Source organism: Kordia jejudonensis (assembly GCF_001005315.1).
Lineage (GTDB): Bacteria > Bacteroidota > Bacteroidia > Flavobacteriales > Flavobacteriaceae > Kordia > Kordia jejudonensis.
Map to the genome: position 1 here is coordinate 1 of NZ_LBMG01000006.1, position 57,671 is coordinate 57,671.

55 protein-coding genes (1 of these 55 running past the window's edge) are annotated in these 57,671 nt (G+C 33.5%); 20 read left to right on the plus strand and 35 right to left on the minus strand.

Annotation, left to right across the window (positions count from 1 at the left end; translation table 11 throughout):
* Positions 1–475: 475 nt before the first annotated feature.
* Together dgt and AA089_RS04390 are read left to right on the plus strand one after the other, a co-directional pair.
* Positions 476–1,837: a dGTP triphosphohydrolase gene (gene dgt, locus AA089_RS04385; RefSeq protein WP_046755713.1), complete on the plus strand. Its 1,362-nt coding sequence runs from the start codon at positions 476–478 to the stop codon at positions 1,835–1,837.
* A gap of 222 nt (positions 1,838–2,059) precedes the next feature.
* A complete protein-coding gene (locus AA089_RS04390) occupies positions 2,060–2,626 on the plus strand; it encodes a hypothetical protein (protein ID WP_046755714.1) in 567 nt (188 codons plus the stop codon).
* A 225-nt stretch (positions 2,627–2,851) separates the two neighbouring features.
* On the opposite strand, the gene AA089_RS04395 is transcribed toward AA089_RS04390, so the two are convergent.
* From AA089_RS04395 to AA089_RS04420, 6 genes are read right to left on the minus strand one after another with little or no spacing between them, the layout of a single operon-like run.
* Positions 2,852–4,183, minus strand: a complete 1,332-nt coding sequence (locus AA089_RS04395; RefSeq protein WP_046755842.1) for a DUF58 domain-containing protein — start codon at positions 4,181–4,183, stop codon at positions 2,852–2,854.
* Between the two features lie 36 nt (positions 4,184–4,219).
* Positions 4,220–5,227, minus strand: a complete 1,008-nt coding sequence (locus AA089_RS04400; protein WP_046755715.1) for an AAA family ATPase — start codon at positions 5,225–5,227, stop codon at positions 4,220–4,222.
* Positions 5,228–5,258: 31 nt separating this feature from the next.
* Entirely contained in the window at positions 5,259–6,461 is a 1,203-nt protein-coding gene (locus AA089_RS04405; protein WP_046755716.1) for a DUF4350 domain-containing protein, read from the minus strand.
* Entirely contained in the window at positions 6,458–7,192 is a 735-nt protein-coding gene (locus AA089_RS04410) for a hypothetical protein (RefSeq protein ID WP_156168899.1), read from the minus strand. The genes AA089_RS04405 and AA089_RS04410 overlap by 4 nt, the downstream gene beginning before the upstream one ends.
* 5 nt (positions 7,193–7,197) lie before the next feature.
* The gene (locus AA089_RS04415) at positions 7,198–8,151 is read right to left on the minus strand and encodes a hypothetical protein (protein WP_046755717.1); all 954 of its coding nucleotides are present in this window, start codon (positions 8,149–8,151) and stop codon (positions 7,198–7,200) included.
* Entirely contained in the window at positions 8,135–9,115 is a 981-nt protein-coding gene (locus tag AA089_RS04420) for a stage II sporulation protein M (protein WP_046755718.1), read from the minus strand. The genes AA089_RS04415 and AA089_RS04420 overlap by 17 nt, the downstream gene beginning before the upstream one ends.
* Positions 9,116–9,139: 24 nt before the next feature.
* Here AA089_RS04420 and AA089_RS04425 point away from each other — a divergent pair, with 24 nt between their 5' ends.
* Together AA089_RS04425 and AA089_RS04430 are read left to right on the plus strand one after the other, a co-directional pair.
* Positions 9,140–9,880, plus strand: a complete 741-nt coding sequence (locus AA089_RS04425) for an RDD family protein (protein ID WP_046755719.1) — start codon at positions 9,140–9,142, stop codon at positions 9,878–9,880.
* Positions 9,880–10,485 (plus strand): trimeric intracellular cation channel family protein, encoded by a 606-nt coding sequence (locus tag AA089_RS04430; RefSeq protein ID WP_046755720.1) that lies wholly within the window; start codon positions 9,880–9,882, stop codon positions 10,483–10,485. The genes AA089_RS04425 and AA089_RS04430 overlap by 1 nt, the downstream gene beginning before the upstream one ends.
* Positions 10,486–10,545: 60 nt before the next feature.
* On the opposite strand, the gene AA089_RS04435 is transcribed toward AA089_RS04430, so the two are convergent.
* The 3 genes from AA089_RS04435 to AA089_RS04445 all read right to left on the minus strand — a co-directional run bounded on the left by AA089_RS04435 (position 10,546) and on the right by AA089_RS04445 (position 13,886).
* Positions 10,546–11,769, minus strand: coding sequence for an outer membrane beta-barrel protein (locus AA089_RS04435; RefSeq protein WP_046755721.1), 1,224 nt, complete (start codon positions 11,767–11,769; stop codon positions 10,546–10,548).
* A 76-nt stretch (positions 11,770–11,845) separates the two neighbouring features.
* On the minus strand, positions 11,846–13,066 hold the full coding sequence (locus AA089_RS04440) for an outer membrane beta-barrel protein (protein WP_053002194.1): 1,221 nt from the start codon (positions 13,064–13,066) through the stop codon (positions 11,846–11,848).
* Between the two features lie 109 nt (positions 13,067–13,175).
* Entirely contained in the window at positions 13,176–13,886 is a 711-nt protein-coding gene (locus AA089_RS04445; RefSeq protein ID WP_046755722.1) for a peptidylprolyl isomerase, read from the minus strand.
* Positions 13,887–13,888: 2 nt separating this feature from the next.
* On the opposite strand from AA089_RS04445, the gene AA089_RS04450 reads away from it, so the two are divergent.
* Both AA089_RS04450 and AA089_RS04455 read left to right on the plus strand, forming a co-directional pair.
* Positions 13,889–14,536, plus strand: a complete 648-nt coding sequence (locus AA089_RS04450; RefSeq protein WP_046755723.1) for an NUDIX hydrolase — start codon at positions 13,889–13,891, stop codon at positions 14,534–14,536.
* Between the two features lie 38 nt (positions 14,537–14,574).
* On the plus strand, positions 14,575–15,378 hold the full coding sequence (locus tag AA089_RS04455) for a lysophospholipid acyltransferase family protein (protein WP_046755724.1): 804 nt from the start codon (positions 14,575–14,577) through the stop codon (positions 15,376–15,378).
* Positions 15,379–15,447: 69 nt separating this feature from the next.
* On the opposite strand, the gene AA089_RS04460 is transcribed toward AA089_RS04455, so the two are convergent.
* From AA089_RS04460 to AA089_RS04470, 3 genes are read right to left on the minus strand one after another with little or no spacing between them, the layout of a single operon-like run.
* On the minus strand, positions 15,448–15,717 hold the full coding sequence (locus tag AA089_RS04460) for a hypothetical protein (RefSeq protein ID WP_046755725.1): 270 nt from the start codon (positions 15,715–15,717) through the stop codon (positions 15,448–15,450).
* A 26-nt stretch (positions 15,718–15,743) separates the two neighbouring features.
* The gene (locus AA089_RS04465; RefSeq protein ID WP_046755726.1) at positions 15,744–16,370 is read right to left on the minus strand and encodes a hypothetical protein; all 627 of its coding nucleotides are present in this window, start codon (positions 16,368–16,370) and stop codon (positions 15,744–15,746) included.
* 3 nt (positions 16,371–16,373) lie between these two features.
* Positions 16,374–16,868, minus strand: a complete 495-nt coding sequence (locus tag AA089_RS04470; RefSeq protein ID WP_046755727.1) for an RNA polymerase sigma factor — start codon at positions 16,866–16,868, stop codon at positions 16,374–16,376.
* A 107-nt stretch (positions 16,869–16,975) separates the two neighbouring features.
* Between AA089_RS04470 and AA089_RS04475 the strand changes: the two genes are divergently transcribed.
* The gene (locus tag AA089_RS04475; RefSeq protein WP_046755728.1) at positions 16,976–18,259 is read left to right on the plus strand and encodes an NAD(P)/FAD-dependent oxidoreductase; all 1,284 of its coding nucleotides are present in this window, start codon (positions 16,976–16,978) and stop codon (positions 18,257–18,259) included.
* Here AA089_RS04475 and AA089_RS04480 read toward each other — a convergent pair.
* From AA089_RS04480 to AA089_RS04500, 5 genes are all read right to left on the minus strand, one after another.
* Positions 18,256–18,954, minus strand: a complete 699-nt coding sequence (locus AA089_RS04480) for a lysoplasmalogenase (protein WP_046755729.1) — start codon at positions 18,952–18,954, stop codon at positions 18,256–18,258. The genes AA089_RS04475 and AA089_RS04480 overlap by 4 nt on opposite strands.
* Positions 18,955–19,020: 66 nt before the next feature.
* Complete coding sequence (locus AA089_RS23475; RefSeq protein WP_162200409.1) at positions 19,021–20,559, minus strand: TlpA family protein disulfide reductase; 1,539 nt, start codon at positions 20,557–20,559, stop codon at positions 19,021–19,023.
* Between the two features lie 85 nt (positions 20,560–20,644).
* A complete protein-coding gene (locus AA089_RS04490; RefSeq protein WP_046755730.1) occupies positions 20,645–20,902 on the minus strand; it encodes a hypothetical protein in 258 nt (85 codons plus the stop codon).
* Positions 20,903–21,557: 655 nt separating this feature from the next.
* The gene (locus AA089_RS04495) at positions 21,558–22,106 is read right to left on the minus strand and encodes a metal-dependent hydrolase (RefSeq protein WP_046755731.1); all 549 of its coding nucleotides are present in this window, start codon (positions 22,104–22,106) and stop codon (positions 21,558–21,560) included.
* Positions 22,106–22,366, minus strand: coding sequence for a DUF6576 domain-containing protein (locus tag AA089_RS04500; RefSeq protein WP_046755732.1), 261 nt, complete (start codon positions 22,364–22,366; stop codon positions 22,106–22,108). The genes AA089_RS04495 and AA089_RS04500 overlap by 1 nt, the downstream gene beginning before the upstream one ends.
* Positions 22,367–22,823: 457 nt before the next feature.
* Between AA089_RS04500 and AA089_RS04510 the strand changes: the two genes are divergently transcribed.
* Positions 22,824–24,977, plus strand: coding sequence for a TonB-dependent receptor (locus AA089_RS04510; protein ID WP_046755734.1), 2,154 nt, complete (start codon positions 22,824–22,826; stop codon positions 24,975–24,977).
* A 111-nt stretch (positions 24,978–25,088) separates the two neighbouring features.
* Positions 25,089–25,268, plus strand: a complete 180-nt coding sequence (locus AA089_RS04515; protein ID WP_046755735.1) for a hypothetical protein — start codon at positions 25,089–25,091, stop codon at positions 25,266–25,268.
* Positions 25,269–25,396: 128 nt separating this feature from the next.
* Here AA089_RS04515 and AA089_RS04520 read toward each other — a convergent pair whose 3' ends face one another.
* Positions 25,397–25,912: a GNAT family N-acetyltransferase gene (locus AA089_RS04520; protein ID WP_046755736.1), complete on the minus strand. Its 516-nt coding sequence runs from the start codon at positions 25,910–25,912 to the stop codon at positions 25,397–25,399.
* A 157-nt stretch (positions 25,913–26,069) separates the two neighbouring features.
* On the opposite strand from AA089_RS04520, the gene AA089_RS04525 reads away from it, so the two are divergent.
* The gene (locus tag AA089_RS04525; protein ID WP_046755737.1) at positions 26,070–27,380 is read left to right on the plus strand and encodes a phosphatidylserine decarboxylase; all 1,311 of its coding nucleotides are present in this window, start codon (positions 26,070–26,072) and stop codon (positions 27,378–27,380) included.
* A 225-nt stretch (positions 27,381–27,605) separates the two neighbouring features.
* Here AA089_RS04525 and uvrA read toward each other — a convergent pair whose 3' ends face one another.
* Positions 27,606–30,386, minus strand: coding sequence for an excinuclease ABC subunit UvrA (uvrA, locus tag AA089_RS04530; protein ID WP_046755846.1), 2,781 nt, complete (start codon positions 30,384–30,386; stop codon positions 27,606–27,608).
* A gap of 306 nt (positions 30,387–30,692) precedes the next feature.
* Between uvrA and AA089_RS04535 the strand changes: the two genes are divergently transcribed.
* Positions 30,693–31,274: an RNA polymerase sigma factor gene (locus AA089_RS04535; protein WP_046755738.1), complete on the plus strand. Its 582-nt coding sequence runs from the start codon at positions 30,693–30,695 to the stop codon at positions 31,272–31,274.
* A 638-nt stretch (positions 31,275–31,912) separates the two neighbouring features.
* Here the strand turns inward: AA089_RS04535 and AA089_RS04540 are convergent.
* Positions 31,913–32,581 (minus strand): endonuclease III domain-containing protein, encoded by a 669-nt coding sequence (locus AA089_RS04540; protein WP_046755739.1) that lies wholly within the window; start codon positions 32,579–32,581, stop codon positions 31,913–31,915.
* Positions 32,582–32,627: 46 nt separating this feature from the next.
* On the opposite strand from AA089_RS04540, the gene bcp reads away from it, so the two are divergent.
* Positions 32,628–33,089: a thioredoxin-dependent thiol peroxidase gene (gene bcp, locus AA089_RS04545; protein ID WP_046755740.1), complete on the plus strand. Its 462-nt coding sequence runs from the start codon at positions 32,628–32,630 to the stop codon at positions 33,087–33,089.
* Positions 33,090–33,507: 418 nt separating this feature from the next.
* On the opposite strand, the gene AA089_RS04550 is transcribed toward bcp, so the two are convergent.
* Entirely contained in the window at positions 33,508–33,996 is a 489-nt protein-coding gene (locus AA089_RS04550; protein ID WP_046755741.1) for a CIA30 family protein, read from the minus strand.
* A gap of 94 nt (positions 33,997–34,090) precedes the next feature.
* Positions 34,091–35,554, minus strand: coding sequence for a TonB-dependent receptor (locus tag AA089_RS04555; RefSeq protein ID WP_046755742.1), 1,464 nt, complete (start codon positions 35,552–35,554; stop codon positions 34,091–34,093).
* Between the two features lie 165 nt (positions 35,555–35,719).
* Here AA089_RS04555 and AA089_RS04560 point away from each other — a divergent pair, with 165 nt between their 5' ends.
* Positions 35,720–36,487: an MBL fold metallo-hydrolase gene (locus tag AA089_RS04560; RefSeq protein ID WP_046755743.1), complete on the plus strand. Its 768-nt coding sequence runs from the start codon at positions 35,720–35,722 to the stop codon at positions 36,485–36,487.
* Between the two features lie 26 nt (positions 36,488–36,513).
* Positions 36,514–37,035, plus strand: coding sequence for a hypothetical protein (locus tag AA089_RS04565; protein WP_046755744.1), 522 nt, complete (start codon positions 36,514–36,516; stop codon positions 37,033–37,035).
* Positions 37,036–37,190: 155 nt separating this feature from the next.
* On the opposite strand, the gene AA089_RS04570 is transcribed toward AA089_RS04565, so the two are convergent.
* The 8 genes from AA089_RS04570 to AA089_RS04610 form a co-directional block, all read right to left on the minus strand.
* On the minus strand, positions 37,191–37,844 hold the full coding sequence (locus AA089_RS04570; protein WP_046755745.1) for an alpha/beta hydrolase: 654 nt from the start codon (positions 37,842–37,844) through the stop codon (positions 37,191–37,193).
* Positions 37,845–37,853: 9 nt separating this feature from the next.
* On the minus strand, positions 37,854–38,180 hold the full coding sequence (locus AA089_RS04575) for a membrane protein (RefSeq protein WP_046755746.1): 327 nt from the start codon (positions 38,178–38,180) through the stop codon (positions 37,854–37,856).
* Positions 38,177–39,433, minus strand: a complete 1,257-nt coding sequence (locus AA089_RS04580; RefSeq protein ID WP_046755747.1) for a dihydroorotase — start codon at positions 39,431–39,433, stop codon at positions 38,177–38,179. Before AA089_RS04580 ends, AA089_RS04575 begins: the two co-directional genes overlap by 4 nt.
* Positions 39,430–41,355: a vWA domain-containing protein gene (locus AA089_RS04585; protein WP_046755847.1), complete on the minus strand. Its 1,926-nt coding sequence runs from the start codon at positions 41,353–41,355 to the stop codon at positions 39,430–39,432. Before AA089_RS04585 ends, AA089_RS04580 begins: the two co-directional genes overlap by 4 nt.
* Positions 41,356–41,675: 320 nt before the next feature.
* Entirely contained in the window at positions 41,676–41,975 is a 300-nt protein-coding gene (locus AA089_RS04590; RefSeq protein ID WP_046755748.1) for a type II toxin-antitoxin system RelE/ParE family toxin, read from the minus strand.
* Positions 41,968–42,216, minus strand: a complete 249-nt coding sequence (locus tag AA089_RS04595) for a type II toxin-antitoxin system ParD family antitoxin (RefSeq protein ID WP_046755749.1) — start codon at positions 42,214–42,216, stop codon at positions 41,968–41,970. Before AA089_RS04595 ends, AA089_RS04590 begins: the two co-directional genes overlap by 8 nt.
* A gap of 896 nt (positions 42,217–43,112) precedes the next feature.
* Positions 43,113–43,622 (minus strand): hypothetical protein, encoded by a 510-nt coding sequence (locus AA089_RS04605; protein WP_046755751.1) that lies wholly within the window; start codon positions 43,620–43,622, stop codon positions 43,113–43,115.
* Between the two features lie 218 nt (positions 43,623–43,840).
* Positions 43,841–44,404, minus strand: a complete 564-nt coding sequence (locus AA089_RS04610; protein WP_046755752.1) for an NUDIX domain-containing protein — start codon at positions 44,402–44,404, stop codon at positions 43,841–43,843.
* A gap of 154 nt (positions 44,405–44,558) precedes the next feature.
* Here AA089_RS04610 and AA089_RS04615 point away from each other — a divergent pair, with 154 nt between their 5' ends.
* Complete coding sequence (locus AA089_RS04615) at positions 44,559–46,664, plus strand: LodA/GoxA family CTQ-dependent oxidase (protein ID WP_046755753.1); 2,106 nt, start codon at positions 44,559–44,561, stop codon at positions 46,662–46,664.
* 214 nt (positions 46,665–46,878) lie between these two features.
* The gene (locus tag AA089_RS04620; protein WP_046755754.1) at positions 46,879–47,958 is read left to right on the plus strand and encodes an NAD(P)/FAD-dependent oxidoreductase; all 1,080 of its coding nucleotides are present in this window, start codon (positions 46,879–46,881) and stop codon (positions 47,956–47,958) included.
* A gap of 131 nt (positions 47,959–48,089) precedes the next feature.
* Here the strand turns inward: AA089_RS04620 and AA089_RS04625 are convergent, their stop codons facing one another.
* The gene (locus AA089_RS04625; protein WP_046755755.1) at positions 48,090–48,554 is read right to left on the minus strand and encodes a hypothetical protein; all 465 of its coding nucleotides are present in this window, start codon (positions 48,552–48,554) and stop codon (positions 48,090–48,092) included.
* 200 nt (positions 48,555–48,754) lie between these two features.
* Between AA089_RS04625 and AA089_RS04630 the strand changes: the two genes are divergently transcribed.
* Both AA089_RS04630 and AA089_RS04635 read left to right on the plus strand, forming a co-directional pair.
* Positions 48,755–50,311: an NAD(P)/FAD-dependent oxidoreductase gene (locus AA089_RS04630; RefSeq protein ID WP_046755756.1), complete on the plus strand. Its 1,557-nt coding sequence runs from the start codon at positions 48,755–48,757 to the stop codon at positions 50,309–50,311.
* Positions 50,312–50,438: 127 nt separating this feature from the next.
* Positions 50,439–50,864: a hypothetical protein gene (locus tag AA089_RS04635; protein ID WP_046755757.1), complete on the plus strand. Its 426-nt coding sequence runs from the start codon at positions 50,439–50,441 to the stop codon at positions 50,862–50,864.
* 296 nt (positions 50,865–51,160) lie between these two features.
* Here AA089_RS04635 and AA089_RS04640 read toward each other — a convergent pair whose 3' ends face one another.
* Complete coding sequence (locus AA089_RS04640) at positions 51,161–51,922, minus strand: TIGR02757 family protein (RefSeq protein ID WP_046755758.1); 762 nt, start codon at positions 51,920–51,922, stop codon at positions 51,161–51,163.
* 62 nt (positions 51,923–51,984) lie between these two features.
* On the opposite strand from AA089_RS04640, the gene AA089_RS04645 reads away from it, so the two are divergent.
* A complete protein-coding gene (locus tag AA089_RS04645; RefSeq protein ID WP_046755759.1) occupies positions 51,985–52,995 on the plus strand; it encodes a carboxypeptidase-like regulatory domain-containing protein in 1,011 nt (336 codons plus the stop codon).
* Between the two features lie 13 nt (positions 52,996–53,008).
* Here AA089_RS04645 and AA089_RS04650 read toward each other — a convergent pair whose 3' ends face one another.
* The 3 genes from AA089_RS04650 to AA089_RS04660 form a co-directional block, all read right to left on the minus strand.
* On the minus strand, positions 53,009–53,572 hold the full coding sequence (locus AA089_RS04650; protein WP_046755760.1) for a hypothetical protein: 564 nt from the start codon (positions 53,570–53,572) through the stop codon (positions 53,009–53,011).
* A 111-nt stretch (positions 53,573–53,683) separates the two neighbouring features.
* Positions 53,684–54,346 carry an ABC transporter ATP-binding protein gene (locus tag AA089_RS04655; protein ID WP_046755761.1) on the minus strand — a complete coding sequence of 221 codons (663 nt, stop codon included), beginning with the start codon at positions 54,344–54,346 and terminating at the stop codon, positions 53,684–53,686.
* Between the two features lie 50 nt (positions 54,347–54,396).
* Positions 54,397–56,877 (minus strand): DUF5916 domain-containing protein, encoded by a 2,481-nt coding sequence (locus AA089_RS04660; protein ID WP_046755762.1) that lies wholly within the window; start codon positions 56,875–56,877, stop codon positions 54,397–54,399.
* A 216-nt stretch (positions 56,878–57,093) separates the two neighbouring features.
* On the opposite strand from AA089_RS04660, the gene folE reads away from it, so the two are divergent.
* A protein-coding gene (gene folE / locus AA089_RS04665; protein ID WP_046755763.1) for a GTP cyclohydrolase I FolE crosses the window boundary here: on the plus strand, positions 57,094–57,671 show its 5' portion. Its footprint extends 19 nt past the window's final position; 578 of the gene's 597 nt are visible here — the first part of the coding sequence; the start codon lies at positions 57,094–57,096; its stop codon lies off the right edge, out of view.

Below are 57,671 nucleotides of genomic sequence, written 5' to 3' on the forward strand. Positions count from 1 at the left end.
CGGAAAAAGAATTTTGTATCGAGAAGTATTTATAGCAATAACGTTTTTCTGTCATTTTGTACTTGATGCTGAATCTATTTCCATATCAATGGATTCCTGCCGCTGCAGAAATGACAATAGAAAGTACCACACGTCACTTCGAGTGAAATTTTTGAAGCAACGCGGAAAAAGAATTTTGTATCGAGAAGTATTTTACAGTAACAACGTTTCTCTGTCATTCCGCACTTGATGCGGAATCTATTTCCGTTTCAATAACCTTCTGCCTAACGGAATTAAGTTCAGCATAAGTTGCAGAAATTAATACAAATTTTATACGTAATTACGGAAAACCTCATTGTATATGTGTAATCTTTAGTTTACTTTTATAGAGAATAATAGGAAGTTGTTGTAAAATTAGTTCCTGTTATTCCCTAAAATTGGTATGATATATGGAATTTGGTATATACATACGTTAGGTGTAATTTGAAAAAAACATATGGATTTAAACAAACTTTATTCTTCCAAAAGAACAGGTGTCGACCAAACAGAGGATAACAATGACCCACGTTCTGGATATCAAAAAGACTACGACAGAATTATTTTTTCATCTGCATTTAGACGACTTCAAAATAAAACTCAAGTTTTTCCATTACCTGGTAGTGTCTTTGTTCATAATAGATTAACACATTCGTTAGAGGTTTCTTCAGTTGGACGTTCTTTAGGTTCTCTAGTTGGAAAATATATATATGATACTTTTGGAGATGATTTAAACAAAGAAAGTAAATCATTCTACCGAAATCACTTAAAAAATGTTTTGTCTGCCGCTTGCTTATGTCATGATATAGGAAATCCTGCTTTTGGTCATTCAGGAGAAGACGCAATGGTTAGTTTTTTCAAGAAGAATAAGGAAGAGTTAAAATCAAACTTTACTGATAAAGAATATTCAGATTTAACCAATTTTGAGGGTAATGCAAATTCAATTCGAGTTTTAACACAGCAACTGAACGGAAAACCAAAGGGTGGTTTAAGACTTACTTATTCAACTTTATCTGCAATAGCAAAATATCCTTGTGAATCAAGTGCTCAAAATGGAAGTTTTACTCACAGAAAAAAGTTTGGCTTCTTGCAATCAGACAAAGGAACATTTGAAAAAATCGCATCTGAAACGGGAATGATTAGAGATACTTCAGTTTCAGATTTGTCATATTTTCGTCATCCTTTTGTATGGTTAGTTGAGGCTGCCGACGATATTTGTTATAACATAATAGATTTAGAAGACGCACAAAGACTTCGAATTATTGAAACTACTCATTGTGAAAAATTACTCGATAATTTAATTCGCTGTTTAGGTATTGAAGATATATTAGAATTCGATAAAACACTTTATACAATAACAGATAAAAATGAAAGAATTAGCTATTTAAGAGCTAAATCAATAAACAGTCTCATTTTTAAAGCGTTCGAATTATATAAAATTCATTTTGATGATATTTTAAAAGGTAAACATAATGATGCTTTATTTGAATTAATTGCTAAAGATTGTGATGCAGTTCAAGAAATAGTGGATTTTTCTTATAAACACATCTATAATGACCGTTCAGTAGTAGAAATAGAGAATGCAGGTTATAATGTAATGTATGAACTTTTAAGTCATCTTGTCTTTCCAATTTTAAAAAGGAAAAAAGAGAAATCTGATAAGAAAGCTTTAGTATTAATTCCCAATCAATACCTAACTAAAAGTGAATCCAATTACGATAAAGTTATGGGTATAGTTGATTACCTATCCGGAATGACAGATATTTACGCAACAGAATTATATAGAAAAATCAAAGGAATTGATATAGGAATGCGGAACTAAAACGGTACCAAGCAATGTATATAAAAAATAGCGTAAGTCATTGCTAACACAAACGCTTAGGGATTTTTGGAAAGTCGCCAAATTTTTAAATTTGACGATTTCCAATAAAAAGATAAATAGTGAAATTTAAAAATTCGGCTTGTGTTTCATCCGAAAAGTAAAAGCTTATTTACTGCGCTACTTTTCATATACGGAGCCGTTAGGGCAAATTAGAAAAATCGAATGACGGAAAAAGAAATTCAAGATATTTTACAACCAATAATCGGAGAATTTGTTTGGGGAGCAAAACAAGGGTATGGCTCTTTCTTGAATCTGGAATTTGGATGTCCAAAAACTGAGCTTAGTGGAATTCATACACCAAAAGAAAAAAACAAATTTCCATTTAACGAATTTGACAGTAGACACGTAAAGATTACAGGAGAACATTCCTTTTTTATTTACATGTCTAATTGGAAAATATACGCAAAAGATAGCGAATTAGCTCACGACGAAAGTGAACGTGATGAAATTGAATTCGCTTTAAGTTTCATTAACGGACAAAAACTGACAAACCTAATTGTAAATACAAAAGAGAATATAACGAAATTGGAATTTGACTTAGGTGGAATTGTAGTAATCTCCAACGAAAATTACTCTGACGAAATAAACGAAATGTGGAATTTCTATACAAAATCAGAAAAGGTTTTAACTTATAGAAATGACAAAAAAGCAAGTTACGGAATGGCTAAAACTGAATTCGGAACTGAAAAATTCACGGATTTAATAGGAAAAATAACTTGCCCACGCTAGCGCGAGTTTCTAACTCGTGTCTATAAACAAACTAAAAAATTCAATCCTTAGATGTATAATAAAATGTACTAACAGAGAAGAATTTGTGACTAGCATCTCGATACAATTTTTCTTCATTACATTCCGAAAAATCACTCTATGTGACGACTAAGATTATCTAGCTACCAAAAGTTCCAACTCATACTTACAAATAAACAAAAATCAAATAAACAAATAACAACAATACTACACCAACCCACGCGCCTTCATCTCCAAATACTTATTAATCGCGTCAATGGTTAGGTTTTCAGGCGATGTTAGGATGGAATGAATTCCGTACTTTTTGAGTTCGTTGACAATCAAGCGTTTTTCGAAGGAGAATTTCTCTGCAATGACTTTGTCATACGCTTCTTGTATAGTTGTGACATCTTCATGAATGAGTTCATCTAACTCTGTATTTTTAAAGAAAACTACGACGAGTAAATGACTTTTAGAAATTCCTTTTAAGTAGGGAAGTTGTCGGTGCAACGCATCTAAAGTTTCAAAGTTGGTATACAATAAAATTAAGCTTCTGTGTTTGATGTTTCGCTTGATATCTGCATACAAACGTCCATAATCCGATTCAAAAAAGTCGGTATCCACATTATATAACGATTCTAAAATCATGCTCATTTGCGCACTTCGCTTTTCGGCAACGACAATATTTTCAACCTTTTTAGAAAAGGTAAACATACCAGCTTTGTCTTGCTTTTTCAAAATTACATTGCTTAATACCAATGTGGCATTGATGGCGTAATCTAACAAACTTAACCCATCAAAGGGCATTTTCATCACACGACCTTTGTCGATTACAGAATAGACAGGTTGCGATTTTTCATCTTGAAACTGATTGACCATCAATTGATTGCGTTTTGCAGTCGCTTTCCAGTTGATAGTTCGTAAATCATCGCCTAAGACATAATCTTTAATTTGTTCAAATTCCATCGTATGACCAATTCGGCGAATCTTCTTAATTCCGTACATCGTCAAATTGTTGCTAATGGCAAGCAAGTCGTATTTCTTCAATTGCAAATACGCAGGATAGGTTGGTACCATCACTTCATTGTCAAAATAAAAACGTCTCGACACCAAACCTAAAATTGATAATACATACACATTCAACTTTCCAAAAATATACTCACCGCGTTCTGTTGGGCGAAGTTTGTATTTGAGTGCAATCGCGCTTGACGCAGGAATCTTTTTTTCAATAGAAAAATCACGTACTTGAAATTGTTCAGGAATTTCGTCAATTATCTTTACGTCAATAGCAAACGTATAATAGTTTTCCAGTTGGATCAGTATAGGATTTTCATCGCCATTGGAAAATTTCTCAGGTGTTTCGCGTTTCCCCGAAATTCCCGTTCGTGTAGCGTATAATATGATAATATCTAAAAATACAAACGTGAGTAAAATTAGCAATAGTAATTTCGACACAAAGAAAAAGTTAGGAAATATAAAGCTGATGACAAAGCATACAATTACGCTCAAGCACGCGTAAAAGAAACGATCTTGAAGATATAAAGATTTAAAAAAACGTATGATTTGCTGTTTCACTAGGCGTTTGTTTTGATACAATTAACGTGGAATTTCAATAGTTTGAATGATTTGTGTAATGATTTGTTTTGAAGTTACACCTTCCATTTCACGTTCAGGCGTAATAATGATTCTATGTTGCAATACAGGAATTGCGACTTGTTTGATATCTTCTGGTGTTACAAAATCGCGTCCATTCATGGCGGCATACGCTTTGGAAGCTTTCAGTATCGCAATGGAAGCTCTTGGCGACGCGCCAATGTATAGAAATTGGTTGTTACGTGTATTGATGATAATTTCGGCAATGTATTTTAGCAAATGCGGTTCTACAATAATATCATTGACTAAGTTTTGATATTTTGTAATTTGTGCTTTTGTTAGGAACGAACTGATTTTATCGGTTTTCTTTCCTTCTTTGAGTGCATGTTCGCGCGCAATGATTTCTACTTCTTCTTCTAAGTTCGGATATTCCACATTAATTTTGAACAAGAAACGGTCTAACTGAGCTTCTGGCAAACGATACGTACCTTCTTGCTCAATTGGGTTTTGTGTTGCCAATACCATAAAAGGTGGCGCCAATGGATATTTCACGCCATCCATCGTAATTTGACGTTCTTCCATCACTTCAAACAAAGCAGCTTGTGTTTTTGCAGGCGCACGGTTAATTTCGTCAATCAGCAACATGTTGGTAAATACAGGTCCTTTTTTGAATTCAAATTCAGATTTTTTCATGTCAAAAATTGACGTTCCTAAAATATCACTTGGCATCAAATCGGGTGTAAATTGAATTCGACCAAAGTCAACCGTTAATGATTTTGCTAACAACTTCGCGGTAATTGTTTTGGCAACACCTGGCACACCTTCAATCAATACGTGCCCTTTGGCGAGCAACGCTGTAAGTAGCATATCAATCATTCCTTTTTGTCCAACAATTACTTTGGCGAGTTCATGTCGTATTTTTTGGATTCCATCTTGTAATTCAGATAGGTCAATTCTGTTTGTGAATGACAACGGAGTCTTTTGCTCGTTATTTTCTCCTTGTAAGTCCATATATTGATTTTATTGTATTTATAATCTAAAGTTATTCCTTTTGGTTAAAGCGTTCTATGGCTTTTGTAATGTTTAGAACGTCTTCTTCTTGGAAATGCACTTTCTTTTTTAATTGTTTAATTAGTAATGTTAATTGGTAAACTTCTTCTTCGCTTTTTCCAGATTTTGAAGCCAAACGTTTTACAAATCGGTCATCTAGTTCTTGTGTATCTATCAAATAATCGTTTCGTAAATGTTCTAAGAAATAGGTAATTTTTTTTCGCACTACATTTGCATGATCTTTTGTTTCATAGAACAGATTTCCGATGGTTTTGGTAAAATCGAGTGTTGTATTTTGAAGCGGATTTATAATGTTTACAATGCGTTGTTTTCGTTTTACATTAAACAGTATAAAAACGACTAATGTGAGTAAAGCTATAAACCAAGCCCAACGTAAGGCAGGTTGAGACAAGATAAAACGCAACGGCGTACTGCTTTTATCCGATCCGTATTTGTTTGGCGAATCGAAGTGAATGTCTTTATTTGGAATGTATGCCAAAACACCTTCTGCATAGTTAGCATGATCGTCTTTGAGTAAATGAAAGTTGGTAAAAACAACAGGTTGTGTATGAATTAGAAATGCGCCATCGCCGACAGGAATTTTGATAAAATTTGTATAGATGGAGTCTTTGCTAAACTTTTGATAACCGAGCGGAATAGTCGTTGTCGTATCAATTTTTGAAAAGTAAATATTTTTGATTCCTTTTTCAAAAGTGACATTGTTGTTTCGTAAATTGGTGTTAGAAAAACCAAATTCAGCTTTGGATTCAATCAAATAATCAAACGATGTTTTAAAACCTAATGAATCTTGAATGTACTCAGGAACTTCATGTGTAGACATAAATATGGTGTTTCCTGCGGAAGCAAAATCAAATAATTCCTCTAATGAAGATTCGTCCGTATAAAAATATGGATGAATGCTTACGTATGTACCTTCAATTTTATATTCATGATTGTCCCAATCGTATTTATCATTAAAGTATTCGTACGGTGTATTGCGAATATTTTTAACGCTGATTTGATTGAATAAACTTTTAAACTCTTCGTGTAAAACCTTTAGACCATAAGGTTTTGAATGTCGTTCATTGTAGGTTTCTGTCCAATCAATGGTTGCAGGTTTTGAGGATTCTATCGACATCGCTACAATAATGATAACGACTAATACGCCGAGATATATTTTTAGTGTCTTACTCATGCGGCAATAGTTTTAAGTAAAACGTTAAAGGATTCTGAAGCTTTGTTGTATTCTGTGCTGTCAATCATAAATTCGCCATACCAAATGTAATTGTACAAATAGGAAGCGTATTGAAATTGTTTGCGAATAGCATCATCTTTTATTTCATAGGTATATTCTAAATTTGTTTTTTCAGGATCGTACGAAATAATTTCGTAGTTGCTCATTTTTTTAAGCATGTTGAGGTATTGATAACGAACGGCCAATCGGTAATCATTATTTGATGTCGCTTCCGCTATGAGTGCTTCAAAATTTACCACATGAATGTTCGTTTCTACATCTTCATGTGTGATTAGTTTCTTGTCAGATCTTCTTCCAAAAACCCAGCGTCCTTCGCCATTCATAATTGCTCTAACAATGAAATACACAACGGCAATGATGATAAGTCCGTAAAAGATAAGTTTAAAAACTTCTAGATATTTTCCAGCTTTTTTACGAGAACCTAAATTGAATAGTTCATCAATTTGTCGTTCTGCCCAATTGACTAATCGGGTAAATGCACCATCTGTTTTTTCAACTTCGTATACATAATCACTACTCGTGTATGCATCCTTGAAATCGTCTTCAAACTCGCGTGGTTGTACATTAGAAGTATCTTCTTGTATAGGAAGTTGCCGCAACATTGTTGCAGAGACCAACATGGTTCCTAAACATAGAACACACAGTAAGATATGTTTGAGTGGTTTTGGCATGAAATTTACTCTCCTTGACCTATTTCGTCAATGGTACTTTGTGTGTGAATATTTTCTTTTTCTTCTTTTAAGCTGTAATAAATAATAGCTTGATTCATTTGACTAATCGCCGAAGTTGTTAGGTTAATCAAATAGGAAAACAACTGAAATATAAGTAGCAAGATAAACTGAAAAGACCAATTCTCTTCGGTAAATTGATATGCTGCATTAGGATCAGATAATGATGTAATTCCCAAAATAGTTGTGATAACCATTTGAATAATTCCTACGATCATTTGAAACACAAAAATGATAATAAAAAATACAACGATTGCTCCCATAGCATGAAAAAACTTTTGGAAACACATGTTAAAACCATATGAAAAACATTCAAAAACACCTTTGTCGGTATTTATATATTCCATTAAAGTTGCATGAAAAAATAGTGCGATAATGGCTCCTAAAAATAATAGAAACGGAATTCCTATGATGGTAATTGATATGACAAAACCAACAATCATAGCGGCAATAAGAGTCACAATACCCACGGGAATACAGGCAAGAATAAAAATGATGAGTTTTGCTATATTGGCTTTAAGCTCATCAAATATTTCTTTCGAATCGAAGTTTTGTCCACGATGTTTGTCATAGAGTTTAAAATATATTGGCACGTACGCATAATTAAAAACACTTACAATAATGAGTAAAAATAATCCCAGCGATCCATAGATAACAATGGAAACTAAGTTTTCATCAAAATAAGTAGTAATTGCGCTAGAATCTCTGTTGAGAAGCATTCCGTTGATCACAATATCTTCATAAACTTTATAAAAATAGTACCACATGGTTACTAAAATCAATAAAAAGATACCATTTACTATAAAGAAGTTTTTAAAGAAATGCTTAGCGTTTAGTTTTAAAAAAGTAAACGTATCCTGAAAATACGCTCCGAAATCTCTCGATTTATACAGTTGAAACATGTTGTAGTTTTAATTTTTTGTGAACGATAAAAGGGTATATTAAATAATAATATGAAATAATACCGAGTGTAACTAAAATGATACCAACAGAAAGCCAATTGGGCATACTATTGGAGTATCGAGTGACAAATCCTTCTAAAAAGCCAGCAGCAAAGGTAAAAGGAAATGTGCTAATTAAAATTTTAATTCCGTTTTTGAGTCCCATTTTAAAGGAAGCCATCCGCGAAAATGTTTTGGGGAATAATATACTTGCGCCAAGTAATAAACCTGCAGCGCCTTCTATGACAATTGCAAAAATTTCCATAGCGCCATGTATCCAAATACCACGAACACTTTCCCAAAGCACACCTTGATCATGAAACATGTATTGAAAAGCGCCCAGCATGATTCCGTTTTGCATCAACACATATCCAGTACCAAAACCTCCAAAAACGCCCAAAATAAACGATTGAATTCCTACGTAGAGGTTATTTAAAGTAATTCCGATAAAACTTCCCCAATTGCTGCCGCTTTTGTAAATAGCAACAGGATCGCCACTTTCAATATTGTCTAGCGTTTCATTTACATAACTATCGCCCAAAATAAGTCGAACAAACGAATCATCATATGCTGCTGAAATCGCTCCGATGGCTACAAAAACGCCAAATATTAAAAATGCATACAACACATATCGCCTAAATTGATGCACAATAAGCGGAACTTCTGTTTTCCAAAAAGAAATAAAGCGATTCGATTTTTCTCTTTTGGTTCTATAAATACGTTGAAAAGCGGCCGAAGCCAACTGATTTAAGTAACTAATCGTTTTACTCTTAGGGTAATACGTTTGTGCATACGCCAAATCATTCATCAACTGTATGTATTGTGATGAAAGTGTATCAGGATTTTTAAATTGATTATTATAAATGGTTTTTTCAAAGTTCAACCATTTTTCTTTATTTTGCTTGATAAATGCAACTTCTCTCATAGATACGCTAAAATAAAACATAAAATGTCAGAGATACAAATTAATACTACTCAAAATGTCAACATCAACTTCACTTTAGCGTCAGTTGGAGAAAGAATCGTAGCACATCTTATCGATTTATTAATAAAGATAGCGTATGCTGGAATTGTATTGTGGATTTTTTCAGAAATTATGGACAGAAGTCGCGTGCTGCAAAATTTAGATTGGTGGTCAAAGATATCCATTTATGTTTTGCTACTTTTTCCGTTTATTTTTTACACGTTGGTACTCGAATCGTTATTCGAAGGACAAACCTTGGGGAAAAAAGTAATGAAAATTAGAGTTGTTAAAATTGACGGTTATCAAGCTTCCTTTATTGACTACATTATTCGTTGGTTTTTTAGAATTGTCGATTTGAACATGATTTGGGGATTTATCGCATTGATTTCTATAATTATTAGTGAAAAAGGACAACGTTTGGGCGGAATGACCTCTGGAACTTCTGTAATTTCATTGAAAAATAAAATTCGTATCTCACATACCATATTGGAAGAAATAGGAGACAATTACAAACCACAATATCCTTCCGTAATTAAGCTGTCGGATAACGATATGCGTATCATAAAAGAAACATTTACTACAGCACGAAAAGCCAAAGATCATGATACGTTGCTAAAACTTAGAAAAAAAGTGGAAGAAGTTATTGGTATTACTTCTACGACAGATACGACTACATTTTTAAATATTATTATAAGAGATTATAACTATTATACCCAAAACATGTAATGCTTTTTTACGCGCTTGATATTATTGGAACTTTTGCTTTTGCCATTTCGGGCGTGCTAGTAGCCATGCAGAAACGAATGGATCTTTTTGGAATTTTCATCATTGCTTTTGTCACAGCAGTTGGTGGCGGAACCTTGCGAGATATACTTATTGGGAAAACTCCAGTAGGTTGGATGAACGATTTAAATTATGTGTATACAATTGCCTTAGCAGTACTTATTTCTATTATTTTTCGAAAAAAACTAAACAAACTTCGCACTTCATTATTTTTATTTGACACAATTGGTTTGGGCGTATTTACAATCATAGGAGTAGAGATTGGAATTTCGTCAGAATTGCATCCTATTATTTGTATAGCTTTGGGAACGATGAGTGCTAGTTTTGGAGGTGTCATTCGAGATATTCTATGTAATGAAATTCCAGTAATATTTAGAAAGGAAGTGTATGCTACAGCTTGTATTTTGGGCGGTATGACATTTTTTGCATTGCGGTATTTTAAACTTGAAGAAGACCTTCTCTATATTTTTACAATATTAATGGTAATTACTATCCGATTGATCGTTGTAAAATTCCGTGTAAAACTTCCCAATATATATCAAGAGTAATAAAAAAAAAGAGTCAAACAGTAATTGCTTGACTCTTGTAAAAGGTATACTTATTTTTTGTTATAAAAATTGATATCCTAAAACAAAAGAAAATTGATTTAAATTAAGTGAAAAATTTGCGCTATTTTCTATAATTTCTCTTGAAGTGGTAATTCTTGCTTCCGCATAGTATTTATCATAATTGAATCCTATTCCTAAAATACCACCAGCTGAAGTTCTAAAATCTTCATTTAAAGAAGCAGCTTCTGATCTAAATTCTCGTTTTAGTGGTAAATCCATAATGATTCCTGCATTCAGAAAAATACGTGAATCATCAGTTAAGAACATATAATGACGAACTCCGACAGGAAATTGTATCGCAGCATATTCTACTTCATATTTTAAATCGGGTGTAAGTCTTAAAGGAGCTGCCTTAAACTCACTTTCACCTTTAAATGATTGATAGTAAGGAGCTGCAAATACGGCCCATTTATTTTTATTAAATCCAAACACATATTCAACATCAATTCCAACTCTAGGACTCCATTGCTGTTCAGTTTCACTGGTATGACTTCCTAATCCAGAAAGAGTACTTGCGTTTTCTAATGTAGTTTTTTGACTTAGAACTCCGATTTCGGCGCGTATATGAAATTTACTTTTATTAATTTGTTTATATTCGGTAACATCGCTATTCATACACTCGTTATATTCAATAAAAAACTTAGTGATATTATTTTTATTATAGCGTAATCTGGATACACTGTTTCTTGAAATTGATTCACACGCTAAATCTGTATATAATTGTTGACGGTATTCATTATTTTCAGCTAATTCGCCATCTTTACTTAGATAAGATTTTTTGATTAATTGCTTAATTTGTCCGTCATCTTTTTTATAAAAAAGCTTGCCCAAATCTCCATTTTTATATCTGTATAAAGATGCTTTTCCCTCTATAAGTACATTTAAAAAAACAGTTTGTTCTTTCCATTCAGGATTCTTGTCATAGTTTAATTTTGATAAGTCCGTATTTGAAACATCAATTAAAACGGTATGTTTTTCATATTTACAAATTGTTGGAATTACAAATTCTTTTACAGCGACTAATTTCCCTGTTTGAATTTTACCATCTTCGGTTAATTTGTATGTAAAATCTGTTGGATTGTTGAGCCAATCGACATTTTTAATGTAGCAATCTGTTTTTTGACCATTATTTGAAATAAAATATCCTTTTTCAAATTTTATCTGGGCAAAAAGTCCTGAGGTCGTAAGCAACAGTAAAAATAGGGTAATGTAATTTTTTGTCATTATTTATTAATTTAAAAAGAGAATTGAAGACTGTCTTGTCTAATTGTTGTTACTATGTTATGTACTTATCTTTAATTTAAAAAAATCGGTACCCAACAAGCAGACCAACTTGATGTAGTTTTAAAGAAGTTCCTGTTGTTTTTTCTAAAAGTTCTCTAGGTGTTGTGTATCGAAGTTCTATAGAGTATGTATTCTCATAGCTATATCCTATACCAAATACAGCGCCAGCAGAAGTTTTAAAGTTATCATTTTGAAGCGACAAAAGACCATCTGATTTTGTATTGAGGGTAACATCGACAATAGCACCAAAATTTAAAAATAATTTTGAAGTATTATCTAAAAACATGTAGTGGCGAATTCCAATTGGTAGTTGTATCGCTGAATATTCAATTTCATAATCAGATCTAGAGCCAATATTTACGCGTACAAATGTTCCGCTTCCTTTGTAAGATTGATAACTTGGTTCAATAAATACTGCCCATTTGCTTTTGTTGAAACCAAATACATATTCTACATCCACTCCAATCCTTGGACTAAATTTTTGTTCACTATCAACAGAGGATGCACTCGAACCAAAAAATGAATTGCCAGTTTCTAGCACAGTTTTTTGGTAGTTAGCACCAATATTCGCTCGTATGCCAATTTTACCATTTGTAGTTTGTTTGAAAGCCGTAAAATCATCATTCATGCACGTATTATATGCCACAAACAACTTAGTTATATCATTTTTGTTATAGCGCAATCTGGAAATACTATTTCTTGAAATTGATTCACACGCTAAATCTGTATATAATTGTTGGCGATATTCGTTGTTTTCAGCTAATTTTCCATCTTTGCTGAGATATGACTTCTTGATCAATTGTTTAATTTGACCATCATCTATTTTATAAAAAAGCTTGCTCAACTCTCCATTTTTATATCTGTATAAAGAAGCTTTTCCCTCTACAAGTACATTTAAAAAAACAGTTTGTTCTTTCCATTCAGGATTTTTATCATAGTTTAATTTTGATAAGTCAGTATTTGAAAAATCTATTAAAACCGTATGTTTTTCATATTTACAAACTGAAGGAATTACAAATTCTTTTACAGCGACTAATTTTCCTGTTTGAATTTCGCCATCTTCGGTTAATTTGTATGTAAAATCTGTTGGATTGTTGAGCCAATCGACATTTTTAATGTAGCAATCTGTTTTTTGACCATTATTTGAAATAAAATATCCTTTTTCAAATTTTATCTGGGCAAAAAGTCCTGAGGCAGATAGTAAAAGGAGTAATAGTGTTAAAAAGTTTTTATTCATAAGTATTAAAATGAGTGAATGAGTCGCGAAACTAATTAAAATTAAAATATATAACGCATACAGTTTTATAAACGTTATGTTTTTTTTGTAAACGTTACCGAAAGTCTTTTTACTCCAAAATTTCTACCTTACGAATCATGATGTTTTTCTTTGGCCATTCACCTTTATCAGTTTCTTGGTTGGCAATTTCGTCTACAACGTCCATTCCTGCAATCACTTTTCCAAAAGCAGTATATTCTTTGTTTAAATGATGTGTTCCTCCTTCTTTCTGAACAATGAAAAATTCAAACGGAGATGCCATTTTATATACATGATCGAGTTCGCCACTTGGCATAGAAATTACACCACGATCATGTTTGAATCCTTTTTTTGTATCTGGTGGAAGCAAATATTTGCCAATTTTTCGACGTTTCTTAGCAATATTCCAACCGTCAGAGTTTCCACCTTGAATTACAAAATCTTTTACAACTCTGTGAAATTGTGTGCCTGCAAAATAATTTCGCTTGGTTAGCATGATAAAATTTGCTCTGTGATAAGGTGTTTCTTCATACAATTCAATGTCAATATTTCCAAAATCGGTTACAATACGTACGCGTGTTTCAGGATTTTCTTTTCCGTAATCTATCATATAATCCAACACATTTTCTGTGGTAATAAAAACCTGTTTTTCTTCTTTCTTAGGTTCTTTTTTGGAAGACATGTCCGTTGCTTTTGACGTTTCAGTTTTCTGTGTTTCGTCAGAAGTAGCTGTAGAAGTTTTAGTATCTTCACAGCTGAAAAATACGCTGATAGCAATCAGTAAAAAACAAATCTTTTTCATAGATGAATTTTGATAATTTTAGAAAAATAGTACCAAAAATAGCAAAAATACCGCTTCCAGGCCTTTCTTCACAGTTAAAAATGGCGCCAAAAATGCGTCAAAAAGCATTAAATGATATGCAAGAACGTATGAAAAATGCTCGTAAATCAGCAGTGATGGCATTGTTTTATCCAAACAATACGTATGAAACTACGCTGGTTTTAATTTTGCGAAGAGCGTATGAAGGTGTACATTCTAATCAAGTTGGATTTCCAGGTGGAAAGGCAGAATTGGAAGACGAAACTTTAGAAGTTACCGCATTGCGTGAAACCGAAGAGGAAGTTGGAATTCCGCAACATACGGTCAACGTAATTCGTGAAATTACATCAACATATATTCCACCAAGTAATTTTATGGTACAGCCTTATATTGGTGTTGTGTATGATACGCCTATATTTATTCCACAAGAATCTGAAGTTGCCTCAATTTTAGAAGTCTCTCTTCAAGATTTATTGTCGGAAGCGTCTACAATTGAAAAAAAAATAACGACTTCGTATGCTACAGCGATCAATGTGCCAGCGTTTTACCTAAATGAAAAGGTAGTTTGGGGAGCTACAGCAATGATGTTGAGCGAAGTTAAAGATATCATTCTAGAAGCCATTTCAAATTAGTTTTTGTAGATTTGTAATTCGCTTAAAATTAAAAATACATGGGATTATTCAAAAGAAATCCTTTCGGACATATACTTTTTTTGAAAAAATGGTTGATTAGAATTGCAGGAACAATGACGCATAGACGTTACCGCGGTTTTAATGAATTGAAGATTGAAGGTTCTGAAATATTAAAAAACTTGCCAGATACGAATGTATTATTTGTTTCCAATCATCAAACATATTTTGCAGATGTTGTGGCTATGTTTCACGTGTTTAATGCAAGTTTGAGTGGAAGAGGAGATTCTATCAAAAATGTTGGATATTTATGGAATCCGAAACTGAATATTTATTATGTGGCTGCAAAAGAAACCATGAAATCTGGGTTGTTGCCAAAAATTCTTGCATATGCTGGTTCGGTAAGTATTGAACGTACTTGGAGAGCCAATGGAGAAGAAGTAAACCGTCAGGTAAAAATGAGCGATATTTCTAATATAGGAATTGCATTGGATGATGGTTGGGTAATTACATTTCCACAAGGAACAACACGACCATGGAAACCAATCCGAAAAGGAACAGCACATATAATTAAACGCTATAAACCTATTGTAGTACCAATTGTTATCGATGGTTTTAGGCGATCGTTTGACCGGAAAGGACTTCGTATCAAAAAGAAAGGAATTCTTCAATCTATGGAAATAAAAGAACCTTTAGAAATTGATTATGAGAACGAAAGTGTAGAAGCAATTATTGAGAAAATAGAATATGCCATAGAGCAACATCCATCATTTTTAAAAGTAATTCCTCAAGAAGAACTTGAAGCCATGGAAGAACTCAATGAAAAACGAAAATGGGAATACTAGAAAGAAACTATCAAATAAAAAAGGATGCATACTACATGCATCCTTTTTTGTTATAAAAATATCCTAGTTTTAATTTTCTGTATTTGTTTCGCTATCCGTACTTGGTGTTTCATCATCATTTAAAGAAGAAGAAACAAAACTTCCAAGCTTGTAAAAAGCGTTGTAAATCAATTGAATAATTCCACCATTTCCACCTGTATACATTGCTGCGTAGGCTTCAGAACTTTCCAAAGCAAATGTTTTAGAAGCTATCTCTTTAGAAAATGTTGTTGTTTGCTGATGCGCGCTTACTGATACACTAAAAGTAAGACACAGGAGTAAAAATGCTATTTTTTTCATAATTGTTAATTTTTTTGGTAATGGTTTTATGATTTCATTTGTTTTAATTCTCTATAATTACGTTTCAGCTTTTTAGTTAAAAGCCCATATAGTAAATAATATACTCCGTAAAATAAGGCTACAATTACACAGGCTAATAAAATGGTAACTACAGCAAGTAATAAATACTTTGTAATATTAGCTTCCGCAGAAAACTTTTCCATGCCGCCAGTTCCTTCAATAAAACCGATAGGAAACGCTACGCAAATGGTAAAAGCAATGACACTTAAACTGTATACAATATAATGTTTTACCGTTTTTCGTGTGGTAATAATATTTTGCATTAAATCTTTAATGGAGTTCGTTGTAGAAATCTTTTTATAATTCATAAAGAATTTATAAATAAAATAAAATACAACCAGTGAGGATGCGTAGCAAAACCAATTGAGCCAAGCTGGCATGGTAGAGTCGCTCATTAAGTCAGGTTGAATAAACAAGGCAAGAATCACAATGGCAATTCCAAATCCGAGTTCAAACAAACTCACGTAAAAAATCCATTTGACTAAAGAAGAAGATTTCTTCTGCGTCATTTTGTCAATATCGTTGTAGGAAAGCTTAGGCTGATTTTCCTCTTGCTTCTTCCAATCTTTTTTTAATAGGTCTAATTCTTCCATGGGTTATGGATTTAAAATCTTCTTCAATTTGGTTTTAATTCTATTCATTTTCACTCTTGCATTTACTTCAGTAATACCAATTGTTTCGGCTATTTCTTTATAATTTTTATCTTCTAAGTATAAGAAAATCAAGGCTTTTTCAATATCTGATAATTGCTTGATGGCTTTATACATAATTTTTAACTGTTCTTCTTCAGTGTCATCATAATCCTCGGATGTTATTTTGAAAATAACACTTTCATAATCTTGTGTCTTTACTGATCTTTTGGATTTTCTATATAGAGTAATAGCTGTATTTAGTGCTACTCTGTACATCCAAGTACTGAACTTTGAATCGCCTCTGAATTTCGGATATGCTTTCCACAGTTGTATCGTAATCTCCTGAAAAAGATCGTTGTGCTGATCTTTGTTAGAAGTGTAAATTCTACACACTTTGTGAACGATATTCTGGTTACGTTCTAGTTCTGTTACAAAATTATGTTCGAGTTCTTTGCTCAATTCTTGATGGTTATTTGATTATATGTATTCTGTTGTACAAATATGTTACATATTTTTTAGAAAAGTTTTTTAAAGCTGTATTTTTGTAGTGTTAAAAGGGATATTTTATGAACATACCAAGAACGAGTTTTCCAAGAATAGTAATTATTGGTTGCGGATTTGCTGGCATTTCGTTGGCAAAAGAGTTAGGAAAACAAGAAGTACAAGTCGTATTATTGGATCGACATAATTATCATACTTTTCAACCACTTCTGTATCAGGTTTCTACTGGCGGATTGGAACCCGATTCTATTGCATATCCAATTCGTAAAATTGTCAAAAACTATTCAAATTTTTACTTTCGTTTAGCAAATGTAGGTTCAGTTGATACTAAAAAAAAATGTGTATGTACCGATATTGGAGACATCAATTATGATCAACTTGTGATTGCAACCGGTTCGAAAACAAATTTCTTTGGAAATGAAGCTATCGAAAAGCATAGTATGGTTATGAAAACGATTCCGCAATCGCTGAATCTACGCAGTTTAATACTCGAAAACTTTGAACAAGCCTTACTAATTTCTGATTTAGAAGAACGCAATGCATTGATGAATTTTGTCATTGTAGGCGCTGGACCAACAGGTGTGGAGTTAGCAGGCGCTTTGGCAGAAATAAAAAAAGGAATTTTACCTAAAGATTATCCTGATTTAGATATTCGTCAAATGAAAATCAACTTAGTGCAAGGTTCCGATCGAATATTGCCTGCCATGAGTGAAAAAGCATCTGAAAAAGCAGAAGACTATTTGCAAGAATTAGGTGTTGAGGTTTGGAAAGAACTACGCGTGACCAATTATGATGGCGATTGGGCTACGACCAATACCGATATCAACTTTAAAACAGCAACCTTAATTTGGTCAGCAGGTGTAAAAGGCGCCACAATTGCAGGTTTGGATGGCGAAGATTTCATTGTGCGAGGAAATCGAATGGTTGTTGACGAATTTAACCGAGTTAAAGGATTTGAAGATGTATATGCTTTGGGAGACATTGCGTGCATGAAAAATGAATTGTATCCATATGGACATCCAATGATGGCACAGCCAGCCATTCAACAAGGAAAACATCTTGGAAAAAATTTATTGCGAAAAATGAAAGGTAAAGAAATGAAACCTTTTGTGTATCATGATAAAGGTTCTATGGCAACTGTTGGAAGAAACAAAGCTGTTGTAGATTTGCCAAACTTTAAATTTCAAGGAATCTTCGCGTGGTTTGTATGGATGTTTGTACACTTATTTTTTTTAATAGGTTTCCGAAACCGAATGATTGTATTCGTAAATTGGGTTTACAATTACATCCGTTTTGACAGAGAAGCCCGATTAATTATCAGACCTTATAAAAAGACGCGTAAGCTTTAATTTTTAGCCGTAATTTTATGATGATGTTCCGTGTGCTCTGTTACCAAAATACCAAAGATGAATAGCAGTTGCGATATTCCATAAAAAAGCATGATAAAAATATCTTTATTCGGAATGGCTTTGTGAAACGAGTGAAGACCAATAATAATTTGGGCAATTGTAAAACAAATGGCAGCGACAAATACTAAAATATAACTGATCTTATTCACATTTTTTAAGCGCAAAAAGGCAATCTTCATCAAGTTTAAAACTACAGAAATATAAACCATTACAGGAATTAGCATATAACCCAATCCATCATACATTAAATAAATTAGTGTTAATGAAATCAATAAAGAGGCAGCTAAAAATGGTAGTAAACGATCAATATCATACGTAGTTTCTCTGTAAAAGTGAAAAGAGTATAGAAGCAATGCAGCTAAAAACAAACACAAACCTGTCAAAAAGGAATAAAAAGGTGTGTCTTCTAACAAAATAATATCGCCAGCACATAAAAAGGACAATGCCAACAGGATAATAACTCTGGTTCTTAATGCCATTTTCAAACTATTTACATAGAAAAAAACAGCTAAAAATATCGTAATTAATGGTTTCGTAAAAAGTCTTAAATCATAAAATTCTTTAGCATTATTAAAATAAATGTCTAAAGAAAGATTTACTAAGAATAAAAAAAGAAAGACTTTAAAAAACTTCATATGATAAATTACTTGCTTCAAAAAAGCACTGTAAGTTAGTAAAAAAAATAGTACAAAATGAATGCGCTATTTAAGTAAGTATTTGTCAAGGAGATTTTTAATTTCAGCACTATCAGGTCCAGGAGCATCTTGATGAACGAGTTTGCCATTTTTATCAAATAAAAGATATCTCGGTATCGTTTTGATTGAGAGTTCCTTAAAAAATGTAGCACTTGTGTAATTTGTAGATAAAAAATTTGCAGTCGATGTTTCTAAATTTTCTGCTGCTACCGCTTTTTTCCAACTTTCCTTATTGCGATCAATAGAAATGTACACAAAAACCACATCTTTGTTTTTATACAAGTCTCCTAGTTTTTTTGAATCTGGCATGACGGCTCTACACGGCGCGCACCAACTTGCCCAAAAATCAATATAAATTACTTTTCCTTTGTTGGTATTTATAAAAGAATCAAGCTGTGTTGTTTTTCCATGAATATCTACAATATGTACATTTTCAGTGTCCTGAGAACTTATATTTTTAGAAAGTCCATAATCTTCGGCTATCTTTTCAAAATAAGTAGCGTAGGTTTCGTTTGAAAATTCATTGTTAAACGTTTCTATCATATTATTCAAGCTTTCTTTTGAAGCGCCTTGCATTGCATCGCCATTGATAGCAACAAATTTAGCGGCGGCAATCAACTCTGTATGTTGAAAATACTTTGGAATGACCTCGAAAGCAGTTTTATAATCCATTTTAAGTTTAGACTTTTCTCTTATTCTTTTTCCATCAAGAATAATCTTTCCAATAAAAACATTTAGCTTTTTATACAATGTATGTTCATCAATAGTATTTTCATTGAAAAACAGATCAGAAGTAATGATCTTTTTAAGGTCTTCGTTTTTTGAATAATTATAGAGTCTGTTCAACTCAAAAAACGTTTCATAATTCAGTTCTTCTTTCAATAATGAATAGAGAGGACGTAATGAAGGTGTTTTGTTGCCAAGTGAATCATAAGTTTTCGCTAACATTTTATACCGATCGACCAAAGTAGTTGCAAGTTGTACCAATGCAACAGGTTTATTTTTAAAATTTTCGTGATTAATTCTTAACGGAAATATCGGATCTAACTTTTGATACGTATTTGATTGTAATTTGAAAGGCGATTTGTAATCAATATAATAAAACGAATTGCGAAGTGAATCTATAGTATCAGTACTGAGTTTAAAATGCTCTAAAACTGTTGCATTGCTAATATTCAATTGTTTACGGTTCAATGCAAGATAAATAGTATCGCCATTTTTTACACGTAAAGTATCTTTTGTTGTAAACTTTGAGGCTACATATACGATTTCAGCTTTGTCAATAGCAAACTGAATTGTATCACTCTTTTTCTTTGTGTACAGATGTCTTTCTGCTGTAAATGATTGTAATGAAAGATTTCGGTAAATTGATACAAATTCTCCTTTCATATCGTTAGAAATAATAAACGTTACAGGAGCTGTATTGACAATGGATTTTTCAGTATTTTCTGCAATTTCAGAAGTAACTTGTGTGTCTTTATTTGTATTGCGAGCACATGAACTGCAAAAAAATAAAAATAATAAGGCAAAAATACATTTATACATACGCATGTAAAAATAGTGAAAACTTGTTTTGAAATAGAAGAAAAAAAGCGATTTCCCTTTTAAAGGAAATCACTTTTACTATGCTCTAGAAAGGACAGCTAGCACAACAATATCCTGTTGCAATACTTCCATCACTATATTCTGTTCCATTCCATTCTGAAGATGCTTGCGCATATGTTACGTAACCAGACCAACTTCCGCCAGTACCATCAGCATTAGTTGTCCATAATCTACACTGATCAAAATCAGCTTGGGTAAGTTCATTTCTTCCTCCTAAGATTTCTTTTTGCTCTTTTTTGTCTAACAAACGAGCATTTTCTAAATTTAAAATGTTTTTCAACATGGTTGATAAGTTAAAAATTATTTTCGTACCTGAGCATTTATAGACTGTCAAGTGTTCAGTCTAACTTTCGCGAAAAGTTTTCTTTAATTCGTTTTTTGAAAAAACAACGGGAGAGAAATAAGTAGGTTTGCTTAAATATACGAATAAATCGTCTGAAAAAGTAAGAGGATGCGCTTAAATTTTGATTTTCAATTTAAAATAAATAATCTAAGTTCGACGTGAAAAATTTAGTTCGATACTTTTCTTTTCCGAATTATAGTAGGGATTTTCCGTTAAAAATTTTTGAAGCCTTGGAAAAAATTTAGGGAAATTCATGCGGTTTTAGTTTTTTTCAGAAAGAAAAACTAAAAATATCTCTGGAAATGTTTACATTCATGAATTCCTTAATTTGAAATAAGTATGCATGAACTAAAAGTTCCCTTTCTTTTGTTGATGCCTGTGCTGAACTTGATTCAGTATTCTTTGGGAAGGCAAAGAAATCGAAGATTCACGAATTCCTATTTAATAAAATAGAAATCACATGAGCTAAAATGAAAATAAAACACTGAAAATGTGGTTTTTAGTAAGGAGTTTCTCAACTCAATTACAAATATGAATAGAATCACTTATATCGAACTCACATTAAATAGCATGTTTCGTTTACTTTACAAGCAAATTAGCGCCGTTTTAGGATATATTTCTGTACGACATAATGGAATGCTAAAATACAAATAGTAGGAAGTGCAATATAAAAAGCTTCGTTCTGTACAACACGCCAACCCCATTTGCTAAAAAAATTACCAGCACCTAACGGAGAAACCAAAATAGGTCGCCATGAAAAAAAATAGCGATGATTGTCAAATGGAATAAAAAAACCAACACCACGACCTCCGTTGGTACACGCATCTAAAAAACTATGTGATAATGTTGCAATCAAGAAAATAAAGAAGAGCGCAATTCCTGTTTTGGAAAAATACTTCACGTTTCTGTAAAAAATAGCTCTAATAACAAACGAAAGAAGAAACGCAAACAAAATACTATGCGAAAATCCACGATGTCCTAATGGATGTTCATACGGAAAGCCAAAACTAAACATGATGACATCTGCATCAGGAATCACAGCACAAAATATTAATAATATTGAAAGTTTTACGGGATGTAACTTAATAGAAGATACCTTTCCTATCGTATAAGCCACTAACGCATGACCAAAAATAGAAGCCATTAGTTGGAGTTAGAATATTCGTCTAACAAGCTTTTTTCTTGCTTAGTTAAACTGTCTACTCCTTTAGCATTAATCTTCTCCAGAATACGATCAATTTGTTGTTGTTTGGCTTTTTTCTTCGCATTAAACTCATCATCAATCGTTTGATACTTCTGTGAAGAACTCCCTGAAAAGGAAGTACTAGTTCCAGATTTCTTTCTAAAAATAATATATAAAAATACACCAATAACGGCAATGGAAATATAAGGCATCAAATTCATAAATGGTAACGCTTCTAACAGTTGTATAGATTCAAAATTACAACAATTCTATTTTTTGTGCAATTAGAATAAAAAATGTACCAAATAGTATCATTCCGTTTTGGTTCCCTTTTTCCGCAGTATAGTAAATGTTTTCCGTTAAAAATTTTTGAATCCTTGGAAAAAATTTAGGAAAACAATTATGGTTTTAGTTTTCGATAGAAAAACTAAAAATACCTCTGGAAAAATTCCCTTTCTTTTGTTTCTTTTCTTTGGGAAAGCAAAGAAAACGAAAGTAAAAACTTCTTTAGAAACTCTAACTAATAATTTAGAACTCATATTTAGATATTTCTATAAAAAAATCTTCGCTAGTACAATTCATCCCAAAATTACAACAATTGAGAACTTTCTTTTTCGTAAAAACTTCATTTCGTAAGAGATTTGCCCCATCATCAATCAAGTATAACAAATATCAATCATGAAAAAAATAATACTTCTCACTTGTGTACTCTTTCAAGTTTTTCTGTACGGACAACATACGGTTTCAGGAATTATTACTGACCAAGCTAACGAACCTATTTTTGGTGCCAATGTGTATCTGAAAGGGACATACGATGGCGGGTCAACAGACGAAAAAGGCGCATTTACATTTACAACCGAAGAAAAAGGAACACAAATCATCATCGTTTCTTTTTTATCGTTTGAAACGAAAGAAATAAGCTTAGACGTTTCAAAAATGAAAAATATAACCATCAAACTTCGCGAAAGTGTAGATGCATTAAATGCCGTAATTTTAAGTGCAGGATCATTTGAAGCAGGCGATAACGCGAAAGTAACTGCGCTAAAACCGTTAGACATTGTTACGACGGCGAGCGCATTAGGCGATGTGATTGGTGCATTACAAACCTTGCCAGGGACAAGTACGGTTGCAGAAGACGGACGTTTATTTGTACGTGGCGGCGGCGGCGGCGAAACACAAATTTTCATTGATGGAATTCGAGTATTTACACCCTACACAAACACAACCAATAACATTCCTGCGCGTGGACGCTATTCGCCATTTCTGTTTACAGGAATTACATTTTCCACTGGTGGATATTCGGCAGAATTTGGGCAAGCATTATCAGGAATTTTAGAATTAAATACAATTAACGAACCCGATCAAGAAAAAACAGACATTTCCGTTATGACGGTTGGTGGCGCGTTGGGACACACTGAAAAGTGGGAAAATGGTTCGGTAAGTTTTAGTACTTCGTATATCAACTTAGCGCCGTATTTGGAACTATTTCCAGATCGTAACGATTGGATAAAACCATTTCAAGGCGGACAAGGAGAAAGTGTATTTCGTCATCATTTTGAAAATGGAACGTTCAAATTTTATACGGCTTTTGATATTACAGACTTTGAACTCGATCAAGAAAGTATCAATTTTGATGAATTGGTTCGTTTTAAGCTGAATAATAATAATTTGTATATGAACGGTTCGTACAAAGGAGTTTTTGGCGAAAATTGGGCAATTACTTCGGGAATGAGTTACACGAGAGACAATTCTAAAATTCGAATTATTGATGATAAAATCAATAGTTTAGAAAATTCGTTTCACTTCAAAACAAAGTTAAAAAAGAGCTTTAGCAATCGATTCAAATTGAGTTTCGGAGCTGAATATTTTACCACAAATTTTGATGAAGCCTTTGAAAATCCGAACGTTTCTAAAATCGAATATGGTTTTAATAGTGATTTGATTGGCGCGTTTGCGGAAGCAGATATTTTCTTTTCTAAAAAGTTTGCTGCTAAGGCGGGAATTCGATTAGATCATGCAGATATTTTAAATGAAACGACCATTTCACCACGATTCTCATTGGCGTATAAGACTTCTGAAAAAGATCAGGTTTCGTTTACATTTGGACAGTTTTATCAAAATCCGAACAATAATTATTTAAAATTTCACACAGGATTCAAGCCAGAAAATGCAACGCATTATATCTTAAATTATCAATATACAAAAAACGATAGAACATTTCGCGCGGAAGTGTATCACAAAGAATACAACGATTTAATTACGTTTTCGGGCAATTTACCACAGTTTGGAACCGATTTTACGAATGATGGTTTTGGACATGCCACAGGATTAGATATTTTTTGGAGAGATAATAAAAGTATCAAAAATGTAGATTATTGGATTTCCTATTCGTACTTAGACACATCGCGAAAGTTTGAAAATTTCCCAACGGAAGCCATGCCAAATTTTGCAACAAAACACAACTTTTCATTAGTTACAAAGCATTGGGTTGACAAGTGGAAAAGTCAAATAGGATTTAGTTATAATTTCTCCACAGGAAGATCGTACACAAATCCAAATACAACCGGATTTTTAAGCGAACGCACCAAAGATTTTCACAATTTAAGTGTGAATTGGGCATACTTAATTTCGCCACAAAAAATACTGTATTTTTCGGTGTCAAATCCGTTAGGTGTACGAAATGTATTTGGCTACGAATATGCAAACCAACCAGACGTAAACGGCGTATTTCAGCGAATGACGCAGCGTCCTGCGCAAGATCAGTTTTTCTTTGTCGGTTTCTTTTGGACAATTAGTGATGACAAAACGAGCAATCAGTTAGATACGCTTTAATTCAGAATTTTTGCTAAATGTTTTAATTTTAGATCTTTAGAAAGTAAGGTTTTACCGTATCAGATTGCGTTATGATTTTCGTAAATTTCTATAAATATTAAAAGAAAAATCATGAAAAAAAGAAATGTAACCACGTTAAAACTTCAAAAAAAGCTAATTTCCTCGTTTGCGAGTGAAACCATTACAGGTGGTGCCACGTATCCATGTTCTACAGGCCCAGGACTTACCTCGGTTGCGCCATATCATTGTAGAGTAAATTGTGATAGTTTAGTGCCAAACTTGTGCAACTAATACATACAAATTAATTGGGAAGCGATCTTCGGGTCGCTTTTTCTATAGTAAGTGTTATAAAAAGTATATAGAAGTCAGTATTAAGTAGTGAGCTTACTATTATTTTACCATCGTCCAAATTTCATATTTTAAAACTCTAAAAACATCACATGATTCGGATTCGTATGTGTTTCAGAAACCACAAAATCATGATAAGCAACGACTTGAAAGTTGTTTTTTGTGTAAAAATTGACAGCGCGTTCGTTTGCAATTAATACATACAACCAAATGCCTAATTGCTGTTTTTGTTTGGCAAAATCGACAAAGAAATCAAATAATTGTTGTCCCAGTTTCTTCCCATGAAATTCTTTCAATATGTAAAAGCGATCCAACTTTGTAATGGGTTGTTGCGGAATATGTTCAGATTCAGTATCCAAAACAATTTTAGAATAGCCAACCAACGTAGCTTCATGAAAGATAAGATGATAAAAGACGGTATTGCTTTGAATTTCTTCTTTCAAGGTGTCTTTGTTAAAAACTTGTGCCGCAAAAGAGCGTACAGCTTTTTCAGGAGTTGTTGCCAAATAAGTGTCTAAAAGTGTCTTTGTACCAAGAGTAATGATACGTTCCACATCGTTGAGAGTCGCTTCACGAATTGTCGTCATTGTAACGTTTCAAATTAAACCATAAAAATAATCGAAATACTTTTTAGTACGCAATTATACGTGTTTTTTAAATTAGGATACTACTACGCTTATACGGGATTAATTTTCATCATACATTTGAATTGTAAAATTTACCCATCAAACCAAAACAACAATTATGAAAAACCCAAAAGGATTAAAACATAGCAGTATAGTAAAGGATTTAGACAAGTTACTTCGCAAAAATAAAGATATGAAAGATGCGTTACTCGTTTCATTGAATGCTGCATGTATTGCTGCAAAAGACAGCTTAAATTCAGACTTGTACAATGCTTTTAATGACGAATTTAATGGAAATGCATGGCCAACGACAATTGAGCACTATTATGATTATTTAGACATGTATGTGCGTTTGGTTCCAGACGAAAGCGACGATCCAAACTATCCGAATGCTTGGAAAAGCACCGATTCTTCTAACGGTTACAACCAAAAAGTATACGATTTATTATGTCAATTTTATTGGTTAGTTGATCAAAAAGTAGAAGGATCAGAACTTTCAATGCAGAGTTTTCCAAAATTTGCAAAGTGGTTGCAGAAATTTGCTATTGCATGGGGCGCATTTTTAGATACCAAAGAATCTTTAACCAAAGAAAGTTACTATTCATTCCGACACAATCCAATGTATAATTATCCTTTATACGGAGACAATTCTGAAAGTTGGACAACGTTTAATGAGTTCTTTTATAGAGAATTTAACAATGCAGATGCAAAAACAGGAATTTCGCCATTGCGTCCAATTGCAGCACCAAACGATAATACAACTATTGTTGCGCCAGCCGATTGTACATACAAAGAAGTGTATGCTATAGATAAAAAAGGAAATGTAGTAGATTCCGATGGGAAAAAGACAACAGATCGTTTAAAACATACACATACTATTGGAACAGTCAAAGAATTACTAGACGGAAGCAAATATGCCAAAGATTTCAATGGAGGAACATTTGTACATTATTTCTTAGGCCCATATGATTATCACCGTTTTCATACGCCAGTCAAAGGAGAAATTTTAGAAATTAAAGACATTCAAGGAAAAGTATTTTTAAATGTCGAAATGACTTCTGACGGACAATGGGACGCTCCAGATGGAGGAGGAGATGGTTACGAATTTCAACAAGCACGCGGTTTGGTCATTTTAGATGGCGGCAAAGATGTCGGAAAAGTTGCGGTACTTCCTATCGGGATGGCACAAGTTTCAGGTGTAATGATGTACACGGCTGACAATCCACCAAATGGAGTTCCGAAAGAAAAACTGATCAAAAAGGGCGATAAAGTAGTGAAAGGAAAAGAATTTGGGAAATTCAGATTCGGTGGCTCAGATATCATCATGTTATTTGAAAAACCACAAAAAGATTTATACATGTTCAAGAACGATCCAGGACATGTGCCAATTCACTTCCAATACGGACAAACAGCTATATATGTAAAGTAAATAGCGAATTGACTACAATGCATAAAAAGAGGCTGTTTGAAAGCTAAATTTTCGTCAAGCCGAACTTGATTCGGTTTCTCATACTCATTGAAAATCAGTATGATGAGATTTTGAATTGAATTCAGATTGACGTTTTTTTAAACTTTTTCAGACAGCCTCTTTTAGCTTAATACCATTTTTTATTTTTTCTATTTTCTAAAAAATAGGAGCATTTTACAACTCTATTTATAACTTCTCTTTTAGGTATTTTCCTGTAAAAGAAGCTTTATTTTTTACAATTTCTTCTGGTGTGCCAGATGCAACAAGTGTTCCACCATTTTTTCCACCTGATGGACCTAAATCAATAATATGATCCGCACATTTGATGAGTTCAATATTATGTTCTACCACAATGATCGAATGTCCTTTTTCAATCAACGCATCAAATGATTTCAATAACTTTTTGATATCGTGAAAATGCAATCCTGTTGTCGGTTCATCAAAAATAAACAATGCTTTCTCCTTTGTAGTTCCTTTTACCAAGAACGATGCAAGCTTAATACGTTGCGCTTCTCCACCAGAAAGTGTTGACGAACTTTGTCCGAGCGTAACATAACCTAAGCCAACATCTTGTAATGGTTTTAGCTTGCGATAGATTTTTGTTTGCTCATGTTTCGTAAAGAAATCCATTGCATCATCAATCGTCATTGTTAAAATATCGTCAATGTTTTTATCTTGAAAAGTAACTTCTAAAACTTCCTTTTTAAAACGTTTTCCACCACAAGTTTCACATTCCAAATGTACATCTGCCATAAATTGCATTTCAATCGTAACTTGTCCTTCTCCTTTGCAAGTTTCACAGCGTCCGCCATCTACATTGAATGAAAAATGTTTGGTTTTATAATTGCGAATTTTCGATAATTTCTGACTTGCATACAACGCACGAATGTCATCATATGCTTTAATATAGGTCACAGGATTCGATCGTGAAGAACGTCCAATGGGATTTTGATCTACGAATTCAATATGTTTTACCGAACTGTATTTTCCTTCTAATTTCGTGAATTGACCTGCTTTTTCGCCATATCCACCAGTTTCTTTCAACATAGAAGGATACAAAATCTTTTTCACCAACGAACTTTTACCACTTCCTGAAACACCTGTTACAACTGTAAGCATGTTTAGTGGAAAAGTGACATCAATGTTTTTCAAATTATTTTCACGTGCGCCAACTACTTTTATAAACTGATTGGAAGTTCTACGTTTCTCAGGAACTTCGATTTTAATGGTTTTGTTGAGGTATTTTGCAGTCAACGAATCCGCTTTTAAAATGGTTTCATAATCGCCAAACGCAACGACATGTCCACCATGCGTTCCAGCTTCAGGTCCAATGTCAATAATTTCATCTGCGGCATGCATAATGTCTTCATCATGCTCTACTACAATCACCGTATTTCCTAAATCGCGTAGTGAAAGTAATACTTGAATCAAACGTTCGCTGTCTTTTGGATGCAGACCAATACTAGGTTCATCTAAAATATACATAGAACCCACCAAACTACTTCCTAAGGAAGTTGCCAAGTTAATTCGTTGCGATTCTCCACCCGAAAGTGAATTCGATTTACGATTTAGGGTTAAATAATCCAATCCGACATTCGTTAAAAATGTCGAACGGTTTTTAATTTCTTTTAATAAACGTTTTGCAATATTTTGATCGTGTTCACTTAGTTTCAATTCATCAAAGAAAACAACCAATTCGTTTAATGGCAATACCACTAAATCTGTGATGGTTTTTCCATCAATTTTCACATAATTTGCTTCTTTACGAAGTCGTTTCCCTTCGCAAGTAGCACATTTGGTTTTTCCACGGTAGCGTGATAACATCACACGATTCTGTATTTTATAACTTTTTTCTTCTAAGAAAGAAAAGAATTGATGCAATCCTTCAAAATATGTATTTCCATCCCAAACGAGTTTCTTTTGTGCTGTTGTCAACTCAAACCAAGGTTTATGAATTGGAAAATCAAAATGATACGCATTGTTTACCAATTGATCTCTGTACCAACTCATGCTTTCGCCACGCCAAGGAAAAATAGCGTTTTCATACACAGAAAGTCCTGTATTTGGAACGACTAAATCTGCATCAATACCAATAACATCGCCATAACCTTCACATTTTGGGCATGCGCCATATGGATTGTTAAAACTGAATAAATGTACATTGGGTTCGAGAAATTTCATTCCGTCCAACTCAAATTTATTGCTAAAATGCACACTTTTTTGATCTGAAACTGTTTCGATATAACATTCGCCTTTTCCTTCAAAAAAAGCAGTTTGTACCGCATCTGCTAAACGATTGTAAAAATCTTCATCATGTGAAACTACAATTCGATCAATAACCAACGAGAATGCTTCTTGAAAATCTTCATTAATTTCATCAATGCGGACAATAGTATCATTCTTCTTAATTCTTGCATATCCTTGTTGTGCCAATACTTTGATGGTATGAAAAGCACTTCTTCCTTCGGGAACAGTTACAGGCGCAAGCAATAATAGTTTGCTGCGTTCATCAAATGTTTTTACATAATTGATAACGTCTGAAACCGTATGTTTTTTTACAGGTTCGCCAGAAATAGGAGAGATGGTTTGTCCGATACGAGCAAACAATAACTTTAGGTAATCGTAAATTTCTGTTGTAGTTCCTACAGAAGAACGTGGATTGGTAGAATTCACTTTTTGTTCAATGGCAATTGCAGGCGCAATTCCTTTGATATAATCTACTTTTGGTTTGTGTAAACGTCCTAAAAACTGTCGTGCATATGAGGATAAACTTTCTACATAACGTCGTTGTCCTTCGGCATACAAGGTATCAAACGCCAAACTAGATTTTCCAGAACCTGAAAGTCCAGTAATAACCACCAATTTATTGCGCGGAATGACCACATCAATATTTTTTAGGTTGTGCAGTTTTGCACCTTTGATAATAATATTTTCTTTTGGATTTACTGTAGCAAGATCTTGTGTCATTGGAAAAAAAATAATTGCAAAGATACTGCTTTTAATACTCGAAATAAAATGAATTTGAGGTAAAGAATTATTGTAAATGTATAAAGAAAGTACATAAAGTATGATTGCAAAAAGCCGTTTCAAGTCAGTAAATTCAAGGAAAATGTTAAAATATTTGATTTTATTTGCATTTCTTTAACGATTCTTACTATATTTGAATTTATTAATAATCACTACAAAACAACTGTATATAGCAAAAAAATTACTTTTTAAAAATTTAAACAAATTTATCAGCCTCGATAAATATCAAGTACAAAAAGTAATGCTATGGCACAGATTCTGCAAGATTCAATATTGGTATCTAATTACATTAAAGGTGACGAATGTTCACTTGGCGTTTTAATTGAGCGTCACAAACAGCGTATATACAGCTTTATATACTCGAAAGTTTTGGATAGAGATATTACAGAAGATATTTTCCAAGACACTTTTATCAAAGTAATTAAAACACTCAAAAAAGGGAATTATAATGAAGAAGGTAAGTTTTTACCTTGGGTTATGCGTATTTCTCATAATTTGGTAATTGATCACTTTAGAAAAAACAATAGAATGCCAAAGTATGACAACAATGGCGATTTTAATATTTTTTCAGTACTAAGTGATACCGATTTAAATGCGGAGAAAAAAATTATCAAAAATCAAGTAGAACGCGATGTGCGTCGCTTGGTTGACGAACTTCCTGAAGATCAGAAAGAAGTATTGTTGATGCGTATGTATCAAGATTTAAGCTTCAAAGAAATCTCAGAAAAAACAGGCGTAAGTATCAATACAGCATTGGGAAGAATGCGTTATGCATTGATTAATTTACGTAAAGTTATAGACAAGCATAATATAGTTTTAACAAACTAATACAATAAAATAAAAATCTGTACGTTGTTCTTTTAAATATAAAAACCGACGTATGGCGAAAAATTACACTAAAAGTTCATTTAAAAAGAAAAATATGTTGCCTAAAAAGGAAACAATAGACTTTTTATTGAACTATTCTAAGGCTTTAAGTGTTATTAATTACAAAAGGATGAAGTTTGAAACGCTTCTCAACTAAACTTTGGAAAAGACTCGTTAGCTGCGAGTCTTTTTATTTTTATTCACTTTTTTTGATTGAATGATTCAAGGATTTAATGATTCAAAGATTTAATGATTGAAAAATTACTTGCTATTTCACTTCACGAATAACGAATTTTGAAATTATAAATGTTGAATGCTAAATGCTAAATGTAAAATTTAGTTTCAATTAAACATAGAACATAGAACATAGAGCAATAAAGGCAGTTTCTGTGTTTATAAGTTTAGTAGTTTGCATTTGGATGAAACATTTAAAACTAACATTTTTAAAACCAAAAACCAAAAACCAAAAACCAAAAACCAAAAACCAAAAACCAAAACCCAAAACCCAAAACCCAAGACCCAAAAGCAGTTGAATTACAAATTCAGAAGTATTGATAAATTTTAACCAAACAGCTTCACGAATAACAACCAACAACCAACTATTTCCCTCTTTTCGTTTTTAACTTCATATACTCGTCAATTACCGTTTTTCTACCGATTGTTTTTGTAATAATATCGTTGTCTAAGTTCCAACCGCGTGCTGGGCAATATTCTCTACCGTACCATATAATTTGTAAATGTAAATCGTTCCACTTTTCTTTTGGAAATAAACGTTTTGCGTCTCTTTCTGTCTGTACCACATTTTTTCCGTTGGTTAAATTCCAGCGATACATTAATCTGTGAATGTGTGTGTCGACTGGAAATGCAGGAATTCCAAAAGCTTGACTAATTACGACACTGGCAGTTTTATGTCCTACAGCTGGCAATTCTTCCAATTCCTCCAGCGTTTTTGGCACTTTCCCATCGTGTTTATCTATTAAAATATGTGACAACCCATGAATTCCTTTTGCTTTCATAGGCGACAAGCCAACAGGTTTAATAATTTCTCTAATTTCTTCTACCGAAAGTTTAATCATATCATACGGATTATCTGCTTCCGCGAACAATAATGGCGTAATTTGATTGACGCGCACATCTGTACTTTGAGCGGACATTAATACGGCAATAAGCAATGTATATGGATCTTTATGATCGAGTGGAACAGGAATTTCAGGATATATTCTTTCAAGAGTGTCAATTACGAACTGAACCTTTTCTTGTTTAGTCATTTTTCAGTATTTTTATACAAAAATAATCAATAAATTATTGAAAGCTATGAATACTTTACAAACAGGAGTTAAAGTGCCTGATTTTACAGTGAATGATCAAGATGGAAACGCAGTTTCTTTATCAGATTACAAAGGAAAAAAATTAATCGTTTTCTTTTATCCAAAAGCAAGTACGCCAGGTTGTACGGCTGAAGCTTGTAATTTGAGAGACAATTATGCCGAATTGCAAAGCAAAGGATTTGAATTAGTAGGCGTAAGCGCAGATTCTGAAAAAAGACAAACCAATTTTAAGAACAAATACGAATTTCCTTTTCCATTACTAGCAGATGAAAACAAAGAAGTTATTGAAGCTTTTGGTGTTTGGGGCGAAAAGAAATTTATGGGAAAAGTATATGATGGAATTCATCGTAAAACATTCTTAGTCAATGAAGAAGGTGTTGTTGAGCACGTGATTGATAAAGTGAAAACGAAAGCACACGCCGAACAAATTTTGGATTTAGTAGGATAACTCCTAGATATGGATATGTCACATCGGGCGCAGTCGAGATGTCGTTCCTATGAAGACAGGAATCCAATATACTTCAAAGTAGATTCCGCAACGAGTGCGGAATGACAAGATTCGTATATAAATATAATTAACAGACTTTACATTAGTGTAGCGTCTGTTTTTTTTATGTTTGTTGTCATTCCTGCGTAGGCAGGAATCAATAGTGTTTACAAGTGGATTCCGTATCAGGTGCGAAATGATATTAGTATGTACTTTGAAGTAATAATCGTCAAATTGAGTGGCGAATCTGTGATTCGTTGTATCGAGATTTGCTTATAAATCAATTTTTTAATGTGGTTTTTGTGTAATCGCGTAAGCGGAATAGACAAGAATTATATCGAGAATAATTTACATATAAAAGCGTTTTGGTTCCAACTTTCTACTTCAATTCAATAAAATCCAACTCCAACTGAAACGACTCTTGTTTTCCGTTTGCAATTAAAAAACCGAGTTCTTCAAAAGTACTTGCAGAAAAGTTTCCAATGTCCAACGTACGTCCGCGAAAACTTGGATATAAACTGTTTAGCGAAATTTCAATCGTTTCCCAATCGCCAGAAGTTTCAAATTGTGTCGTAAATGTATGACGATCATCTTGATTTTCTTTGAGTCTAAATTTGTATTGCTTTCCATCTCCTTTTAAGCGAATGACTAGCGTTGTTTTCTCAGAAATTTCAGTTTTTCCAATGTCATAACGAACAGAAGAAAAGCCACCATTATTTTCAAGTGACACGTTTCCTTTAAAAACGCCAACACCATTTTCATTCAGTGAAAACGTACTTTGGGACATTCCGCCCATAACGCCATCATTGACAATATACCAATTGGAGATATCACTGTTTTTTGTAAAATTAAATAGTTGTAAACTCATTATAGTTGTAATTAAAACTGAAGCTAAGATTAAAAATCGAGTCAAGATCTGAAGCGTATAAAAAAAGCTCCTAGAGAGGAGCTTTTATATGATGTTATTTGTTTTCTATCAATTCGTTTTGATTTTGAGCTAAATACCCAAATAGGTTTTTCTCTTTGATAATTTTTGCAACTCCATCAGGTAACATCGTTTCCCAACCTTCTTCATTATTTGCAATCATTTTTAATACTTTACGAGAGAAAATATCAAGAATGTTATTATCAAAATCAAAAATATCAACCACTTTTCCGTTGTATTTAAAGAATTTGTACAATTCTTTCATACGTGGATGTACTTTTAGATTGTTGCTGTTTACCAATTCGCCAGTTTCCTTGCGATGCATTGGATATAAGTATACTTTTAAATCTTTATAGAACAGTTTTCCAAAAGCTTCTAAAATTCCACCACTTATATGACGGTAGTATTTCTCATCAAAAATATCAACGAGGTTATTTACGCCCATCGTTAATGCCATACGTTCTTTGGTGTAGTTAGAGAAGTAGTCGACTAATCTGTAATATTCCTTAAAGTTCGAAATCATGACTGTTTGCCCAAGTGAACCGAGTAATTGTGCTCTGTCCATAAAATCTTGTTCGTCAATTTCTCCTTCTGCTCGAAGATTTGACAGGGTAATTTCAAATAAAACTACTGTTTTTGCTTCTTCTACTTTATTCTCTCTAATAAATATATCATATGACTTTTGGTACATATCCATATTTACTTTTGTTACAGGACGAAAACTTCCACGAAGCGTAAGTACATTTTTCTTGTATAATAAGCGTGCAGGAAGAATATTGTTTCCATCAGGACCAAAAATAACGGCTTCTGTCATACCATTTTTCAATAGTTGCAAACTCATCAATCGGTTGTCAACATCTTCAAATTGTGGTCCAGAGAAGTTGATAGTATCAATCTCAATTTTATCTTTATCGATGTGATCGTATAAATATTTTAGAAGATTTTTTGGATTGTTGTATTTGTAAAAAGCGCCATGGATTAAATTTACGCCCATCGTACCAAGCGTTTCTTGCTGTAATTTTGCATCATTTTCATGAAAACGAACATGCAAGATAATTTCGTTATATTCTTGTTCAGGATCAATTTGATATTTGATTCCCATCCAACCATGACCTTTGTATTTCTTAGCAAAATCGATAGTTGCTACCGTATTAGCGAAGCAGAAAAACATTTTATCAGGATGTTTTTCACGTGTAATACGATCTTCTAACAATGCCATTTCGTGCGACAACATCTTTTTTAGGCGTGCTTCTGTCACGTAACGTCGATCATTTTCAACACCATAAATTGCATCACTAAAATCCTTATCGTAGGCACTCATTGCTTTTGCAATAGTTCCAGAAGCTCCACCAGATCTGAAGAAGTGACGAACAGTTTCTTGTCCAGCACCAATTTCAGCGAATGTACCGTAGATTTGGCTGTTTAAGTTTATTCGTAATGCTTTCGCTTTTAGTGAAGGGACATTTTCTAAATTCGTGTCGCCTTTGTAGACAATAGCCATGCGTAGTTTGAATTTGTTTCACACAAAAATAAGCATTCCTTATTTTTTTGAATACATTATTTCGGGTTTTTTGTTAAATAATAAGTTAAATTTGAAGAATGATCGATGAATTGAACATATCGCACTAAAAATAGACCTGATTTTGAACAAATTGCCAAATATATGATGAAAGTTACTTTTCTTGGAACAGGAACTTCGCAAGGTATTCCTATTATTGGAAGCGATCATCCTGTATGTCTGAGTGATGATCCACGTGATAAACGATTGCGCGTTTCGGTACTTATCTCATGGGAAGATGCTACGTATGTAATTGATTGCGGACCCGATTTTCGACAGCAAATGTTACGTGCCAATTGTCACCATATAGACGGAATATTGTTTACACATGAACACGCCGATCATACCGCAGGATTAGACGATATTCGCCCGTTTTATTTCCGTCAAGGAGATATTGATACGTATGCGCACAAACGTGTATTTGGAGAATTGCAACGCCGTTTTGATTATATTTTTGCGACAGAAAATAAATATCCAGGTGCGCCAGGTGTGATTCAGCATGAAGTAATAAATCATCAATCATTTGATTTAAAAGGTGTTACGGTAACGCCTATTAATGCATTTCATTACAAATTACAAGTGTTTGGCTATCGTTTTAACGATTTTGCTTATTTAACAGATGTAAAAACGATTGAACCTGCTGAAAGAGCCAAATTGAAAGGTTTGAAAGTTTTGGTTATTAATGCGTTACGAATTCAGGAACATATTTCACACTTTTCATTAGAAGAAGCATTGGAATTTATTGAAGACATTCAGCCTGAAAAAGCGTATCTGACACATATTAGTCATTTATTAGGTTTTCACGAAGAAGTTTCCAAAACATTGCCAGAAAACGTATTTTTGTCGTACGATATGCTCACAATCAACGTTACATAAATAGAAACTTCAATATAAATTCACAGATGAGAAAGAGAATTTTAGGCTATGCGCTTATTTTCATGATTTTACTAGCATTATATCAGTATGTAAATACGAATAGAATGTATGAAAAATTGAATACTAAAATTGAAAAGTTAACAACACAGCGTGATGAAATTTCATCGCAAATGAAAGTTAAAAACGATTCTATTGAGTTGTTGTTAGATCAAAATTTTGACTTAAGTTATTTCTCGTTGGCCAATAATGGCGAAGCATTGGAGTATTTTGACGAATATCAGTTTGAAGGCGATTTGTCACAACACATTACAGATGTTATTTATGATAAAAATTCAGCAACCAAAGACAATCCGTTAGTTCCGTTTGCAGGAATGGAAGGTGTTTTTGTGGTTGATAAAGTAAAAGTGATCAATCATAAATGGGTTTTGTGCAGTTTTTCAGATAGCGGTTATTGGGGAGAAATGATGTTACGCTACGAATTAGACAAAGATAAAAACGTAACTTTTGAAACGATTGCTGAAGTATTGTATAATAAGTATACGAAATAGATCGCTAACGCTGTTAGAAAGTAGATCGCTAACGCTGTTAGATATTAGTTCTTCAAGATACATTCAGGATTTTATTACAGATATCTACACAAATAATATTTCCTTGATCATTCGTGAACTCGTGACAGACGTATTTTTTCGATTTAAATAGAAACTTAAATTCGCTTCTCTAACCAAGCTTTGAATGAATAGAAATTTTGCGGCGCTACACCATGTCCCACAGGAAATTCCTCGTATACATGTTTCAAATTGTGTTCTTCCATAAAAGGCGTAATCAATCGTGCAGCTTCTACAGGAATTACTTGATCAACACTTCCATGCGAACTGTAAAAATCTAGGGAACTATAATCTTTATCAGGATTGAAATCAAAGATTCTATGATTCAAATAACCACTTAATGCTACTACATTTTTTACTTTTTCAGGATAGGTAAATGCCACCGCATAACTCAGAATTGTTCCTTGACTAAATCCTAAAAGTGTCACATTTGATCCATCAACAGGATAATTTTCAACAACTTCATCAATAAAATTAGCAACAGCATCGCGCGATTCTACAGCGTGTTCGTCATTGCTTATTTTTTCAGTTGCGGTGTAATGAATATCATACCAAGAATAGCCATATGGTTGTAAATCTCTTGGCGCACGAACCGAAATGATGAATAATTCATCGGGCAATTCAGCAGCAAACGAAAACAAATCTTCTTCATTACTTCCGTAACCGTGAAATAATAACAAAACTGGTGATTTTTCAGTCGCTGTTTTTGGCGCTCTGATAATATGATGAAGTGATAGTTTTTTAGCTTGCATAGGATAAAATTATAAAGATTTAAACCATTTTTGGAAATAGTCTCCAACCAATGGAATTGGTTCATGTTCGCATTGAAAGGCATTGGACAATCCAAAAAACCACAATACGGCAAAGAATACATAAAATGCAGAAGAAATCATCCAACTATCAAAATAGCTGACAATAAAAGCAATCGCAAAAAATAAAATGTTCAGTCCAATAGCTTGTCGCAAATGAAAACTGGTATACGGATTTTTCTTTTCCGCATTCATATAAATTGCTGCAAACGAGCCGATAAGCGTAATGTACGCAATAATAGCGGCTTGTCTTCCTTCTTCTATAGTTTGTGGATTCATAGTGAATCTATTTTTTGTTGATTGTGCACAATTCCGTACACAGTTCCTTTGAGTTCTTTTCCTAAAAAGGCACTGTTTTTTGACGTACTGTACATGTGTTGTTCTGTAAATGTATACGTTCCGTCAGGATTGAAAAGTGTCAAGTTTGCTTCTTGTCCTTCTTCAATTTGAGAAGTTTTAATTCCAAAACGTTCCTTTCCTGACGTTAAAAGTTCAATTACTTTTTCAGTATCTAAAACCGTTTGCAATGCGCCAAAAGCACTTTCCAAACCAATCGTTCCGTGCATTGCATTGTCAAATTCCACTTTTTTGTGTTCTACATCAATCGGATTGTGATCGCTGGTCACCATGTCAATCGTGCCATCTTTCAAACCTGCTAACAACGCTTCACAATCCGTGTGTGTTCGTAATGGCGGTAACACTTTGTAATTGGTGTCAAACGCTTCCAATTCGTCATCAGACAGCACTAAATTATGTATGGCAACGGAGCAACTCACGTTCAAACCTTTTGCTTTTGCTTCGCGAATTAACGCTACAGATGTTGCCGTAGAAATGGTTGGAATGTGTAATTTTCCTTCTGTATATTCTAACAGAAATAAATCTCTTACAACGTGTAATTCTTCTGCCAGACTTGGAATTCCTTTCAAACCTAAACGCGTGCTATTATGTCCTTCGTTGACAATTCCTTTGCCTGCAATTTTATCTTCTTGTGGAAATGATAAGACTAAACCGTCAAAATTTGAAGCGTACAACAAGGCAATTTTTAACAAGTTCGGATTTGCAATTGCTTTCTGATAGTCGCCAAAGGCAATCGCGCCAGCATTTTTCATATCAAACAATTCCGCCAAATCGACACTCTCACTTTTTGAAGTCAACGCGCCAATAGGGAAGAGGTCAACTGCATTCCCAAGTGCATTATTTTTCAGAAAAGAAATATCCGCTTTAGTATCTGCAATCGGATTTGCATTCGGATTCACGGCAATAGCTGTAAAACCACTCTTCGCGGCAGTTTTTAAACCGTTTTCAATCGTTTCACGTTCTTCAAAACCTGGTTCACCCAAACTCACGCTACTATCAAACCAACCTTGCGAAACGTGCAAGTTTTCGTATGAAATAACATCGTAATTATTTGGATTTTCAATGTTGGAAGCAATTTGTGTAATGAATCCGTTTTCTATTAAAATATCGTTTGTTGCCCCATGAAACGTACTTTGGGCATCTAGAATAGTTGCGGATTTTATGATGAGGTTCATTTGACGAATTTTAGAATCAAAATTTCAATACATAAAAATAGTAAGGCAAAAATAACAAACCATTTCCAAAGCGAAGCTACAGATTGTTCATTTTTTAAATCTTCAAAGAATTGCGAAACTGTTGTATGTGTATTTTCTGGATATAAATTTGCAATGTTGTGATACTGTAATATACTTTCTTTTCGATCAAAATTATAGCTAACTTGCTGTAAAACTGCATTTTGATTCTTAATGTCATACGTTCCAGCACGTGTTGGAAATTCGCCTGTCGTTAACCGAACTTTATTGTTCGCCGTTTGTTGTAGTGGAATGAATTCTTCCGAATTTTTGCTAACCGTTAACACTGCATCTTGCGATAATGAAGTCTGAACATCAAAGGTATTTTCTTTGCCAAGTGTGTAATATACATTCGTTAATCGTAAACTATTTTTTCCAATATTGTAGAGAATAGGAACGATAATTGGCGAATTTTTAAAGTTGGAATTTTCACTGTTTATTGGCGCTGTAAACACATACGTTTCATTCGTTGAGAGTAGAAAAGGAAGATTATTTTCAAGTTGTAAAATTGCCGCACTTCCATTGGTTGCAAAGTACGAATTCACTTTTGGATATTGAAAATTACTCACTTTCTTTTCAAATACATTTGTAAATAACGGATGAGAAAAATTGATCTTTGTAATTTTCTTTTCAGTCACATTTGGAACTTCCGAAAAACGACCAAAATTATTGGCTTGCAGTAATTGATTGTAACTTTGTAAATTACTTTCCTTCGCGGGAATAATCACAAGTGAACCGCCGTTTTGTTTGAAACTTCTCAATGCAGTCAACAGTGGATTTGGAATGGTTTTTAATTCATTTAGAATGATCAATTGCTGTGTAGCGATTGCGTTGTAATTCAATTGATTTACAGGTGTTGAAATCAGGTTGAATTCATCATCTGTATATAATTTTTTCAAAAATGCATCATCTGTTTCGTTGACAGCCAGCACATTAATCTTTTCGGGCGCGTTGATGTTGAAAAACAGTTCATTGTCAAATTGCAACGAATTGTCATCAATTTTTATACTTCCTTGAATCACTTTATTGGAAGGAATTGAAAAAGTGACTTCCGAAGCGTTTTGCGTTTCAATGTCTACGGACGATTTCGCAATGAGACTTTCGCCATCATATAAAGAAACGGGTACATCTTGCACAGAAATTCCTGAGTTTTTCAACGTAACAGCAATCGTAATTGCACTTGCATCTTGTTCAGCAATGTATAAACTGTCTAACGTGATATTGTTCGCATTGGCAGGTTTTAGCTGAATATAATTTGTGGTAAAGGTACTATCGTTTTGAATTGCCAATTGTTCTTGTTGTTGAAAATCGGAGATCAGAATTAAGTTTTTAACCGAATTTTGCTGTTTGGAAAACAACTTACGACCTTTTAAAATTACCGCAGGAATGGCTTCTTGTTGGTTGGAATAGTCCAATCGTAACAATTCATTCCGAATGCTTTTGATGGTTGTATTTTTATACGTTTCCGTGTTTGTAAAAATGCTTATTTCTTCATCTTCGGGAACAGTATTGAGTAATTCTTGCACAGCACGTTTCAACAAAGCGCCTTTTTCGCCTTTGGTTTGCATGCTGAATGAATTGTCTAAATAGATAACCGTTTCATTTTCAGTTTTTACAATATCACGATTTGCGAAATAGGGTTGTGCAAAGGCAATTATTAAAGCGGCGAGTGCTAACAATCGTGTAGAGAGAATCAACCATTTTTTTAATTGTGAACTCTTACGGGTTTGAAGAATAACGTTTTTCAGAAATTTTACATTCGTAAATGCAGTTTTCTCAAATCGGCGCAGTTGAAATAAGTGAACCAGAATAGGAATGAGGAGTAAAGCTAGCGCGTAAAGTACTTCTGGGTATTTGAATTGCATTCCTAAATAATCGTTTGTCAAATATAAACGATTAATTTTATTTTATGGTAATTTGGTGTTTATAAAGAAGTGTTAATTTTGGATTGTTGGATTTTATCATTTCACTCTTGATATGGAATCTAGGTTTCGTTTTCACTTCTGTAATCGTGGGAAATATATTCCAATCTACAAACAATGATTGCTGCGCAAGTTTTGAACTCGTGCAGTAACAGTTTTAAAAATAAATTTAGAGCAAGAATTTTTTTAATTTGAGGATAAGTACAAGTTGTAAATTTATGTTAGCTAGCGATGAATTATAAATTGCGTAAGATGTAAATTTTTTATTCAGTTATTCTATTTTTCAAATCCATACTCTCGTGTAAAATTCTGATGATTTCGATGCTATCGTTTGATACCTTTTTATAAAATATTATATGTTTTCCAGATTTGATTCCTAGTAGGTTTCGGCTTATTCCGTCATATTCTTTTCCAATATCAGGGTTTGCGCCGATTCCGTTACAAGTCATTTTAACTGTTGCATAGTATTTATCAGCTTGCTTTTCAGACCATTTTTCGAAAGTATAATCCCAAATGTCATTTAAGTCATTAATGGCTTTTTGTCGAAGTATAACTTTAGCCATTCTTCCTTTTTTCTGTTTTTAGTTTTTTAAGATTTTCATCAAAGTCAAAATCTTCTACTAAAGGACTATTAAGTCCTTCTTGTATTGCATTCCTCAAAGCGATTGCTTTACTTTCTTCATTTTCCAACATCCTCAGTCCAGCTCTAATAACCTCGCTAACATTCTTGTATCGACCAGCAGATACTTGACTTTGTACAAATTTATCAAAATAATTTCCGAGTGATATAGATGTATTTTTCATTTCTGTATTTTAGTCAAATTTACCAAAAATTGGTAAAAACACCAAATTCGGTTAAATTTTTCAAATTGGCTTGAATATATAACTAGAGTTAATCTTATCAAGATAAAATTGGTTAAATCAGGTACTCTCTATATATAATTTTTCTCTTAATTTTAATAAAAGTAAACCAAAAATCACATAAAGTAATTCGGTTTCCCATAATCTCAAAAAACAAATCCACAATTTTTCAATCCTTGAATCCTTCAATCTTTCAGTAATTATGTAAATAGGGTTAGTTTTGGATTGTAAGTTTATGAGTTTGTAAGCAGTGATTTTAAACAAATAACACACAGACTTACTTGGAATATTTCTCTAAAATTCTCGTTATAGCTAACTCAATATTAAATATTATTATGTAATGATCAATAAAAAACACATAAATTGGATAAGTATTATTCCATTAATAACCATAGTATTATTTGCACTATTCTGTTTGAGAGTTTCTTATCAATTAGGTGAAAATTCAACTTTTACAGATTCAGATCCAAAAGATTTTGATTTTAACATGCACCATATATTGATTTGGTTTTTCGGAATAGTATCAATCATAATCATTCCGTTAGTTTTAACCTATGATGCCATTACTAGAAATTTTACAGTTGAAACTCTTATTAAAAGAATAGCTATTGTAGTCTTCTTAGCAATTTTATTCTTCAATCCTTTCGACTTAGTTGATTGGTTTTTAAATTAAGTGATTATGAAGTAGTCATGAAAAATATTTTTATATAAAATTCATCATATTTAAGTTGATGTTAGCTTCAAAGGTCAATTTGAAATGATGAAATAGTCAACTTTCTAGCTTACGATTTTAGTTTTAAATCTCTCTATTTTTTGGCTATGACATCGTATGTACAACGTTATTTTTTTCTTATAAATTCCCAGTCATATTGACTACATATTCCAATGGTTGTTCTTTTGTTATCTTCGCGGTTATTGTCAACTGGTAGTTCATCAAATAAAATAGGTGGTTTTCCAATCACTTCAATTATTAAATGGGATGAATGTCCTTGCCATAAATTTGCATGAAAAATGTCTCGATAATTATAAGCATACTTAACAATTATCTTTTGTTTCCAAAATCTTTCTTTATTATTTAAATCAAATACAATTCCATAAGTTTTGGGTAAATTTAAATCCGCATATGATTTATACATTCCAACTGAGTATAAATTAGGGTTTTTACTTTCTCTTATGAAAGCTTCAAATTCTTGTTTAATTAATTCAAATTCCTCATCATTGTTGGGATAACGATTTCTATTTAATTCATCTATCGATTTTGGAAATTCGAATGAATATAAAGAATCGATTATCAAGAATCTTTCTTCAGGTTGGACTTGTTCTTCATTTACATCAATTATAAAACTCATTCTTTATTCATTTACAATTTCCTTCAAATGTTGTCAACACATGTACAACACGAATTCTAGTTATCAAACTAAATTTGGTAAAATAACAGGAACTCTCTATATATAGTTTTCCTCTTAATTTTCATGAAAGTAAACCAAAGATTACATATACAATTCGGTTTCCCATAATCTACAAGAACCAAATCCACAATTTTTGAATTTTTGAATCCTTCAATCTTTCAATAATTCAACAAATACCACTGAATCGCCATAATCGTTTTTGCATCTTTAAATTCTTTGTTGTGATATTTTTGAATAACATCTTCTTTTGACAATTTGACCAACTGAATGTCTTCCTGTTCCGTTTCCAAACCGCCACCTTCGGTAGTTTTGTCCGCAGAAGTCACTTCCGCATAATACAAATAGGTCTTTTCCGAACAACCGCCAGGCGAAACAAACGATTCACAAATCAATTCTAAAGAATCTAGTTCATATCCAATTTCTTCTTTGACTTCTTCTCGCATGCGAAACTCAGGATCGTCCACAGGTTTCATTGAACCCGCAGGAATTTCAAGCAGCCAACCATCAGTATCTTCCAATGTAGGATAGCGAAATTGATTGGTAAACAAAAAAGAATCAGTGTCTTGCTCATATACCAAAATCGCTACAGAATTATTCCGTTCAAACGACATACGCTCGACTACAATTTCATTACCGTGAAAGGTTTCGTGACGTATTTTTGCTTTCTTAATCTTAAAAAAATCATCAAAAACAAACTCTTCTGCTATAATGCTATATTTCATATTGTGCTGGTTTAATTCAAAACATTTTACTAAAAATACTACAATCATTCTGAAAGAAAAAACAATTACCTAGTTCATAAAATCACGTAAAAACACGCTAGTATACGGTTGTGTCGAATTTTATCTTTAGACAACCAAAAAAATCAACAAAACAATGGCAACTACAACTCCAAAATTTAGAATTTATCCTTCTATCGGAATTGCGCGACTTGGAAATGGTCCTGCAACAAAAGATCAAGTCATATTTAGTCCTGAAATTCCTTGGGAAAATCTATATGAAACCGACCAAAACTATCTAACAAAAGATGGACGTTTAAAGAAACAAGCACAACGTTTTTACATCTATGAATGTGACGATAAAGGCAATCCAACGAAACAAATAAATACAGATGATTTTGATATAGAATGGTCTGTAGAAGTTGCGAATAAAAAGCCTTTTTGGTACGATTTTAATAATAGTTTAGATTTATCTGTAATTGCAGACAATCAAAACTTATCGCCAAATTTTGTAAAAGACAAATTAGCACCAGGTATTGGCGCACAATACAGAAATCCGAATGTATTAAATCAAGAATTACGTGTAAATGATGGTTATGATTATCGTAAAGATTTGGTGAATCATCCAAGCATTGTAAGTGTAGATGGAAATGTAAAACGCAAAGAAATAAAAGGACAATTTCCGTCGTCAAGAATGTCTAAAAGTGAATTTAGCATGTTGGCAAAACGTATGAATATTGATTCCAAAGAAGTCAATCTAGGAACGGTAGAATACGACGATGATGGAACCCTGATATTTTACGGAGCTGATGGAGTTTCTGCATCCTTAAATCCTTCTGACTTAAACACAGATTTTGCCGATAATTCCAATTGGTACGATGATATTTGTGATGGACGCATTACGGCAAGCATTCGCAAAAAAGATTCTGGAGAAGAATACAAACTAGATGATGCAAATTCTGCAGCTTGGGTTGCTTCGGCGCCACCAGATTATGCTCCGCAAATTCAGCCATTGTCTACAATGTTCGATTTAATAACGGGAGCAGCCAATGAAAAACACACACCCGAATTGGCAACGGTTTTTCCAATGTTATATCGTTTGTACAGAATGCAATGGGTTAACTTGGGCGATTTCTTAGCACCATCATTCAAAGAAACAATTGATGAATTGATTGCTTCAGATCAATTCAAATATATATACAAGAAAGAACCAAAAGCGGAAGCAGACGCTGTGCGTGAGAAGATTTTTAATATGTTCCGAAATCCAGCGTATAACAAGTCTAACGAACCAATCATTCCAAGTAAAAATACAACTGATTTGACAAATCGCGGAAGCGGAACAGACGAATTGAAGCTTCCATATTATCCTGGCGATGCGATTGATTATCCAGGAAGTCCAGCACAATGGTTCGCCATTCCACCAATGATTTACGGACAATTGCGTCAATGGCGTGATGGAAATTTCTATTCTCCAGACAGTTTCAACTTTAAAAATATGGATGAAATGGGCGAATTTTATCGTGAGCAATTCTTAGTAGCTTCAAAAGATGAAAAACGCAAGCCATTATTAATGACAAGAGCTGTGCTAGAAACCTTATACGGTGGCGGATTTCATCCAGGTGTTGAATTAACTTGGCCAATGCGACACAATAATTTATATGCTGAAAATAAAGAAACCTATCGTCTCCTTGTAGATCAAGAAAGTATGCAAATTGGTGCATATGGTTTGCGTGAAGTACGATTGAATCTAGCTTCAAAAGAAGAGCAAGAACGTATATTTTACAATGATTTTGGATTTATGATGACATCAGATGACATTCGTATTTCGATGGAAGAAAACAGTGAATATAGCTGGTTTTGGAAAGTTACGCCAGGTGATTTAACGAAATGGATGGGAATTCCTTGGCAATCGGATGCAGGAAGTTGTCAGGCTGTATATGTGGAAAAACAGTATCCAGTTCCGTCGTGGTGGGCAGCTAATTTACCAGTACATGTATTGCCAAAAGATAGTTATGAAAAATTGCTTGATCCGACAATTACAGATGCTACCAAACGAAATATCTATGCCAATCGATTGGAATGGTTACACACTGCAAGTACAGGATTTATTGGCTATCACGCAGAAGGCGGCTATCTCAACGGACTGATCAATATGGTATATCAATGGAAAGATATCGGAGTTGTGACAGGAAGAAGACTCGATGTTGATATTGATGGAATTCCTGAAATTGTATACGTTGCATATGATGCGAATGATAATTAGTAGTAGATAGTCAGTATCGCTGCGCTCTTGGAATATTTATAGTATAGTTCTGTAAGATGATGAAGAACGATTTTTCGTCATGCTGAACTTGATTCAGCATCTTATAATTAAAAAAAATATTTTGAGAAATAGTGCCTTTTTATGAAGTATTAAGAAATGTTTAAAAATAATTAGTGATGTATCTCGACTGCGCTCGATATCATTTAAATTATACATGAAAAAAGAAGTAATCATTATAGGTAACGGCATTGCAGGCGTCACGCTTGCAGTGTTGTTACAACGTAAAGAAATTCCGTTTGTACTCTTACATAGAAAAGGAGAGAAGCCAGCTTTTGCTTTGGGTGAAACCTTACCGCCGTCAGCAATGCCGTTGCTAAACGAATTGAAACTACTTTCCGTATTTGAACAAAATTCATATCGAAAAATCTATGGATATCATTCGATGTGGGGAAGTGAACGTGTGATGGATACGAACTTTTTTCATCACAATCCGTACAAAAATGGCTTGAAAATTAATAAGTTTCAAACCTTAGAAGCACTTCGTTCTGAAATAAAAGATAACATGATTTCCTATGATAAAGGTTTTGAAATTATCAACGAAGCACATGGAAATACGGTTGTCTTGTCAAAAAATGAAGGTGTGAAAATCGTACAAGGAAAAATTTTAGTAAATGCCACAGGAAGAAACAGAGCAGTGTTGCAAAAACTAAGTATTCAATCTAAAACGTATGATGAATTGGTCGCTTTGAGTTGTCACATTCCAAAAATAAAACATCCGAAACTCACACATGAAGTCTACGTGGAAAGTTTTAAAGAAGGTTGGGGAATTATTTCCGCTATAAGCGAAACAGAAAATATCTGTACTATTTACACACACAAAGGGCATGAAATTTTACCCAAACTCAAAGACGTTTCCCAATGGAAATCTATTTTGTCGGAAACAATGTATTTAAAAGATTTTTTACACGAAACCAATCAAGTAAAATTCAAAGGCGGAAATGCAAACTCTTCTGTAGCTTCACAAGTAGCAGGAAGCAATTGGTTAACGCTTGGAGATGCGGCAATGTCGTTTGATCCGTTATCTTCACATGGAATCACAAATGCAATATTCACAGCAAAAGTAGCTTCAAAAGCGATTGAAAAAAAACTTTCAGAAGCTGACACAACAGCTTTTCCTGAATATGATAAAACACTGAAAACGATCTTTCAACAATATGTACAATCTAAAAATAAGTTGTATCAACAAGAAGTACGTTGGAAACAGGAATCGTTTTGGCAACGGTTTTTTGTTTAACTAACTCTAATTAAAATTATCTAGAAATATCTATAATTTATATAAATGTAGAATCATAAACACAACTTCCTCTCTAATTTAAACTCAATGTTTTGTACATATGAATGATTTTGAAAATATTCTTCAATTAATCACAATTGTCTTTTAATAATAGAATTTAAAACATTGATAATATTATGAGCGGCAATAGTATTAAGAACTTCATGGTTGAGTTTAGGACTTTCAAAACTACTAATCCATAAAGTATGAAAGTCATATTCATCAGCAATTTGATCGACTTTCCAAACCGTTTCTCCTCTGGTTCTAGATGCACAAACAATAATATCACAATTTCCTATTTCTGGATTTAATTTATCATCAGCTAATTGTCTTAATGTGTCTTCAGTAATCATTCTACTTTTAGGATCGCCCTGACTCTCAAAACCAATTTTAATACTTCCTATTTGAATAGTCAAAAGAATATCGTATTTAAAATCATATTTAATAGTGGTATTCGCATCGGGGTTTTGTTCTATTAATAATAGGGCCGCCTTTTTTATAGTATCAGATTTTCCTTTTCCTTGTCTTCCGTATACTGCTATTATAGTTCTATTCATCTATTTGATTTTTTTGTAATATAAATCATAGGAAATTTAATTTTATACGGTTTTCCGTAATCAAATAAATTAATTTCACATAAACACATAAACACATAAACACATAAACACATAAACACATAAACACATAAACACATAAACACATAAACACATAAACACATAAACCAAAAACTTCCAATAAATTTGAATAACTTCGCAGCATGATTAAAGAAATTCAATTACGCGTTACTTTAGAAGAGGAAAAGCAAGACGATATTATATTGCAAAAAGCTCTCAAAAAGTTGCAAGTAAGCAAAGATGAAGTCAACGGAATCAAAGTATTACGAAAGTCGATTGATGCCCGAAAACCGTTAATTATCTTCAATTATAAAGTGGCAGTACATATCAACGAAGATCTTCCAGAGAAAAGTGACTATCAATTTGATTACAAAGATGTTTCCAATGCGAAAGAAATTCATATCGTAGGTTTCGGTCCAGCCGGAATGTACGCCGCATTACGCTGTATAGAATTAGGTTTTAAACCAATTGTACTCGAACGCGGAAAAAATGTACAAGAACGTCGTCGTGACTTGAAAGCAATCAATCAAGATCATATTGTCAATGAAGATTCTAACTATTGCTTTGGCGAAGGTGGCGCAGGAACATATTCAGATGGAAAACTCTACACGCGAAGCTTAAAACGTGGCGATGTGCGTAGAATCTTTGAAAACTTAGTTTATCACGGTGCTACAGATCAAATATTAGTCGATGCACATCCACATATTGGAACCAATAAACTACCAAATGTGGTTAAAAACATTCGCGAAACAATTCTAAAATTCGGTGGAGAAATCCATTTTGAAACACGAGTGATCGATTTCATCATCAAAGAAAACAAAATACAAGCGATTCATTTGCAAGATGGTCGCGAAATGATTGCAAATCGTGTCATTTTGGCAACTGGACATTCGGCAAGAGATATATATGAACTATTGCATAAAAAAGAAGTGGCTCTCAAAGCAAAATCGTTTGCTATGGGCGTTCGTGTAGAACATCCACAAGAAATTATAGACAATATTCAATACCATTGTACAGGCGAACGCAGCGAATTATTACCAGCCGCAGCCTACAGTTTGGTGCATCAAGTGCGCGATAGAGGTGTATATTCGTTTTGTATGTGTCCTGGCGGATTTATTGTTCCTGCCGCAACCGCAAACGGAGAAGTCGTTGTCAACGGAATGTCGCCATCACGTAGAAATAACAAATTTGCCAATTCGGGAATTGTCGTCGAAATCAACGCAGACAAAGATTTATACAAATACGAACAATACGGTGTTCTCAAAGGCTTAGAATTTCAAAAAGATTTGGAACGTTTGGCATTTACCGCAGGCGGAAGAAGTCAGGTTGCGCCCGCACAGCGTTTGACGGATTTTGTGGAAGGAAAATTATCAACAGATTTAAATCCGACATCGTATCAACCAGGATTACAATCGGCGCCTTTACATTCGCTATTGCCAAAAAGTATAGGCGGACGTTTACGCAAAGGATTTGCCGCTTTCGGACAAAAGATGAACGGATATTACACCGATCAGGCAAATATAGTAGGTGTAGAGTCGCGAACGTCTTCGCCTGTAAACATTCCACGAAAAGAAAACTTAGAACATCCAGAAGTAGCAGGTTTATTTCCTTGCGGAGAAGGTGGCGGTTATGCTGGCGGAATTGTCTCAGCAGCCATGGACGGCGAACGTTGCGCGGAAGCTGCAATAATTGGCATGTAATTTGAATACCAAGTACTTATAAAAACAATTTAACAACTTTAGCAAGATTGAAGACTCAAAAAAAATATTAGTCTTTTTTAAAATAATAATTTATCTTGTTGATCTTAAAAACATTAAACATTTCGATATGAAAATTTTGAAAAAACTGTCCTTTGCCCTTATTACGCTCATGCTTTTATTTTCTTTTACGGCTCCAAGTGGTCAGCATGTAGGAAAATGGAAAGGAAAAGATAAAGGCGATATAGGTTTCTTAACCTTAACTGATGGAGGATTTGCCACATTTGAGTTCAACGGGCAAACAATGGGCGGAAAATCATACAATCATCAAGGTGTGGATGCAGCAATGAAATACGTCGTAGATAATGATACATCGCCAGTTTCTATTGACTTCATCATTTATGACAATAGTAAAAAACAAGAATTAGGACGTTTGAAAGGAATCATTAAAATGAAATCCAAAAACGAAATGCAAATGGCAATGACGTTTGGTGGTGGCTCAGGAAGACCAACAGACTTTTCGAAAGATGCTATTGTATTTAGTCGCGTGAAATAAACGAAATACAATTAAAATACTAAGCCTCATCAATCGATGAGGTTTTTTTATGAGAAACATGCATATGAAAAAGTAACAAACTTGAGTTTGACATACATATTTATGTCAAATTTTGCATTATTGAAAGCTAACGATATTTTGATTGAAAATACCTAGCGAAGCTATCGAGATTCAACCAAAACTTTCGTTTTTTAGTGTTCCCATACGCTACATTGTTTATCTACGATAATGTTTGAAATTAAAACCAGCTATTTTTCAAGGAATTGCGATCACTTATATCGAAATTACGTTACCAATTAAAATTTCTCAAAAACACCTAAGCCAAATAAAGCAAAATCATACTTTACAGGATCGTTTGGATCAAGTTTTCGCAAAGCAGTATCCAATTCTAATAAGGCTTTTCCATCGTTTTGTTTGCGTTTGAGTAAACCTAACTTTCGGGCAACATTTCCCGAATGTACATCTAGCGGACAGGATAATTGTGAAGGCGAAATGCTTTTCCAGATGCCAAAATCGACACCAGCAGTATCATTGCGAACCATCCAACGGAGAAACATATTAATACGTTTGGCGGCACTTCCTTTTTTTGGGTCAGAAACGTGTTTTCGCGTTCTCTCAGGATGCGGAATGCTAAAAAAGACTTCTTTAAACTCGGAAATGGTATGTTGTAAATTAGTTGCTTCAGAATTGGCAAAAACGGCTTCCAATCCACCGTGGTTTTTGTAAATGTTTTGCAAGGCTTTGATAAAAAACACAAAATCTGTTCCGTTAAATGTTCTATGCACAAAAGATTGCAACGATTCCAAATCTTCTTCGGAGTGTTGCATGACAAAATCATAGGGCGAATTTCCTAGCAAATTCATCATCTTTTTTGCATTGTTATTGATCATTTTCCGATTTCCCCACGCAATGGTAGCCGTCAAAAAAGCGGAAATTTCAATATCTTCTTTTTGTTCAAATTGGTATGGGATTTGAATCGGATCGCTTTCTACAAATTTAGGCTGATTGTATGCTATAACCTTTTCATCGAGAAAGACTTTTAATTCAGTTAAATTCATATTAAATTAAAGTCTATTCACAAAAATAATTATTATTTTCATGAGAATATAATTTAGCCAATATGTTTACAACGAATACTCGGTATTTTGTCTTGATTTTGATTCTTTTTTCAGGCATCAGTTCAGCTCAAACACTTTCAGGAGCTGTATTTGACGAAAAAACGAAAGAACCTTTGTACGGTGTTTCTGTATATTTTGATGGAACTACGAACGGAACAGCTACCAATACGGAAGGAAAGTTTTTAATAAGTTACAAAGCGTCTACAGAATCTGCCTTGGTTGTGAGTTATTTAGGATATGATTCGCAAACATTTGATGTTCGAAAATTAGTCAGCGGTGTCAAAATTTATTTAAAACCTAAAAAAGAAACGTTAGGCGTTGTATACATTGAAAATGATCCTTGGACACGCAAAAAGAAGATGGAAATTTTCAGACGTGAATTTATAGGAATCGGCGAAGGCGCTACACAGAGTAAGATATTGAATGAAGATGATATTGATGTCGTATTCAATCCGAGCACGAAAATACTAAGCGCATATGCTTCCAAGCCAATTGTGATCAGAAATAAATACTTAGGCTATTCAATTTCGTATAATTTGGACGAATTTGAAGCAGAATTAGGTGTCTATCGTAATGAATACAGAAGCACAAAACGTGTATATATTGGTGGAACTAGCTTTTATTCCGAATTGCGTGAAAAGCCTCGAAAACGACACATAAAAAACAGAGAAAAGGAATTTGGACAATCTATTTTGAACTTTATGCGTTCGTTGGCAGATAAAAAGTTGGAAGAAAATGGTTTTCAAGTATTTCACAAAGGATTCATTGTGCCACCGTACAAATATTTTGATATTACAAAAGAAGGTCTAAACACAAAAGTTAACATGAAAACTGTGAGGTTAACCATTGTGTACGACCGCTTTCATAAGTCATTTATGACAGTTCCTACTGAGAATAAAGAATTCTATATCAATGAATTTGGAAACTTTTCGCCTTCAAAAGAATTGTCATTTGGAGGTGTATTTGGCGAGAAACGCATCGGAAAAGCTTTACCGCTAGATTATAGTTTGTAATTCACTATTTCGATTATTCAAACGTGATTGCTGTGGTTGTGTTTTCTAATATTTCCTGATTATCCAATACGGTTGTCATGGTGAAATTTACAGTTGTCATCTCAGGTATTGCAGTGTCAAATCGTAAAAAAACATCAAAATCATTGATACTTGCATTTACTTCTAACAACAAATCGTTCATCGTAATTTGATTGCCTGTATTGAATGCAAATTGAACAATAACATGATCATTTAAAGAACTTCCTGCGGGAATTCCAAATAAAGGAACATTCGCTGTAAGTGTAATTGATTCTGCAAGATTGACTCTGTTGTATTCTTCATAACAAGAAGTAGCATTTGCCGTGTTAATGAGTCCCGAATTTTTAGAAATTAGAGAAATCAAATCTACTTGATAGATAGATCTGAATTGCAAGTAAAAATCCTGATTTGTAACTACAGCACTATCGTTGTCTACATTGTCTTTTGCAGTAAACTCAAAAGAAGTTATTGATACATTAAACTCATCATCACAACACGCATACAAAAGGATTTGAGCAATAAAGACAAATGCAAAAATCTTAAAAATTTTACTTTTCATATTTTATTTATTTTTTAACTAGATGTGATAATGATATAATGGTTGCGTCTTTTCGAATCATAAATATTTCATAAAACCCAAAACCCAAAACCCAATACCCAAGACCTAAACCTAACTCACAATATTCCCATCGCGCATTACAATCTTACGATCTGCCATTGCTGCAAGTTCTTTGTTATGAGTTACGATGACAAAAGTTTGTCCGAATTCATCACGAAGTTTAAAAAATAAATTGTGTAAGTTTTCAGCGGATTCTGAATCTAAATTTCCACTTGGTTCATCTGCGAAAATAATCGCAGGTTTGTTCATTAAAGCTCTTGCCACGGCAACACGTTGTTGTTCTCCACCAGAAAGTTCGTTGGGTTTGTGATGGTATCTGTGTGATAAACCTAAGAAATCGAGTAATTCTTTGGCTCTTTTTTCGGCTTCCGATTTTGAAGTATTTTTAATGAAAGCTGGAATGCAAACATTTTCAATGGCAGTAAACTCAGGAAGTAACTGATGGAATTGAAAGATAAATCCAATATGATGGTTTCGAAACTTCGCCAACTCTTTTTCAGAAAGTTTGTCTGCACGTACATTATTGATAATTAGTGAACTATCGTTATTTTTAGACATTTTATCTAAAGTTCCTAATATTTGAAGTAACGTAGTTTTTCCTGCACCAGAAGCACCAACAATAGAAACAATTTCTCCCTTTTTTATGTCTAAATTGATTCCTTTTAGAACTTCTAAATCTCCGTACTGTTTGCGTATGTTTTTAGCTGTAATCATTAAATATTGTTAAAAAAAACCAAGGTACTACATTCAGTTGTGATGCACAATTAAGAATCGATTTTCCCTCTTCTTTTTTTGCTTCTGAATATATTTTTCACATTATTATAATCGATAAAATATACCAAACGAACAGACAAAGTATGCTCAATTGATTCATCAAAAAGTTGATTCAAACTCTCAAAATAAGTATCTTTTGAAGCGTCTGTTTGATTAAAGATCTGATTTCTATACAAAGCTGTTAAAAAACTACCTGGCGCAAATTGCCATGTATAGTTCAAATCAATATTCCAAGTACTAAAGTTAATGTTTGAATTGCCTAAACCTAAACTTTCAAACGTACTTTGCGATTGTACCAAACGACCATTTTGTCTCAAAAAATATGGTGTGTCATCATAATCAACTGTTGACCAGTAATTTCTGAATGTCAAATTTAAAGCGTGAAACGAATTGAAACTATAATTTCCAGAAAGACTATTGACTAATACAATTTGATCGCGTTGCCCAAAAATGATTTCATTTTCTACACCATTGGAATCATTGGCATAACCTCTACGATTGTTTTCTACATTTAAAGAAGTTTGATACACCAAAATGCACTTATCATTCACACGAACACGTGGCTCAACATTTATGCGATATCTGGTAAATCCTTGATTTTCTTCAAATAAAGTATTGAATCCTAAACGTACATCAAGCGCAAAGGTTTTATTGTAATCTGTTGAGATAAATCCGCCTACATTAAATCGGTTTTCAGTAATAAAGAAACGTCTGTTGTCAAAATCACGTGGTTCAAAATAATCAAATTGTTTTCCAGGTGCAAAACTTGCATCCGCGCCAAAAGCCATTAATGATTTTTTAGCAACCGCAAATATATTAACGCCAAAATTAGCGCCTGTATATGCATTCGGATTGTACAAACGACGATAATTGACCCAAGAATTGATTCTAAAATTGTTTAATTTCTCTGTTGGTTCAAATATTTGGTACGAAGCGTCAAGTCCGAAATTGTTGAAGTTATTTCGAAAGTTCAGTCCCAAATCATTGATGTCATATTTTGTATTCGAAAAACGATGATCAAAACTATAACGGAATTGTCCGCTAATTTTACGAATGGCAAAAAATGAGTTGAATCCTGTTTCGGTTCCTGTTTCCAAATTTCTGTTGCTCATTCGCAAACTTGCATCAACATTTATGGTGTTCTTTTTATTAACGATATCTGCCACAATTGCTGTTACATTGGCGTCTCTAAAACCACTTCCATTTCGGGTAACATTCGTATTGATAAGACTTATAGAAGAGTTTTTGTTAAACTGTTGATCTACAACCATAATGTTGTAATTGGTCAACGGTTCTACAACTTCTTGACGAAATTCGCCTGTGTCACTATTTTGTATCGTAGCTTTTGTTTTTTCAGTAATGGCATTAAAAAAGCCGATTCCCAAACCTTCTTTAGTTCTTCCTGATACTTTTACAGCATTGATGAGTTGTACTTCATTGGGCAAGTCAACCACTTCTTCATTATCAGCAACTTCTGGACTTTTTGATGGTGCATTTCCGATACGTCGTGAGAAAAACAAGTTTCCCTTATTAAACAAATCGACACCTTCCGTGAAAAATTGCCGTTGTTCGGAAAATGTTTGTTCAAATGGTCCTAGATTCAGTTGAAGGTTGTCAAATCCAGCTTGACTGAAATCGGGAACCAATGTAGCATCTAGGGTAAAATTTTCGGTAATTCCATACTTTACATCCATTCCAAAATTATATTCATCGGTAGTTTGTCCATCACTAGAACGAATTACCGTAGATGTAAATGGATAAAAAATGAGCCGTGTTGGTGGCTGAATATCGCGTAATCCTTTGAGTTCACCAGCATACAAGCCAATGTAACCTTTTGTCGGATCAAATGCATTCCACGTATATTGTTTTCTAGTTTTTCTAAATTGTCTGTGAAATTGAATTCCCCAAGTTGGATCTTCTTGATTGGTAAAACGAAGCGTTCGGTATGGAATTTTCACTTCTACAATCCAGCCATCATCCACGACTTTGGCAGCATTTTGCCATACGGAATTCCAGCTATAATCTTCTCCAACAGAAGGATTTGCGATCGCATCTGCTTGATTTCCATTGGGAAACACAACAAAATACGTATCATTTTGTCCATCATTATTCGGGTTGATTGCAATGATGAAAAAATCATTAATCCCAAAATTATCACGAGTTGTAAATTGACGCATGATATTTTCAGGTTTGTCATGCAAATAGGCCGCAATATAAATGGCTTCATCATCATAGGTCATTTTTACTTCTGTTCGCTGATGCTCAGGCAACGAATTTCCAATATCGGGTTGAAATTGGATAAAATTAGTTGCAATTGCCGCATCTTTCCATACATCATCATCCAAAACGCCGTCAATCTTTGGAGGACTGATAGTTCGTTTAATTTCATATGTTTTTTTTGGAATACTATCTTGAGCAACAGAATTGAGGGAAAATAAAAGAAGCAGTACGCATACTAAATAGCGGCTCATTGTTTACAGTTTTTTGATTGGTGATGTCCTAAAATAGCAAGGGAAATTTGATGCGTTGCAATAAGACATTGCAAAACTAGTTGTATAACTGCCTTTTTTCTCCTAAAAAAAAGTTAAATCTTATACGAGTTTTTTAACAAATACCGCATTTTCGGGAAGTTTATATGAACTTTTTTTGAGTATCTTTATCAACTTTGATAATGAAAATAATATACCATGGCTTATAAAAAACTTGAGGAATATAATATAGAAGTAACCAACGAAGTAAAAGATCGTTATAAGACTATTATTGAGGAACTTGGAGAAGATACGGAGCGTGAAGGTTTAGTGAAAACGCCGGAACGTGCGGCTAAAGCAATGCAGTTTTTGACACAAGGATACGATATGGATGCCGCTGAAATTTTAAAAGGCGCCATGTTTGCCGAAGATTATAACGAAATGGTGATTGTAAAAGATATTGAATTGTATTCACTGTGCGAACATCATATACTTCCGTTTTTTGGAAAAGCACATATTGCGTACATTCCGAATGGACATATTGTTGGATTGAGCAAATTGCCACGAATTGTGGATGTTTTTGCGAGAAGATTACAAGTGCAAGAACGCTTGACACATGATATTTTGGAATGTATAAACAATACACTAAAACCAAAAGGTGTTGCCGTTGTTATTGAAGCTTCACATATGTGTATGATGATGCGTGGCGTACAAAAACAAAATTCTGTAACGACAACTTCAGGCTTCCGAGGAGCATTTGAAAACATTGAAACACGAACAGAATTCTTAAAATTGAT

Excerpts from the sequence above, each read along its gene's own strand:
- dgt (WP_046755713.1), top strand. The coding sequence starts at position 476 with ATGGATTTAAACAAACTTTATTCTTCCAAAAGAACAGGTGTCGACCAA.
- AA089_RS04390 (WP_046755714.1), top strand. The coding sequence starts at position 2,060 with ATGACGGAAAAAGAAATTCAAGATATTTTACAACCAATAATCGGAGAA.
- AA089_RS04400 (WP_046755715.1), bottom strand. The coding sequence starts at position 5,227 with ATGGACTTACAAGGAGAAAATAACGAGCAAAAGACTCCGTTGTCATTC.
- AA089_RS04405 (WP_046755716.1), bottom strand. The coding sequence starts at position 6,461 with ATGAGTAAGACACTAAAAATATATCTCGGCGTATTAGTCGTTATCATT.
- AA089_RS04410 (WP_156168899.1), bottom strand. The coding sequence starts at position 7,192 with ATGCCAAAACCACTCAAACATATCTTACTGTGTGTTCTATGTTTAGGA.
- AA089_RS04415 (WP_046755717.1), bottom strand. The coding sequence starts at position 8,151 with ATGTTTCAACTGTATAAATCGAGAGATTTCGGAGCGTATTTTCAGGAT.
- AA089_RS04420 (WP_046755718.1), bottom strand. The coding sequence starts at position 9,115 with ATGAGAGAAGTTGCATTTATCAAGCAAAATAAAGAAAAATGGTTGAAC.
- AA089_RS04425 (WP_046755719.1), top strand. The coding sequence starts at position 9,140 with ATGTCAGAGATACAAATTAATACTACTCAAAATGTCAACATCAACTTC.
- AA089_RS04430 (WP_046755720.1), top strand. The coding sequence starts at position 9,880 with ATGCTTTTTTACGCGCTTGATATTATTGGAACTTTTGCTTTTGCCATT.
- AA089_RS04435 (WP_046755721.1), bottom strand. The coding sequence starts at position 11,769 with ATGACAAAAAATTACATTACCCTATTTTTACTGTTGCTTACGACCTCA.
- AA089_RS04440 (WP_053002194.1), bottom strand. The coding sequence starts at position 13,066 with ATGAATAAAAACTTTTTAACACTATTACTCCTTTTACTATCTGCCTCA.
- AA089_RS04445 (WP_046755722.1), bottom strand. The coding sequence starts at position 13,886 with ATGAAAAAGATTTGTTTTTTACTGATTGCTATCAGCGTATTTTTCAGC.
- AA089_RS04450 (WP_046755723.1), top strand. The coding sequence starts at position 13,889 with ATGAATTTTGATAATTTTAGAAAAATAGTACCAAAAATAGCAAAAATA.
- AA089_RS04455 (WP_046755724.1), top strand. The coding sequence starts at position 14,575 with ATGGGATTATTCAAAAGAAATCCTTTCGGACATATACTTTTTTTGAAA.
- AA089_RS04460 (WP_046755725.1), bottom strand. The coding sequence starts at position 15,717 with ATGAAAAAAATAGCATTTTTACTCCTGTGTCTTACTTTTAGTGTATCA.
- AA089_RS04465 (WP_046755726.1), bottom strand. The coding sequence starts at position 16,370 with ATGGAAGAATTAGACCTATTAAAAAAAGATTGGAAGAAGCAAGAGGAA.
- AA089_RS04475 (WP_046755728.1), top strand. The coding sequence starts at position 16,976 with ATGAACATACCAAGAACGAGTTTTCCAAGAATAGTAATTATTGGTTGC.
- AA089_RS04480 (WP_046755729.1), bottom strand. The coding sequence starts at position 18,954 with ATGAAGTTTTTTAAAGTCTTTCTTTTTTTATTCTTAGTAAATCTTTCT.
- AA089_RS23475 (WP_162200409.1), bottom strand. The coding sequence starts at position 20,559 with ATGTATAAATGTATTTTTGCCTTATTATTTTTATTTTTTTGCAGTTCA.
- AA089_RS04490 (WP_046755730.1), bottom strand. The coding sequence starts at position 20,902 with ATGTTGAAAAACATTTTAAATTTAGAAAATGCTCGTTTGTTAGACAAA.
- AA089_RS04495 (WP_046755731.1), bottom strand. The coding sequence starts at position 22,106 with ATGGCTTCTATTTTTGGTCATGCGTTAGTGGCTTATACGATAGGAAAG.
- AA089_RS04500 (WP_046755732.1), bottom strand. The coding sequence starts at position 22,366 with ATGAATTTGATGCCTTATATTTCCATTGCCGTTATTGGTGTATTTTTA.
- AA089_RS04510 (WP_046755734.1), top strand. The coding sequence starts at position 22,824 with ATGAAAAAAATAATACTTCTCACTTGTGTACTCTTTCAAGTTTTTCTG.
- AA089_RS04515 (WP_046755735.1), top strand. The coding sequence starts at position 25,089 with ATGAAAAAAAGAAATGTAACCACGTTAAAACTTCAAAAAAAGCTAATT.
- AA089_RS04520 (WP_046755736.1), bottom strand. The coding sequence starts at position 25,912 with ATGACGACAATTCGTGAAGCGACTCTCAACGATGTGGAACGTATCATT.
- AA089_RS04525 (WP_046755737.1), top strand. The coding sequence starts at position 26,070 with ATGAAAAACCCAAAAGGATTAAAACATAGCAGTATAGTAAAGGATTTA.
- uvrA (WP_046755846.1), bottom strand. The coding sequence starts at position 30,386 with ATGACACAAGATCTTGCTACAGTAAATCCAAAAGAAAATATTATTATC.
- AA089_RS04535 (WP_046755738.1), top strand. The coding sequence starts at position 30,693 with ATGGCACAGATTCTGCAAGATTCAATATTGGTATCTAATTACATTAAA.
- AA089_RS04540 (WP_046755739.1), bottom strand. The coding sequence starts at position 32,581 with ATGACTAAACAAGAAAAGGTTCAGTTCGTAATTGACACTCTTGAAAGA.
- bcp (WP_046755740.1), top strand. The coding sequence starts at position 32,628 with ATGAATACTTTACAAACAGGAGTTAAAGTGCCTGATTTTACAGTGAAT.
- AA089_RS04550 (WP_046755741.1), bottom strand. The coding sequence starts at position 33,996 with ATGAGTTTACAACTATTTAATTTTACAAAAAACAGTGATATCTCCAAT.
- AA089_RS04555 (WP_046755742.1), bottom strand. The coding sequence starts at position 35,554 with ATGGCTATTGTCTACAAAGGCGACACGAATTTAGAAAATGTCCCTTCA.
- AA089_RS04560 (WP_046755743.1), top strand. The coding sequence starts at position 35,720 with ATGAAAGTTACTTTTCTTGGAACAGGAACTTCGCAAGGTATTCCTATT.
- AA089_RS04565 (WP_046755744.1), top strand. The coding sequence starts at position 36,514 with ATGAGAAAGAGAATTTTAGGCTATGCGCTTATTTTCATGATTTTACTA.
- AA089_RS04570 (WP_046755745.1), bottom strand. The coding sequence starts at position 37,844 with ATGCAAGCTAAAAAACTATCACTTCATCATATTATCAGAGCGCCAAAA.
- AA089_RS04575 (WP_046755746.1), bottom strand. The coding sequence starts at position 38,180 with ATGAATCCACAAACTATAGAAGAAGGAAGACAAGCCGCTATTATTGCG.
- AA089_RS04580 (WP_046755747.1), bottom strand. The coding sequence starts at position 39,433 with ATGAACCTCATCATAAAATCCGCAACTATTCTAGATGCCCAAAGTACG.
- AA089_RS04585 (WP_046755847.1), bottom strand. The coding sequence starts at position 41,355 with ATGCAATTCAAATACCCAGAAGTACTTTACGCGCTAGCTTTACTCCTC.
- AA089_RS04590 (WP_046755748.1), bottom strand. The coding sequence starts at position 41,975 with ATGGCTAAAGTTATACTTCGACAAAAAGCCATTAATGACTTAAATGAC.
- AA089_RS04595 (WP_046755749.1), bottom strand. The coding sequence starts at position 42,216 with ATGAAAAATACATCTATATCACTCGGAAATTATTTTGATAAATTTGTA.
- AA089_RS04605 (WP_046755751.1), bottom strand. The coding sequence starts at position 43,622 with ATGAGTTTTATAATTGATGTAAATGAAGAACAAGTCCAACCTGAAGAA.
- AA089_RS04610 (WP_046755752.1), bottom strand. The coding sequence starts at position 44,404 with ATGAAATATAGCATTATAGCAGAAGAGTTTGTTTTTGATGATTTTTTT.
- AA089_RS04615 (WP_046755753.1), top strand. The coding sequence starts at position 44,559 with ATGGCAACTACAACTCCAAAATTTAGAATTTATCCTTCTATCGGAATT.
- AA089_RS04620 (WP_046755754.1), top strand. The coding sequence starts at position 46,879 with ATGAAAAAAGAAGTAATCATTATAGGTAACGGCATTGCAGGCGTCACG.
- AA089_RS04625 (WP_046755755.1), bottom strand. The coding sequence starts at position 48,554 with ATGAATAGAACTATAATAGCAGTATACGGAAGACAAGGAAAAGGAAAA.
- AA089_RS04630 (WP_046755756.1), top strand. The coding sequence starts at position 48,755 with ATGATTAAAGAAATTCAATTACGCGTTACTTTAGAAGAGGAAAAGCAA.
- AA089_RS04635 (WP_046755757.1), top strand. The coding sequence starts at position 50,439 with ATGAAAATTTTGAAAAAACTGTCCTTTGCCCTTATTACGCTCATGCTT.
- AA089_RS04640 (WP_046755758.1), bottom strand. The coding sequence starts at position 51,922 with ATGAATTTAACTGAATTAAAAGTCTTTCTCGATGAAAAGGTTATAGCA.
- AA089_RS04645 (WP_046755759.1), top strand. The coding sequence starts at position 51,985 with ATGTTTACAACGAATACTCGGTATTTTGTCTTGATTTTGATTCTTTTT.
- AA089_RS04650 (WP_046755760.1), bottom strand. The coding sequence starts at position 53,572 with ATGAAAAGTAAAATTTTTAAGATTTTTGCATTTGTCTTTATTGCTCAA.
- AA089_RS04655 (WP_046755761.1), bottom strand. The coding sequence starts at position 54,346 with ATGATTACAGCTAAAAACATACGCAAACAGTACGGAGATTTAGAAGTT.
- AA089_RS04660 (WP_046755762.1), bottom strand. The coding sequence starts at position 56,877 with ATGAGCCGCTATTTAGTATGCGTACTGCTTCTTTTATTTTCCCTCAAT.